The sequence below is a fragment of the Bradyrhizobium sp. Kon37 genome (assembly GCF_055807535.1).
The window spans coordinates 1-57,197 of the sequence record NZ_JBVVOY010000017.1 but is presented as its reverse complement, the minus strand read 5'-3'; the positions used below and the strand labels follow the sequence as shown (position 1 = coordinate 57,197).

Annotated in this window: 51 protein-coding genes and 1 tRNA gene (1 of these 52 running past the window's edge); 26 read left to right on the top strand and 26 right to left on the bottom strand. The window is 63.9% G+C overall.

Annotated elements, in window-relative coordinates:
* The 10 genes from zapE to AC0L3J_RS26475 all read left to right on the top strand — a co-directional run.
* A protein-coding gene (gene zapE / locus AC0L3J_RS26520) for a cell division protein ZapE (RefSeq protein WP_473348837.1) crosses the window boundary here: on the top strand, positions 1–689 show its 3' portion. 496 nt of this gene lie to the left of the window's left edge; the window shows 689 of its 1,185 coding nt (coding positions 497–1,185); the start codon falls outside the window, past its left edge; the stop codon is at positions 687–689.
* Positions 690–891: 202 nt separating this feature from the next.
* Entirely contained in the window at positions 892–1,860 is a 969-nt protein-coding gene (mdh, locus tag AC0L3J_RS26515; RefSeq protein WP_007598869.1) for a malate dehydrogenase, read from the top strand.
* Between the two features lie 217 nt (positions 1,861–2,077).
* Positions 2,078–3,274, top strand: a complete 1,197-nt coding sequence (gene sucC, locus AC0L3J_RS26510; protein ID WP_007604323.1) for an ADP-forming succinate--CoA ligase subunit beta — start codon at positions 2,078–2,080, stop codon at positions 3,272–3,274.
* A 4-nt stretch (positions 3,275–3,278) separates the two neighbouring features.
* The gene (locus tag AC0L3J_RS26505) at positions 3,279–3,758 is read left to right on the top strand and encodes a DUF1579 family protein (protein WP_456766788.1); all 480 of its coding nucleotides are present in this window, start codon (positions 3,279–3,281) and stop codon (positions 3,756–3,758) included.
* 34 nt (positions 3,759–3,792) lie between these two features.
* Complete coding sequence (gene sucD / locus AC0L3J_RS26500) at positions 3,793–4,677, top strand: succinate--CoA ligase subunit alpha (RefSeq protein WP_027515000.1); 885 nt, start codon at positions 3,793–3,795, stop codon at positions 4,675–4,677.
* A gap of 137 nt (positions 4,678–4,814) precedes the next feature.
* Entirely contained in the window at positions 4,815–7,784 is a 2,970-nt protein-coding gene (locus tag AC0L3J_RS26495) for a 2-oxoglutarate dehydrogenase E1 component (protein WP_473348836.1), read from the top strand.
* 162 nt (positions 7,785–7,946) lie between these two features.
* A complete protein-coding gene (gene odhB, locus AC0L3J_RS26490) occupies positions 7,947–9,191 on the top strand; it encodes a 2-oxoglutarate dehydrogenase complex dihydrolipoyllysine-residue succinyltransferase (RefSeq protein WP_473348835.1) in 1,245 nt (414 codons plus the stop codon).
* Between the two features lie 52 nt (positions 9,192–9,243).
* A complete protein-coding gene (locus tag AC0L3J_RS26485; RefSeq protein WP_473348834.1) occupies positions 9,244–10,005 on the top strand; it encodes an SDR family oxidoreductase in 762 nt (253 codons plus the stop codon).
* 56 nt (positions 10,006–10,061) lie between these two features.
* Entirely contained in the window at positions 10,062–11,459 is a 1,398-nt protein-coding gene (gene lpdA / locus AC0L3J_RS26480; protein ID WP_473251021.1) for a dihydrolipoyl dehydrogenase, read from the top strand.
* A 33-nt stretch (positions 11,460–11,492) separates the two neighbouring features.
* Complete coding sequence (locus AC0L3J_RS26475) at positions 11,493–12,023, top strand: hypothetical protein (RefSeq protein ID WP_473348833.1); 531 nt, start codon at positions 11,493–11,495, stop codon at positions 12,021–12,023.
* Positions 12,024–12,119: 96 nt separating this feature from the next.
* Here AC0L3J_RS26475 and AC0L3J_RS26470 read toward each other — a convergent pair whose 3' ends face one another.
* The gene (locus AC0L3J_RS26470; protein ID WP_473348832.1) at positions 12,120–12,710 is read right to left on the bottom strand and encodes a DUF4337 domain-containing protein; all 591 of its coding nucleotides are present in this window, start codon (positions 12,708–12,710) and stop codon (positions 12,120–12,122) included.
* 117 nt (positions 12,711–12,827) lie between these two features.
* On the opposite strand from AC0L3J_RS26470, the gene AC0L3J_RS26465 reads away from it, so the two are divergent.
* Positions 12,828–13,400 carry a hypothetical protein gene (locus AC0L3J_RS26465; RefSeq protein WP_473348830.1) on the top strand — a complete coding sequence of 191 codons (573 nt, stop codon included), beginning with the start codon at positions 12,828–12,830 and terminating at the stop codon, positions 13,398–13,400.
* A gap of 4 nt (positions 13,401–13,404) precedes the next feature.
* Here the strand turns inward: AC0L3J_RS26465 and AC0L3J_RS26460 are convergent, their stop codons facing one another.
* Positions 13,405–14,370: a tyrosine recombinase XerC gene (locus AC0L3J_RS26460; protein ID WP_473348829.1), complete on the bottom strand. Its 966-nt coding sequence runs from the start codon at positions 14,368–14,370 to the stop codon at positions 13,405–13,407.
* Between the two features lie 110 nt (positions 14,371–14,480).
* On the opposite strand from AC0L3J_RS26460, the gene AC0L3J_RS26455 reads away from it, so the two are divergent.
* Positions 14,481–16,691, top strand: coding sequence for a primosomal protein N' (locus tag AC0L3J_RS26455; protein ID WP_473348828.1), 2,211 nt, complete (start codon positions 14,481–14,483; stop codon positions 16,689–16,691).
* Between the two features lie 108 nt (positions 16,692–16,799).
* On the opposite strand, the gene AC0L3J_RS26450 is transcribed toward AC0L3J_RS26455, so the two are convergent.
* Positions 16,800–17,309: a septal ring lytic transglycosylase RlpA family protein gene (locus tag AC0L3J_RS26450; protein WP_456766779.1), complete on the bottom strand. Its 510-nt coding sequence runs from the start codon at positions 17,307–17,309 to the stop codon at positions 16,800–16,802.
* 647 nt (positions 17,310–17,956) lie between these two features.
* Between AC0L3J_RS26450 and AC0L3J_RS26445 the strand changes: the two genes are divergently transcribed.
* The 6 genes from AC0L3J_RS26445 (at position 17,957) to AC0L3J_RS26420 (ending at position 24,856) form a co-directional block, all read left to right on the top strand.
* Complete coding sequence (locus AC0L3J_RS26445; protein ID WP_007604340.1) at positions 17,957–18,517, top strand: F0F1 ATP synthase subunit delta; 561 nt, start codon at positions 17,957–17,959, stop codon at positions 18,515–18,517.
* On the top strand, positions 18,517–20,046 hold the full coding sequence (gene atpA / locus AC0L3J_RS26440; protein WP_007598893.1) for a F0F1 ATP synthase subunit alpha: 1,530 nt from the start codon (positions 18,517–18,519) through the stop codon (positions 20,044–20,046). Before AC0L3J_RS26445 ends, atpA begins: the two co-directional genes overlap by 1 nt.
* 153 nt (positions 20,047–20,199) lie before the next feature.
* On the top strand, positions 20,200–21,075 hold the full coding sequence (locus AC0L3J_RS26435) for a F0F1 ATP synthase subunit gamma (protein ID WP_027566413.1): 876 nt from the start codon (positions 20,200–20,202) through the stop codon (positions 21,073–21,075).
* A 52-nt stretch (positions 21,076–21,127) separates the two neighbouring features.
* Positions 21,128–22,570, top strand: a complete 1,443-nt coding sequence (gene atpD, locus AC0L3J_RS26430) for a F0F1 ATP synthase subunit beta (RefSeq protein ID WP_007604346.1) — start codon at positions 21,128–21,130, stop codon at positions 22,568–22,570.
* Between the two features lie 86 nt (positions 22,571–22,656).
* Entirely contained in the window at positions 22,657–23,064 is a 408-nt protein-coding gene (locus AC0L3J_RS26425; RefSeq protein WP_473348827.1) for a F0F1 ATP synthase subunit epsilon, read from the top strand.
* Between the two features lie 151 nt (positions 23,065–23,215).
* Entirely contained in the window at positions 23,216–24,856 is a 1,641-nt protein-coding gene (locus AC0L3J_RS26420) for an adenylate/guanylate cyclase domain-containing protein (RefSeq protein ID WP_473348826.1), read from the top strand.
* Positions 24,857–24,933: 77 nt separating this feature from the next.
* Here the strand turns inward: AC0L3J_RS26420 and AC0L3J_RS26415 are convergent, their stop codons facing one another.
* The 10 genes from AC0L3J_RS26415 to proB all read right to left on the bottom strand — a co-directional run bounded on the left by AC0L3J_RS26415 (position 24,934) and on the right by proB (position 34,670).
* Entirely contained in the window at positions 24,934–25,434 is a 501-nt protein-coding gene (locus AC0L3J_RS26415; protein ID WP_473348825.1) for an RNA pyrophosphohydrolase, read from the bottom strand.
* A gap of 64 nt (positions 25,435–25,498) precedes the next feature.
* Positions 25,499–26,002 carry an RNA pyrophosphohydrolase gene (locus AC0L3J_RS26410; protein ID WP_027566418.1) on the bottom strand — a complete coding sequence of 168 codons (504 nt, stop codon included), beginning with the start codon at positions 26,000–26,002 and terminating at the stop codon, positions 25,499–25,501.
* Between the two features lie 75 nt (positions 26,003–26,077).
* Positions 26,078–27,310, bottom strand: a complete 1,233-nt coding sequence (locus AC0L3J_RS26405; RefSeq protein WP_473348824.1) for a divergent polysaccharide deacetylase family protein — start codon at positions 27,308–27,310, stop codon at positions 26,078–26,080.
* Between the two features lie 142 nt (positions 27,311–27,452).
* A complete protein-coding gene (locus tag AC0L3J_RS26400; protein ID WP_473293630.1) occupies positions 27,453–28,808 on the bottom strand; it encodes a S41 family peptidase in 1,356 nt (451 codons plus the stop codon).
* Complete coding sequence (locus AC0L3J_RS26395; RefSeq protein ID WP_456766772.1) at positions 28,805–30,151, bottom strand: murein hydrolase activator EnvC family protein; 1,347 nt, start codon at positions 30,149–30,151, stop codon at positions 28,805–28,807. The genes AC0L3J_RS26400 and AC0L3J_RS26395 overlap by 4 nt, the downstream gene beginning before the upstream one ends.
* Before the next feature lie 33 nt (positions 30,152–30,184).
* Positions 30,185–30,667 (bottom strand): 23S rRNA (pseudouridine(1915)-N(3))-methyltransferase RlmH, encoded by a 483-nt coding sequence (gene rlmH, locus AC0L3J_RS26390; protein WP_085348681.1) that lies wholly within the window; start codon positions 30,665–30,667, stop codon positions 30,185–30,187.
* A 98-nt stretch (positions 30,668–30,765) separates the two neighbouring features.
* Positions 30,766–31,122, bottom strand: a complete 357-nt coding sequence (rsfS, locus tag AC0L3J_RS26385) for a ribosome silencing factor (RefSeq protein ID WP_007604366.1) — start codon at positions 31,120–31,122, stop codon at positions 30,766–30,768.
* 238 nt (positions 31,123–31,360) lie between these two features.
* Complete coding sequence (locus AC0L3J_RS26380) at positions 31,361–32,005, bottom strand: nicotinate-nucleotide adenylyltransferase (protein ID WP_473348823.1); 645 nt, start codon at positions 32,003–32,005, stop codon at positions 31,361–31,363.
* A gap of 20 nt (positions 32,006–32,025) precedes the next feature.
* Positions 32,026–33,321, bottom strand: a complete 1,296-nt coding sequence (locus tag AC0L3J_RS26375; RefSeq protein ID WP_473348821.1) for a glutamate-5-semialdehyde dehydrogenase — start codon at positions 33,319–33,321, stop codon at positions 32,026–32,028.
* Between the two features lie 227 nt (positions 33,322–33,548).
* Entirely contained in the window at positions 33,549–34,670 is a 1,122-nt protein-coding gene (gene proB, locus AC0L3J_RS26370; protein WP_247284906.1) for a glutamate 5-kinase, read from the bottom strand.
* 166 nt (positions 34,671–34,836) lie between these two features.
* Here proB and AC0L3J_RS26365 point away from each other — a divergent pair, with 166 nt between their 5' ends.
* Entirely contained in the window at positions 34,837–35,802 is a 966-nt protein-coding gene (locus tag AC0L3J_RS26365) for a Bug family tripartite tricarboxylate transporter substrate binding protein (RefSeq protein WP_473348820.1), read from the top strand.
* A gap of 147 nt (positions 35,803–35,949) precedes the next feature.
* Here AC0L3J_RS26365 and AC0L3J_RS26360 read toward each other — a convergent pair whose 3' ends face one another.
* The 3 genes from AC0L3J_RS26360 to AC0L3J_RS26350 form a co-directional block, all read right to left on the bottom strand.
* Positions 35,950–37,584: an alkaline phosphatase family protein gene (locus tag AC0L3J_RS26360; protein ID WP_473348819.1), complete on the bottom strand. Its 1,635-nt coding sequence runs from the start codon at positions 37,582–37,584 to the stop codon at positions 35,950–35,952.
* 131 nt (positions 37,585–37,715) lie between these two features.
* The gene (gene obgE, locus AC0L3J_RS26355) at positions 37,716–38,756 is read right to left on the bottom strand and encodes a GTPase ObgE (RefSeq protein ID WP_473348818.1); all 1,041 of its coding nucleotides are present in this window, start codon (positions 38,754–38,756) and stop codon (positions 37,716–37,718) included.
* Between the two features lie 101 nt (positions 38,757–38,857).
* A complete protein-coding gene (locus tag AC0L3J_RS26350) occupies positions 38,858–39,337 on the bottom strand; it encodes a MaoC family dehydratase (protein ID WP_275174164.1) in 480 nt (159 codons plus the stop codon).
* 272 nt (positions 39,338–39,609) lie between these two features.
* On the opposite strand from AC0L3J_RS26350, the gene AC0L3J_RS26345 reads away from it, so the two are divergent.
* On the top strand, positions 39,610–40,524 hold the full coding sequence (locus AC0L3J_RS26345; protein WP_473348817.1) for a DMT family transporter: 915 nt from the start codon (positions 39,610–39,612) through the stop codon (positions 40,522–40,524).
* Positions 40,525–40,527: 3 nt separating this feature from the next.
* On the opposite strand, the gene AC0L3J_RS26340 is transcribed toward AC0L3J_RS26345, so the two are convergent.
* From AC0L3J_RS26340 to rplU, 3 genes are all read right to left on the bottom strand, one after another.
* Complete coding sequence (locus AC0L3J_RS26340) at positions 40,528–41,121, bottom strand: GNAT family N-acetyltransferase (RefSeq protein ID WP_473348816.1); 594 nt, start codon at positions 41,119–41,121, stop codon at positions 40,528–40,530.
* Between the two features lie 156 nt (positions 41,122–41,277).
* Positions 41,278–41,547, bottom strand: a complete 270-nt coding sequence (gene rpmA, locus AC0L3J_RS26335) for a 50S ribosomal protein L27 (RefSeq protein ID WP_007598923.1) — start codon at positions 41,545–41,547, stop codon at positions 41,278–41,280.
* 97 nt (positions 41,548–41,644) lie between these two features.
* Positions 41,645–42,037 (bottom strand): 50S ribosomal protein L21, encoded by a 393-nt coding sequence (gene rplU, locus AC0L3J_RS26330; RefSeq protein ID WP_027566432.1) that lies wholly within the window; start codon positions 42,035–42,037, stop codon positions 41,645–41,647.
* 333 nt (positions 42,038–42,370) lie between these two features.
* On the opposite strand from rplU, the gene AC0L3J_RS26325 reads away from it, so the two are divergent.
* The 3 genes from AC0L3J_RS26325 (at position 42,371) to AC0L3J_RS26315 (ending at position 45,683) form a co-directional block, all read left to right on the top strand.
* Positions 42,371–43,510 (top strand): ROK family protein, encoded by a 1,140-nt coding sequence (locus AC0L3J_RS26325; protein ID WP_473348815.1) that lies wholly within the window; start codon positions 42,371–42,373, stop codon positions 43,508–43,510.
* A gap of 526 nt (positions 43,511–44,036) precedes the next feature.
* A tRNA-Ser gene (locus tag AC0L3J_RS26320) sits at positions 44,037–44,126 on the top strand.
* A gap of 267 nt (positions 44,127–44,393) precedes the next feature.
* The gene (locus AC0L3J_RS26315) at positions 44,394–45,683 is read left to right on the top strand and encodes a DNA methyltransferase (protein ID WP_473348909.1); all 1,290 of its coding nucleotides are present in this window, start codon (positions 44,394–44,396) and stop codon (positions 45,681–45,683) included.
* On the opposite strand, the gene AC0L3J_RS26310 is transcribed toward AC0L3J_RS26315, so the two are convergent.
* Positions 45,601–48,135, bottom strand: coding sequence for a hypothetical protein (locus AC0L3J_RS26310; protein ID WP_473348814.1), 2,535 nt, complete (start codon positions 48,133–48,135; stop codon positions 45,601–45,603). The two genes, AC0L3J_RS26315 and AC0L3J_RS26310, sit on opposite strands and share 83 nt — an antisense overlap.
* 33 nt (positions 48,136–48,168) lie before the next feature.
* Entirely contained in the window at positions 48,169–48,429 is a 261-nt protein-coding gene (locus AC0L3J_RS26305; protein WP_473348813.1) for a hypothetical protein, read from the bottom strand.
* 663 nt (positions 48,430–49,092) lie between these two features.
* On the opposite strand from AC0L3J_RS26305, the gene AC0L3J_RS26300 reads away from it, so the two are divergent.
* Entirely contained in the window at positions 49,093–49,953 is an 861-nt protein-coding gene (locus AC0L3J_RS26300) for a DMT family transporter (RefSeq protein ID WP_473348812.1), read from the top strand.
* 13 nt (positions 49,954–49,966) lie between these two features.
* On the opposite strand, the gene AC0L3J_RS26295 is transcribed toward AC0L3J_RS26300, so the two are convergent.
* Positions 49,967–51,175: an EAL domain-containing protein gene (locus AC0L3J_RS26295; protein ID WP_473348811.1), complete on the bottom strand. Its 1,209-nt coding sequence runs from the start codon at positions 51,173–51,175 to the stop codon at positions 49,967–49,969.
* Between the two features lie 545 nt (positions 51,176–51,720).
* Positions 51,721–52,884, bottom strand: a complete 1,164-nt coding sequence (locus tag AC0L3J_RS26290) for a hypothetical protein (protein ID WP_473348810.1) — start codon at positions 52,882–52,884, stop codon at positions 51,721–51,723.
* Between the two features lie 340 nt (positions 52,885–53,224).
* On the opposite strand from AC0L3J_RS26290, the gene AC0L3J_RS26285 reads away from it, so the two are divergent.
* Positions 53,225–53,848 (top strand): helix-turn-helix transcriptional regulator, encoded by a 624-nt coding sequence (locus AC0L3J_RS26285; RefSeq protein WP_456766753.1) that lies wholly within the window; start codon positions 53,225–53,227, stop codon positions 53,846–53,848.
* Positions 53,849–53,930: 82 nt separating this feature from the next.
* Here the strand turns inward: AC0L3J_RS26285 and AC0L3J_RS26280 are convergent, their stop codons facing one another.
* The 3 genes from AC0L3J_RS26280 to AC0L3J_RS26270 form a co-directional block, all read right to left on the bottom strand.
* Positions 53,931–54,179 (bottom strand): hypothetical protein, encoded by a 249-nt coding sequence (locus AC0L3J_RS26280; RefSeq protein WP_473348809.1) that lies wholly within the window; start codon positions 54,177–54,179, stop codon positions 53,931–53,933.
* A gap of 123 nt (positions 54,180–54,302) precedes the next feature.
* Entirely contained in the window at positions 54,303–54,680 is a 378-nt protein-coding gene (locus tag AC0L3J_RS26275; RefSeq protein WP_473348808.1) for an Hpt domain-containing protein, read from the bottom strand.
* A gap of 157 nt (positions 54,681–54,837) precedes the next feature.
* On the bottom strand, positions 54,838–55,536 hold the full coding sequence (locus AC0L3J_RS26270) for a Crp/Fnr family transcriptional regulator (protein WP_198034912.1): 699 nt from the start codon (positions 55,534–55,536) through the stop codon (positions 54,838–54,840).
* A gap of 678 nt (positions 55,537–56,214) precedes the next feature.
* On the opposite strand from AC0L3J_RS26270, the gene AC0L3J_RS26265 reads away from it, so the two are divergent.
* On the top strand, positions 56,215–56,697 hold the full coding sequence (locus AC0L3J_RS26265; protein WP_473348807.1) for a response regulator: 483 nt from the start codon (positions 56,215–56,217) through the stop codon (positions 56,695–56,697).
* The last annotated feature ends 500 nt before the right edge of the window (positions 56,698–57,197 follow it).

Below are 57,197 nucleotides of genomic sequence, written 5' to 3'. Positions count from 1 at the left end.
TGCTGGAGCTCGGCACCGTGGTGGTCGCGACCTCCAACGTCGCGCCTGACGACCTCTACACGGGTGGTCTGAACCGTTCGCTGTTCCTTCCCTTCATCAGGCAGATCACCGACCACATGGACGTGCTGCGGCTCGACGCGCGCACCGACTTCCGGCTGGAAAAGCTTCAGGGCGTGCCGATGTGGCTGACGCCGGCGGACACTGACGCGGACGCCGCGCTCGACCGTGCCTGGTCGAAGATGTCAGGCGGCGCCAAATGCAAGTCGCGGGATATTTCGATCAAGGGCCGCATCCTGCACGTGCCGTGCTCGGCCCACGGCGTGGCGCGCTTCGCGTTCGCCGATCTCTGCGAGAAGCCGCTCGGCGCATCCGACTATCTCAGGCTGGCGCACGATTATCACACCATCCTGGTCGACCATATTCCAGTGATGGACATCTCCCAGCGCAACGCCGCCAAGCGTTTCATCACGCTGATCGACACGCTCTATGACAATGCCGTGAAGCTGATGGCCTCGGCCGATGCCAACCCGATCTCGCTCTATCTTGCCAACGAGGGCAACGAGGCCAACGAGTTCAAGCGCACCGCCTCGCGCCTGATCGAAATGAGCTCGGAATCCTATCTGGCGCTGCCCCACGGCCGCAAGGATTCGACCGCCAGCGGCTCGACCAAAGGTTTGGTTGAGACTTAAAGGGTCCGGTGGAGACTTAAGTCCTATTTGCCAGCGCTGTCATTCCGGGCTCGGCGCTTCCCAAGCCCCGGAATGACGGGGATGCGCTTGAATACGCGGCAAGCCCGACAATTGGGCAACCCGTGACTTGAACGGGGGAGGCGAAAGGGATAACCACCCGTCTCAGTTTTCCCCTCCTTACGTGTCTAAAGGACAGGCTCACATGGCGCGCGACAAGATTGCTTTGATTGGCTCCGGTCAGATCGGCGGAACGCTGGCTCATCTCATCGGCCTGAAAGAGCTGGGCGACGTGGTGATGTTCGACATCGCCGAGGGCGTGCCGCAGGGCAAGGCGCTCGACATCGCACAGTCCTCGCCGGTCGACGGCTTTGACGCGCACTACACCGGCGCCAACTCCTACGAGGCGCTCGACAACGCAAAGGTCTGCATCGTCACCGCCGGCGTGCCGCGCAAGCCCGGCATGAGCCGCGACGACCTCCTCTCCATCAACCTCAAGGTCATGGAACAGGTCGGCGCCGGCATCAAGAAATACGCCCCCGACGCTTTCGTCATCTGCATCACCAACCCGCTCGACGCGATGGTCTGGGCGCTGCAGAAGGCCAGCGGCCTGCCGCACAAGAAGGTCGTCGGCATGGCCGGCGTGCTGGATTCGTCGCGCTTCCGCTACTTCCTGGCCGACGAGTTCAACGTTTCGGTCGAAGACGTCACCGCCTTCGTGCTGGGCGGCCATGGCGACACCATGGTGCCGCTGGTAAAATACTCCACTGTCGCCGGCATCCCGCTGCCCGATCTCGTCAAGATGGGCTGGACCTCGCAGGCGCGCCTCGACGAGATCGTCGACCGCACCCGCAACGGCGGCGCCGAGATCGTCAACCTGCTCAAAACCGGCTCGGCTTTCTACGCGCCGGCGGCTTCCGCGATCGCGATGGCCGAGAGCTATCTGCGTGACAAGAAGCGCGTGCTGGCCTCGGCCGCCTATTTGAACGGCGAATACGGCGTGAAGGACATGTATGTCGGCGTGCCCGTCGTGATCGGCTCCAAGGGCGTCGAGCGCGTCGTCGAGATCGAGCTCGTCGGCAAGGACCGCGAAGCCTTCGACAAGTCGGTCGGCGCGGTGCAGGGTCTGGTTGACGCCTGCAAGAAGATCGCACCCGACCTTCTGGGCCGCTAAGGTCGAAACATTCCGCCGAAGATCGAAAACCGGTCTTCGGCGGTTTCATTTCCGGGGTCCGCCAAACCTTGTTTAAGGTTGGGGCGGGTCCTGGTCCGCAAGTCCAGAGATCGATGTCAGAGAATCCGGGTTGCAGTTCCTGTGGTATATGGTATGCCAGCCACAAGACTGAGGTGGGCCTACGAGGTCACCGCCCGCGGGTTCAGGGAGCGACCAAATGAATATCCATGAATATCAGGCCAAAGCGCTGCTGAACGAGTTCGGCGTCGCGATCTCCAAGGGCGTTCCGGTCCTGAAGGCCGCTGATGCGGACGCGGCGGCAAAGGCCCTTCCGGGCCCCGTCTGGGTCGTGAAGAGCCAGATCCACGCCGGCGGCCGCGGCAAGGGCAAGTTCAAGGAAGCATCCGCCGGCGACAAGGGCGGCGTGCGCATCGCCAAGTCGGCCGCGGAGGTTTCCGAATTCGCCAAGCAGATGCTCGGCGCCACGCTCGTCACCATCCAGACCGGCCCCGCCGGCAAGCAGGTCAACCGCCTCTACATCGAGGACGGCTCCGACATCGACAAGGAATTCTACCTCTCGATCCTGGTCGATCGCGAGACCTCCCGCGTCTCCTTCGTGGTGTCGACCGAGGGCGGCGTCAACATCGAGGACGTCGCGCACAACAGCCCTGAGAAGATCGTGACCTTCTCGATCGATCCCGCGACCGGCATCATGGGCCATCACGGCCGCACCGTCGCGAACGCGCTAAAACTCTCCGGCGATCTCGCCAAGCAGGCCGAGAAGCTCACCGCGCAGCTTTACGCTGCGTTCGTCGCCAAGGACATGTCGATGCTGGAGATCAACCCGCTGGTCGTGACCAAGCAGGGTCAGCTCCGCGTGCTCGACGCCAAGGTGTCGTTCGACGACAACGCCTTGTTCCGTCACCCCGAGGTGCTCGCGCTGCGCGACGAGACCGAGGAAGACGCCAAGGAAATCGAGGCCTCGAAATACGACCTCAACTACGTCACCCTCGACGGCAACATCGGCTGCATGGTCAACGGCGCCGGCCTCGCGATGGCGACGATGGACATCATCAAGCTCTACGGCATGGCGCCGGCGAACTTCCTCGACGTCGGCGGCAGCGCCAGCAAGGAAAAGGTCGCGGCCGCGTTCAAGATCATCACGGCCGATCCCAACGTGAAGGGCATCCTGGTCAACATCTTCGGTGGCATCATGAAGTGCGACGTGATCGCCGAGGGCGTCACGGCCGCCGTTCGTGAAGTCGGCCTCAGCGTGCCGCTGGTGGTTCGCCTCGAAGGCACCAACGTCGAGCTGGGCAAGAAGATCATCCGCGAGTCCGGACTGAACGTGGTGCCGGCCGACAATCTCGACGACGCCGCGCAGAAGATCGTGAAGGCCGTCAAGGGAGGCTGAGGCCATGACCCAGGACCATCTCGCTGCATCATCCCCGCTGCCGGAGCACGCGCGTCTTGCCGCGTTCGCCGGTGAATGGAATGGCGAAGAGGTGGTCTTTCCGTCGCGCTGGACGGAGGGCGGAACGGCGACTTCTCGCGTCGTGGCCCACATGGATCTCAACGGCTTCTATCTGATCCAGGACTCGGTCCAGACCCGCGACGGCAAGCAGAGCTTCGCCACCCACGGCATCTTCACCTTCGACCGCGAAGACCGGACCTACAAATTGTTCTGGTACGATTCGCTCGGCTACACGCCGCCCTCGCCCGCCTCCGGCGGCTGGGTCGGCAAGACCCTGACGCTGGTGCGCGGCTCGCTCCGCGGCAATGCGCGCCACGTCTATGAAATCATCAACGACGATTCCTATTCGTTGAAGATCCAGTTCTCGCCGGACGCGGAAGGCTGGGCCGACGTGCTCACCGGCGTCTACCGCCGCATCCACTGACCTCTCACTCGTTAGTTTCGCGAAAGCAGACATCATGTCCATCCTGATCGACAAGAACACCAAGGTCATCTGCCAGGGCTTTACCGGCAAGAACGGCACCTTCCATTCGGAGGCCGCGATTGCCTATGGCACCAAGATGGTCGGCGGCACTTCGCCCGGCAAAGGCGGCGCGACGCATCTGGGCCTGCCGGTGTTCGACACCGTGCGCGAGGCGCGTGAGAAGACTGGTGCCGACGCGTCGGTGATCTATGTGCCGCCGCCGGGCGCGGCCGACGCGATCTGCGAAGCCATCGACGCCGAGATCCCGCTGATCGTCTGCATCACGGAAGGTATCCCGGTCATCGACATGGTCAGGGTGAAGCGTTCGCTGGCCGGCTCCAAGTCGCGCCTGATCGGGCCGAACTGCCCGGGCGTCATGACCGCCGGCGAGTGCAAGATCGGCATCATGCCGGCCAACATCTTCAAGACCGGCAGCGTCGGCATCGTCTCGCGCTCGGGCACCCTGACCTACGAAGCCGTGTTCCAGACCACCCAGGAAGGCCTCGGCCAGACCACCGCGGTCGGCATCGGCGGCGACCCGGTCAAGGGAACCGAGTTCATCGACGTGCTGGAAATGCTGCTCGGCGACCCCAAGACCGAGTCGATCATCATGATCGGCGAAATCGGCGGTTCCGCCGAGGAGGACGCCGCCCAGTTCCTCAAGGACGAGGCCAAGCGCGGCCGCAAGAAGCCGATGGTCGGTTTCATCGCCGGTGTCACGGCCCCTCCCGGCCGCCGCATGGGCCACGCCGGCGCGATCATTTCGGGCGGCAAGGGCGACGCCGGCTCCAAGACCGACGCGATGAAATCGGCAGGAATTACAGTGTCTCCGTCTCCCGCTCGCCTTGGCCACACGCTTGCCGAAAAATTGAAGGGCTGATTCACTCCTTCGTAATTTTCCGGGCGAAGTTTCGCAGCAAATAGGGTAAATGGTGCCTGTCGCGCTGGTCCTCTGCCGGGGAGCCCAGCGCCAGCGCCGTTTGTTATGCGCGAACCGAAATCGCCAGGAACTCAAGCATGTCTCGCCAAGACGCGAACGCAGCCTTTGCCCTCTCCTCCTTTTTGCAGGGCACCAACGCCACCTACATCGACGAAATCTACGCCCGCTACGAGAGGGACCCGTCCTCGGTGGATGCCGAGTGGCAGGACTTCTTCAAGAGCCTCAACGACCAGCCGGGTGACATCAGCAAGAACGCCCAAGGCCCGTCCTGGGAGCGCGCCAACTGGCCGCTGACCCCGCAAGACGATCTGACCTCCGCGCTCGACGGCAATTGGGCGGAAGTCGAGAAGACGGTCGGAGCCAAGATCGCCGCCAAGGCGCAGGCGAAGAGCGGCGACAAGGGTGGCGGCCTCTCCTCCGCCGACCTGCTCCAGGCCACCCGCGACTCGGTCCGAGCGCTGATGCTGATCCGGTCCTATCGCATGCGCGGCCACTTCCACGCCAAGCTCGATCCGCTCGGCATCGAAGCCCAGCGCAACCGCGAAGAGCTCGATCCGCGGACCTACGGCTTCAGCGAAGCCGATTTCGACCGCAAGATCTTCCTCGACCATGTGCTCGGTCTTGAATACGCCAGCCTGCGGGAAATCACCGCGATCTGCGAGCGCACCTACTGCCAGACGCTCGGCGTCGAGTTCATGCACATCACCAACGCGGCGCAGAAGGCCTGGATTCAGGAACGCATCGAGGGGCCCGACAAGGAAATCTCCTTCACCCGCGAAGGCCGCCGCGCCATCCTGATGAAGCTGGTCGAAGCCGAAGGTTTCGAGAAATTCTGCGACACCAAATTCACCGGCACCAAGCGCTTCGGCCTGGACGGTGCTGAATCGCTGATCCCCGCGCTCGAGCAGATCATCAAGCGCGGCGGCAATCTCGGCGTGAAGGAGGTCGTGCTGGGCATGCCGCATCGCGGCCGCCTCAACGTGCTGACCCAGGTGATGGGCAAGCCGCATCGCGCGCTGTTCCACGAGTTCAAGGGCGGTTCGGCCAATCCTGATGCGGTCGAAGGCTCGGGCGACGTCAAATATCACCTCGGCGCGTCCTCGGACCGCGAGTTCGACGGCAACCGCATCCATCTGTCGCTGACCGCCAACCCCTCGCATCTCGAGATCGTCGATCCCGTCGTGCTTGGAAAAGTCCGCGCCAAGCAGGACCAGCACGGCGATCCGCCGGATATGCGCATCTCGGTGATGCCGCTGCTGATGCATGGCGACGCTGCGTTCGCCGGCCAGGGCGTGGTCGCCGAATGTTTCGGCCTGTCGGACCTGAAGGGCTACCGCACCGGCGGCTCCGTGCACTTCATCGTCAACAACCAGATCGGCTTCACCACCTATCCGCGTTATTCGCGTTCGTCGCCGTACCCGTCCGACGTGGCGAAGATGATCGACGCGCCGATCTTCCACGTCAACGGCGATGATCCGGAAGCCGTCGTGTTCGCGGCCAAGGTCGCGACCGAGTTCCGGCAGAAATTCCACAAGCCCGTCGTCATCGACATGTTCTGCTACCGCAGGCATGGCCACAACGAGGGCGACGAGCCGGCTTTCACCCAGCCGGTGATGTACAAGAAGATCGCGGCCCATCCGTCGACGCTCGAGCTCTACGCCCGCCGTCTCATCAGCGAAGGCGTGCTGACCGAGGGCGAGGTCGAGAAGGCCAAGGCGGACTGGCGCGCGCGGCTCGATGCCGAGCTCGAGGCCGGCTCCGGCTACAAGCCCAACAAGGCCGACTGGCTCGACGGCAAATGGGCCGGCTTCAAGATCGCCGATCAGGAAGAAGATGCGCGGCGTGGCGTCACCGGCGTCGACATCACCGCACTGAAGGACATCGGCCGCAAGATCACCAAGGTGCCGGATGGTTTCCGCGTCCACCGCACCATCCAGCGCTTCCTCGAAAACCGCGCCAAGGCGATCGACGGCGGCACGGGCATCGACTGGGCGACCGGCGAGGCGCTGGCGTTCTGCACGCTGCTCAACGAGAACCACCATGTCCGCCTGTCCGGACAGGATTCGGAGCGCGGTACCTTCTCGCAGCGCCACTCGGTCCTGATCGACCAGGAAGACGAGAGCCGCTACACGCCGTTCAACCATCTCGGTCACGAGCAGGGCCATTACGAGGTCATCAACTCGCTGCTGTCGGAAGAAGCCGTGCTCGGCTTCGAATACGGTTACTCGCTCGCCGAGCCGAACACGTTGACCCTGTGGGAAGCGCAGTTCGGCGACTTCGCCAACGGCGCGCAGGTCGTGTTCGACCAGTTCATCTCCTCGGGTGAGCGCAAATGGCTGCGCATGTCCGGCCTCGTCTGCCTCCTGCCGCATGGCTATGAAGGCCAGGGACCGGAGCACTCCTCGGCGCGTCTGGAGCGTTATCTCCAGATGTGCGCGGAAGACAACATGCAGGTGGTCTATCCGACCACGCCGGCGAACTACTTCCACGTGCTGCGCCGGCAGCTCCACCGCGAGATCCGCAAGCCGCTGATCGTGATGACGCCGAAGTCGCTGCTGCGTCACAAGCGGGCGGTGTCGCGTCTCGAGGAGCTCGCGAAGGGAACGACCTTCCACCGCATCCTCTATGACGACGCCCAGATGCTGCCGAGCGAAGCGATCAAGCTCGTTCCCGACGAGAAGATCCGCCGCATCGTGCTCTGCTCGGGCAAGGTCTATTACGACCTCTACGAGGAGCGCGAGAAGCGCGGCATGGACGACATCTATCTGATGCGCATCGAGCAGCTCTATCCGGTGCCGCTGAAGGCGCTGGTGGCCGAGCTGTCGCGCTTCAAGAAGGCCGAAGTGGTGTGGTGCCAGGAAGAGCCCCGCAATATGGGTGCCTGGCACTTCATCGAGCCCTATCTGGAATGGGTGCTGAACCAGGTGAACGGTGTGAGCCGGCGTCCGCGTTATGTCGGCCGCGCCGCCTCCGCCGCGACCGCGACGGGTCTGATGTCGAAGCATCAGGCGCAGTTGAAGGCGTTCCTGGACGAGGCATTGAGCTGAGAAGTTTTTTGGACGTCGTCATGCCCCGCGAAGGCGGGGCATCCAGTATTCCGCGCCGCTCGTCTTAATCACGAAAGTCACGGCGTACTGGATTGCCCGCCTTCGCGGGCAATGACGTATGAAATTCCCGACCGCATTGGCGATCTCCTTAAGGAAAAGACCATGACTGAAATTCGTGTGCCGACCCTCGGCGAATCCGTCACCGAGGCCACCATCGGCCGCTGGTTCAAGAAGGCCGGCGATGCTGTCGCCGTTGACGAGCCCTTGGTGGAGCTCGAGACCGACAAGGTCACCATTGAGGTCCCGGCGCCGTCCGCGGGCACGCTAAGCGAGATCATCGCCGCAGATGGCACGACCGTTGCGGTCGGTGCGCTGCTCGGCCAGATTACCGAAGGCGCCGCCGGCGCTGCCAAGCCGGCGCCCGCTGCGCCCGCCAAGCCCGCGGCTGCCGCTCCTGCCGTCGCTGCTGCGGCTGCTCCCGCTGCGGCGAAGGCGCCGCCGGCCGATGCGCCGCTCGCCCCGTCCGTGCGCAAGCTCTCGGCCGAGACCGGCATCGACGCCTCGACCGTTCCCGGCTCCGGCAAGGACGGCCGTGTCACCAAGGGCGACATGCTCGCCGCGATCGAGCGTGCGGCCTCGGCGCCGACCCCGGTCAACCAGCCGGCCGCAGCGGTTCAGGTCCGCGCACCCTCGCCGGCCGATGACGCCGCCCGCGAAGAGCGCGTCAAGATGACCCGGCTGCGCCAGACCATCGCGCGCCGCCTCAAGGACGTGCAGAACACCGCCGCGATGCTCACGACCTTCAACGAGGTCGACATGACCAACGTCATGGCGCTGCGTGCGCACTACAAGGATGCGTTCGAGAAGAAGCACGGCAGCAAGCTCGGCTTCATGGGCTTCTTCACCAAGGCCGTCGTGCAGGGGCTGAAGGACATCCCGGCCGTCAACGCGGAGATCGACGGCACCGACCTGATCTACAAGAACTACTATCACATCGGCGTCGCCGTCGGCACCGACAAGGGCCTTGTCGTGCCCGTGGTGCGCGACTGCGACAACAAGTCGATCGCGGACATCGAGAAGGGCATCGCCGATTTCGGCCGCCGCGCCCGCGATGGCCAGCTCAAGATCGACGAGATGCAGGGCGGCACCTTCACCATCACCAATGGCGGCATCTACGGCTCGCTGATGTCGACCCCGATCCTGAACGCGCCGCAGTCCGGCATCCTCGGCATGCACAAGATCCAGGAGCGGCCGATGGTCGTCGGCGGCAAGATCGAGGTCCGCCCGATGATGTATCTGGCGCTGTCCTACGATCACCGCGTCATCGACGGCAAGGAAGCCGTGACCTTCCTGGTTCGCGTCAAGGAAAGCCTGGAAGATCCCGCGCGCCTGGTGCTCGATCTCTGATCCCTGATGCTCTGCGAGCGCCGTCGCCTTTCGCGACGGCGCGTGTCGAACCATGGAGGCACGCGTGACCGATAAAGTCGTTGTCATCACCGGCGGCAGCCGCGGTATTGGCCGCGCGACTGCGATCGCGGCGGCCGCTCGCGGCTTCCGAATCGTCGTCGGCTATGCCAGCAACAAGACGGCCGCCGATGAGGTGGTCGCGGAGATCGCGGCCAGCAACGGCAAGGCCATCGCGGTGAAATGCGACGTCGCCGAGGAAAGCGACATCCTTGCGCTGTTCAAGGCCGCGGACGCGTTCGGCACGCTCGGCGCGCTCGTCAACAATGGCGGTATCGTCGGGACCAGCGGCGTGCGCGTCGACGAGATGTCGGCCGAGCGCATCCAGCGCGTGATGGCGGTCAACGTCACCGGCTCCATTCTCTGCGCGCGCGAAGCGGTGAAGCGGATGTCGACCAAGCATGGGGGCCAGGGCGGCGTCATCGTCAATCTGTCATCGGTTGCCGCCAAGCTCGGCGCGCCGAACACCTATGTCGATTATGCCGCGTCCAAGGGCGCGATCGATTCCTTCACCGTCGGCCTCGGCTATGAGGTTGCCGGCGAGGGCATTCGCGTCGCGGGCATCCGGCCCGGCCTGATCGACACCGAAATCCACGCTGCCGGCGGTGAGCCCGACCGCGCCCATCGTCTGGCCCATATGGTGCCGATGAAGCGCGTCGGTACTGCCGATGAAGTCGCCAATGCCATCGTCTGGCTGATGTCGGACGATGCCTCCTACGTCACCTCAGCCATTCTCGATGTGTCCGGCGGACGCTGACGCGCTGCGCGGACGCTGACACATCCCTCAACGCTAAACTTACGGGACTTTCTCTCATGGCATACGATCTCGTCGTCATCGGCACCGGACCGGGCGGTTATGTCTGCGCGGTACGTGCAGCGCAGCTCGGCATGAAAGTCGCCGTGGTGGAAAAGAACGCAACGCTCGGCGGTACCTGCCTCAATGTCGGCTGCATGCCGTCGAAGGCGCTGCTGCACGCCTCCGAAATGTTCGAGGAGGCCGGGCATTCCTTCGCCAAGATGGGCGTCAGCGTCTCCGCGCCGAAGCTCGATTTGCCTGCGATGATGAACTTCAAGCAGCAGGGCATCGACGGCAACGTCAAGGGCGTCGAGTTCCTGATGAAGAAGAACAAGATCGACGTGCTCAAGGGCGCCGGCAAGATCCTCGGCACCGGCAAGGTCGAAGTCTCCGCCGACGGCAAGTCGCAGGTGATCGAAACCAAGAGCATCGTGATCGCTACCGGCTCGGATATCGCGCGCCTCAAGGGCATCGAGATCGACGAAACGCGCATCGTGTCGTCGACCGGCGCGCTGTCGCTGGACAAGGTCCCCGGCAAGCTGCTGATCGTCGGCGCCGGCGTGATCGGCCTCGAGCTCGGCTCGGTCTGGCACCGTCTCGGCGCCGAAGTGGTCGTCGTCGAATTCCTCGACCGCATCCTGCCCGGCATGGACGGCGAGATCGCCAAGCAATTCCAGCGCATCCTGGAGAAGCAGGGCTTTGCCTTCAAGCTGGGTGCCAAGGTCACGGGTGTGGACACCTCCGGCAAGACGCTGAAGGCGACGGTCGAGCCCGCCGCCGGCGGCGCTGCCGAGACGCTGGAAGCCGACGTCGTTCTCGTCTGTATCGGCCGTGTGCCGTACACGGATGGGCTGGGCCTGAAGGAAGCCGGCGTTGCGCTCGACAATCGCGGCCGCGTGCAGATCGATCCGCACTTCGCCACCAGTGTGAAGGGCGTCTATGCCATCGGCGACGTCGTCGCGGGCCCGATGCTCGCGCACAAGGCCGAGGATGAAGGCGTCGCTGTTGCCGAGATCATCGCCGGGCAGGCCGGCCACGTGAATTACGATGTTATCCCAGGCGTCGTGTATACCACGCCGGAAGTATCCTCCGTCGGCAAGACCGAGGAAGAGCTGAAGCAGGCGGGTGTGGCTTATACGGTCGGAAAGTTTCCCTTTACCGCCAACGGCCGTTCCAAGGTCAATCAGACCACTGACGGCTTTGTGAAGATTCTCGCAGATGCGAAGACCGATCGCGTGCTCGGCGTGCACATTATCGGCCGCGAAGCCGGCGAAATGATCCATGAGGCGTGCGTTCTCATGGAATTCGGCGGCAGTGCGGAGGATCTCGCGCGCACCTGCCACGCCCACCCGACCCGCTCGGAGGCCGTCAAGGAAGCCGCGCTTGCAGTCGGCAAGCGGGCCATCCATATGTAGGTCGCGCCCAGCGCCGAATCGGGCGGGAAACACATGCTACGCCGCCTGCTTCAACCGCTCTGGGTCCTGCTTGCGATCATCTTCCTGATCGAAGCCTGGCTGTGGGACCATCTCGAACCAATCGTCGCGCGGGTTGTCGCAATCGTCCCGCTCGCCCGGTTCAAGCAATGGCTGTCGGACCGCGTCGATGCGCTGTCGCCGGCGATGACGCTGATCGTGTTCGCTGTGCCGATCGTCCCGCTGTTTCCGCTCAAGCTGGTCGGCCTGTGGCTGCTCACGCACGAATACTGGACCAGCGCGGTCTTCACCATCGTGTTCGCAAAGCTGCTCGGGGTCGGCGTCACCGCCTTCGTGTTCGATGTGACGCGCGACAAGCTGATGGAGATGGCCTGGTTCGAGCGGCTCTATGATCTGGTGCTGAAGCTGCGTGCCAAGGCCGCCGAGCTGGTCGATCCGATCAAGCGGCGCATCAGGGAGCTGATCGCCGGCAACGGCGAAGGCTGGTCCTCCCGCACGCTTCGCCTGATCCAGCGCTTTCGCAAGAGCGTGCACGAAGCGCGGTGAGCGTCGCGTAGCCCGGATGAGCAAAGCGATATCCGGGATTCCTTATTGTGGCTCCCCGCATGTCGCTGCGCTCATGCGGGCTACGAGCTCAACGCCTCAATGCAGATGCAGCAGATGCGGCGACCATGCGCCGAGCACGGTCATCCCAAGTCCGGCAAGCGACAGCAGGCCCGCGATCCAGGCGAGCGGCAGCATGCCGGTGATGATGGTGGCCGAGGCGAGAACGATGCCGATCTGGAAGGCGGCGGACGCCAGCTCGAAGTGATGATATTTCGCGGTCGCCTCGTCACGCTCATGCTCGGCGTGCTTGGCCTTTTCGGCCAGCTGCTCAGTGCCTTCGCCGGTCTCCGGCTCGGAGCGGTAGCGCTGCGCGGTCTTCTGCCAGTCCTCGATCTGCTTCTGCACGGCCATCTTGTTGGCCTCGTCGTTGGCCGCGCCGAGGATGAGCTTGCCCTGGTCGGCCATGGTCTGCACCACGGTGCGGCGGATGCTCTTGGCCTGGAAGAAGGCCCAGAGGTTGGAGGCCTCGACGTTCTTGCTGATCGATTCGGTCTGGGCGCCCTTGCCGAGCGTCTCGGAGATCGCCAGGAACAGCGCCAGGACGGCGATCAGGAGCGCGATCTTCTTGTTCGAGCCGGACGCGTGTTCGGCGTGCTCGGCATGCTCCATGCTTTCATGTGCACTCATAAATCCCTCCTGCCTGTTTACCAACGATTGACCGAACTGCGCGACGGGCGCAAGTGGCAAGCCGCGATGGCCGTTGCAATTAAGGGTTTCGCTTCCGGGCTGATCTAGTCCTGTCCCATGACCACAGCGGAATTCATCGCAGCCTGCGTCTGGCCTTCCATCCTCGCCTCCGCGTTTGCGTTACTGAAGGCCCGCAACACCGCGGCCTTTCCGTTCGTCGGCAAGATTGTTCTCGCGCTTGGCCTGATCTACATCGGCCTGTTGCGGTTTTATGACAAGAGCTCGATCATCGCAGTCAACGACGTCCATATCGGCCTCGTTGTTCTGGGCCTGATTATCGTCGGCTCGCAGCTGCGACAACCTCCGCTGTACGGCTCATGGCGCGACAAGGCGAAGGCGTTCGCCTCGATGATCCTGATCGTGCTGCTCGGCAGCGGTCTTGCATGGTATGCCGGACGAATGCTGTTTCTCGATCACCTGACGTCCCGCCTTGTGATCGAAGGCCGTGTCGATCGTGCGTGGAGGTCAGGTAACCGTCGCAAGGCGGACTATCTCGTTCGCATCGCGGGCCAACCGGTGAAGGTCACCGCGCCGCTGTACGAGCGGCTGGAGACGTTCAGGCCGATGGTCCGCGTCGAGGTCGGGCGCGGCTCGAACTACGTTTACGATATCGAGTATCTCGCCAACTGAGCCGCTAGCGACGCGGATGTGCGCTGGCATAGACTTCCAGCAGCCGCTCGGCATCGATGCCGGTATAGATCTGCGTGGTCGAGAGCGAGGCATGGCCGAGCAATTCCTGGATCGCGCGCAAATCGCCGCCGCGCGACAACAGATGCGTGGCGAAAGAATGCCGGAGCGCGTGCGGCGTGGCGCTGTCGGGCAGGCCGAGCGCGCCACGCAGCCGCTCCATCGCGAGCTGGATGATGCGCGGGCTCAAGGGCCCGCCGCGTGCGCCGACGAAGATCGGGCCTTCGGCCGGCAGCGGATACGGGCACATCGAAACGTATTCCTGCACCAGTTCGAGCACGTTCTGGAGCACCGGCACCATGCGGGTCTTGTTGCCTTTGCCGGTTACGATCAGCACGTCGCCTTCGCCGGGACGCGGCACCTCGCGGCGCGTCAGCCCCAGCGCTTCGGAGATGCGCAGGCCCGAGCCGTAGAGGAGAGCCATCACCGCGGCATCGCGCGCCAGAATCCAGGTCTCGCGATCCTCGCCGGCGCGTTCGTTGGCATCCGCAAGACGTTTGGCCGACGCCATCGGCAGCGGCTTTGGCAGGCTCTTGGCGACTTTCGGCGCGCGGATCGCCGAGAGCGCCCCGACCTTGCCCTTGCCTTCACGCTCAAGGAAGCGGCCGAACGAGCGCAGGCCCGCGAGTGCGCGCATCAGCGAGCGGCCGGCAATATCGTCGGCGCGGCGCATCGCCATGAAGGCCCTGACATCGGTGGCCTCCAGCGCGGCGAACCGCTTCAGCGTCACCCGCTCGCCCCAATGGCCGCAGAGGAAATTCAGGCACTGCCGCAAATCGCGGGCATAGGCTTCCAGCGTCTTCGGCGACAGCCGCCGCTCCGCGCCGAGATGCGACAGCCAGCGCGTCATCTCCTGCGCGATGTCAGGATCGGCGCTGGCGAGCTCGATCTGTGGGGCGGCGGCTTTGCTCATGCGCTCTGGACGTGGTGATTCCACTCAGTATATCGCATCACACTCGTTTATCGTTCGCTAAGGCCGCCTCAGGGCGCTAGCCTTGAAGCCCCGGGTTCCGATTCCCCTCCATGGACCACACGTCGCGCAGCAACGCCGTCTCCGCCAACGCGACCCGCATGGTCGACGTGCTGGTGCCGGTCGCGCTCGACCAGACCTATTCCTACAAGGTGCCGCGCGGGATGGAGCTGAAGGCGGGCGATATTATCGGCGTGCCGCTCGGCCCGCGCGAGGTGCTCGCCGTGGTCTGGGCCGAAAACGCCAATCCGGATCCGCGCCTGCACAACCGCCTCAAGGAGGTCAGCGAAAAGCTCGACATCCCGCCGTTGAAGCCCGAGTTGCGTGCGGTCGTGGATTGGATCGCCAATTACACGCTGAGCCCGCGCGGCATGGTGCTGCGCATGTGCCTGCGGATGGGTGAGAACCTCGGCCCCGAGCGGGTGCGCGCCGGCGTGCGCCTGGTCGGCGATCCCCCGCGGCGGCTGACGCCGGCGCGGCAGCGCCTGATCGAGGTGCTGTCGGACCGGCTGCTGCACGGCAAGTCGGAAGCCGCCAAGGAGGCCGGCGTTTCGGCCGGCGTGATCGACGGCCTCGTCGACGAAGGCACGCTCGCGGTCGAGCCGATGCCGCCGGCTCCGCCGCCGCCGGCCCCGGATCCGGATTTCAGCCGGCCGGATTTTTCGCCGCTCCAGCGCGCCGGGGTCGATGCGATGCGCGCGCTCGCGGCCAACGGCAGCTTTCACGTCGCGCTGCTTGATGGCGTCACCGGCTCGGGCAAGACCGAGGTTTATTTCGAAGCCGTGGCCGAGGCGATCCGCCGCGGAAAACAGTCGCTGATCCTGATGCCGGAGATCGCGCTCACCGGCCAGTTCCTCGATCGCTTCGCGCAGCGGTTCGGCGTGCGCCCTCTGGAATGGCATTCCGAGCTGACGCCGCGCACCCGGGCGCGCAACTGGGCGGCGATCTCCGAGGGCAGCGCGCCGGTCGTGGTCGGCGCGCGCTCGGCGCTGTTTCTGCCTTACGCCAATCTCGGCCTCATCGTGGTCGATGAAGAGCACGACCAGGCCTACAAGCAGGACGAGGGCGTGCATTATCACGCCCGCGACATGGCGGTGGTGCGCGCGCATATCGCAAAGGTCCCGATCGTGCTGGCGTCGGCGACGCCGTCGGTCGAGTCCGAGGTCAATGCGCGCAAGAACCGCTATCAGCGCATCGCGCTGCCGTCGCGCTTCGGCGGCCAGCACATGCCGCATATCGAGGCCATCGACATGCGGCGCGAGCCGCCCGCGCGCGGCCGCTTCATCTCGCCGCGGCTGGCGTCCGAGATCAGGACCGCGATCGAGCGGCGCGAGCAGGCGCTCTTGTTTCTCAATCGCCGCGGCTATGCGCCGTTGACGCTGTGCCGCGCCTGCGGCCATCGCTTCGCCTGCACCATCTGCGATGCCTGGCTTGTCGATCACCGCTTCCGCCAGCGCCTCGTCTGTCACCATTGCGGTTTCTCGATGCCGCGCCCGCAAACCTGCCCGCATTGCGCGGCGGAGGAATCGCTGGTCGCGGTCGGGCCCGGCGTGGAGCGCCTGCAGGAAGAGGCGGCCGCGCTGTTCCCGGAAGCGCGCACCATGGTGCTGTCGAGCGATCTCATCACCTCGATCGAGACGATGCGCTCGGAACTCAATGATATTGCGGAGGGCCGCGTCGACGTCATCATCGGCACCCAGCTCGTTGCCAAGGGCCACAATTTCCCGCGGCTCAACCTGGTCGGTGTGGTCGATGCGGATCTCGGCCTGTCCAATGGCGATCCGCGCGCCTCCGAGCGCACCTGGCAATTGCTCAACCAGGTGATCGGCCGCGCCGGGCGCGAGCAGGGCCGCGGCGTCGGCTATCTCCAGACCCACCAGCCCGATCATCCCGTGATGAAGGCACTGATCGCCTGCGACCGCGAAGCCTTCTACGACAGCGAGATCGATTTGCGCGAACGCACGCTCTATCCGCCGTTCGGGCGGCTCGCGAGCCTGATCATTTCCGCCGGCGACCGGCCGAGCGCCGAAGGCTTTGGCCGCCACCTCGTTGCGCTCGCGCCGCGCGACGAGCGCGTGGTGGTGCTCGGCCCCGCGGAAGCCCCGCTCGCGGTCATCAAGGGCCGCTACCGGTTTCGCATCCTGGTGAAATCCGCACGCGGCTTCGACCTGTCGGATTATCTGCGCAACTGGCTTGCCGTCTGCCCGAAGCCGAAGGGCAATCAAAAGCTCGAAGTCGACGTCGATCCGCAGAGCTTTTTGTAGGCCACCGCTCTCTCCCCGTCATTGCGCTCCTCGCAATGACGGCGGAGGAACAAACAAAAAAGCCCGCCGTCCCCCAAGACGGCGGGCTTGTTTCACGCGTCGCGCGTCTTAGGAGACGACTTCCGCGGTGACGCGGCCGACGCCGGCGCCGGTGAGGCCGATGGCGCGGGCAGCGCCCGTGGAGAGGTCGAGGACACGGCCGCGAATGAACGGGCCACGGTCGTTGATGGTGACAATGACGCTCGAGCCGCCATGGGTGACCCGCAGCTTGGTGCCGAACGGCAACGAGCGGTGCGCCGCGGTCATGGCGTTCTGGTTGAAGCGCTGGCCCGAGGCGGTCCTGCTGCCGGACTCGTTGCCGTAAAAGGAAGCCATGCCGGAGAAGGAACGTCCGGTGCCCTGCGACGGCGTCATCGACGCGTTGGCGTTACGCCAATCGGAGGTCGTGTTGGCATCGTTCTGGGCCTGGTGGCGGTGATGATGGTGGGAATACCGATGGTGATGGCGGGATTTGGCGGAAGCTTCGGTGGCAGTTCCACCGATGAGAAGAGTTGCGGCAACAAAGGCGATCGCCGTACGCGGCCGGGTCACAGAGCCCAGCGTCTTCAAACAAAGCATATATTGGTCCCTAAGCTAGTATTGCCACATATGTGGCAAGTGGAGCCCCCGTAAGTTTGCGAGCGGGACCGCGTTTCGATTCCTAATGAGGCGTGAATTGGGCAGTAAATCCGTTCTGTGTCTTCATGTAATATCTTGTTACCGACGGGGATATTCGGCCGATATTCCGTAATCTTGGATTTTAACGATTCATTAACCTCTATATTACTTACGAATACTGTAAAACGAAGTCATCGCTTCCCGCATTTAGAATTGGGTAAGTATTCGGCGAGTGAAGCGGATGCGCCCGGAATCACGCCTCAGCGATCCGTGTTCATGGCCGCTATGCGCTGAGGGCAGGAACCAATGGCTCGGCGTCGGCTCAAGGGCGGGCTTAAGCGCTGTGGCAATTCCGCGGCGTGGCAGGTCGTCATCGCGTCGTCGTGGACTGCGACGAACTGGCGACAGAACGTCATGCCTTTAATTTGGCGTCATGTTGCACGTGCGCGCCTGCTATGTTAGCAAAGCCGCGATTTTAACGAGCCCGGCACTTCCGTGCGGGGTCGAAAATCGAAGTCCCGCTTGAATTCCAAGGGCTTGGATCGCTAGGCGCCGCTTTGTGGCGACGGTTTTTCCCTTGCGAGTTTGACAGCAAAAAGAGCACGTCTGTGGCTGCAGAAGATACGTCCGTTTCCGGTGTGTCGGGCCGTTATGCAACGGCCTTGTTTGAACTGGCCCGCGACCAGAAAGTGGTCGACGAGGTCAAAGCCGATCTCGAGAAATTCGAGGGCATGCTGAACGAAAGCGCCGATCTGAAGCGCCTCGTCCGCAGCCCGGTTTTCGCGGCCGATGCCCAGTCCAGGGCCCTCTCGGCCGTGTTGGACAAGGCGGGCATCGCCGGTATCTCCGCCAATTTCCTGAAAGTGCTGACCGCCAACCGCCGCCTGTTCGCGGTGGCTGACGTCATCCGCGCCTATCGCGCCCTGGTCGCCAGGTTCAAGGGCGAGGCGACGGCCGACGTCACCGTGGCGGAGGCGCTCTCGGACAAGAATCTCGACGCCCTCAAGGTTGCCCTGAAGTCGGTGACCGGCAAGGACGTCGCGCTCAACGTGAAGGTCGATCCCTCGATCATCGGTGGCCTCGTGGTCAAGCTTGGCAGCCGGATGATCGATAGCTCGCTTCGCACCAAACTCAATTCGATCAAGCACGCGATGAAAGAGGCAGGCTGATGGACATCCGCGCCGCGGAAATTTCCGCGATCCTCAAGGACCAGATCAAGAATTTCGGCCAGGAAGCTGAAGTCTCCGAAGTCGGACAGGTGCTGTCCGTCGGCGACGGTATCGCCCGCGTTTACGGTCTGGATAACGTCCAGGCCGGTGAAATGGTCGAGTTCGAGAACGGCACCCGCGGCATGGCGCTGAACCTCGAAACCGACAACGTCGGTATCGTCATTTTCGGCGCCGACCGCGAGATCAAGGAAGGTCAGACCGTCAAGCGCACCCGCGCCATCGTGGACGCGCCGGTCGGCAAGGGCCTGCTCGGCCGCGTCGTCGACGCGCTCGGCAATCCCATCGACGGCAAGGGCCCGATCCAGGCCGACAAGCGCATGCGCGTCGACGTCAAGGCGCCCGGCATCATTCCGCGCAAATCGGTGAACGAGCCGATGGCGACCGGCCTCAAGGCGATCGACGCCCTGATCCCGATCGGCCGCGGCCAGCGCGAGCTGATCATCGGTGACCGTCAGACCGGCAAGACCGCGATCGCGCTCGACACCATCCTCAACCAGAAGCCGCTCAACGCGCAGCCGGACGAGAACATCAAGCTGTATTGCGTCTACGTCGCGATCGGCCAGAAGCGCTCGACCGTTGCCCAGTTCGTGAAGGTGCTGGAAGAGCAGGGCGCGCTCGAATATTCGATCATCGTCGCCGCCACCGCGTCCGATCCGGCGCCGATGCAGTACATCGCGCCGTTCACCGGCTGCACCATGGGCGAGTACTTCCGCGACAACGGCATGCACGCCGTCATCATCTATGACGATTTGTCCAAGCAGGCCGTCGCCTACCGCCAGATGTCGCTCCTGCTGCGCCGCCCGCCGGGCCGCGAAGCCTATCCGGGCGACGTGTTCTATCTGCATTCCCGCCTGCTCGAACGTGCGGCGAAGCTGAACAAGGACCAGGGCTCGGGCTCGCTGACGGCGCTGCCGGTCATCGAAACCCAGGCCAACGACGTGTCGGCCTACATTCCGACCAACGTCATCTCGATCACCGACGGCCAGATCTTCCTCGAAACCGACCTGTTCTTCCAGGGCATCCGCCCCGCGGTGAACGTCGGTCTGTCGGTGTCGCGCGTCGGCTCCTCGGCGCAGACCAAGGCCACCAAGAAGGTCGCCGGCAAGATCAAGGGCGAGCTGGCGCAGTACCGCGAAATGGCGGCGTTCGCGCAGTTCGGCTCCGACCTCGACGCCTCGACCCAGCGTCTGCTCAACCGCGGCTCGCGTCTCACCGAGCTCCTGAAGCAGCCGCAATTCGCGCCGCTGAAGATGGAAGAGCAGGTCTGCGTGATCTGGGCCGGCACCAACGGCTATCTCGATCCGCTTCCGGTCAACAAGGTGCGCGCGTTCGAGGACGGTCTGTTGTCGCTGCTGCGCGGCAAGAACGTCGATATCCTCAACGCGATCCGCGACAGCCGCGATCTCTCCGACGACAGTGCCGCCAAGCTGAAGTCGGTGGTCGAAGGTTTCGCCAAGAGCTTCGCATAAGAGAACGGTCGCAAGGCCGGGCTTCATGTCCCGGCCTTCCGTGCCTCACTGCATGGAAACGAAGACGTGGATGCCCGGGACACGCCCGGGCATGACGACTGGGATAGGCTAGCGGCTTGATCCAAGCGATCGAACCGCCGGGGTGTACGAAGAATGGCGTCACTTAAAGACATGCGCGTCCGCATCGCCTCCACCAAGGCGACGCAGAAGATCACCAAGGCCATGCAGATGGTCGCGGCGTCCCGATTGCGCCGCGCCCAGCAAGCGGCCGAGGCGGCGCGGCCCTATGCCGACAAGATGAGCGCGGTGATCTCCAACATCGCCAGCGCTGCCGCCGGTTCGCCCGGCGCGCCGGTGCTGCTGGCCGGCACCGGCAAGGACCAGGTTCACCTGCTGCTGGTCTGCACCGGCGAGCGCGGCCTGTCCGGCGCCTTCAACTCCTCGATCGTGCGCCTCGCGCGCGAGCGCGCCCAGGCGCTGATGGCGCAGGGCAAGGAAGTCAAATTCTTCTGCGTCGGCCGCAAGGGCTACGAGCAGCTCCGCCGCCTGTACGACAAGCAGATCGTCGAGCATCTCGACCTGCGCGGCGTTCGTCAGCTCGGCTTCGTCAACGCCGAGGACATCGCAAAGAAGGTTCTGGCCCGCTTCGACAACGGCGAATTCGACGTCTGCACGCTGTTCTACGCGCAGTTCAAGTCGGTGATCGCCCAGGTCCCGACCGCGCAGCAGATCATTCCGCTGACCGTGGAAGAAAAGGCGGCGAACGCGCCGTCGACGTCTTACGACTACGAGCCGGAGGAAGACGAACTCCTCTCCGGCCTGTTGCCGCGGAACATCGCGGTGCAGATCTTCCGCGCGCTGCTGGAAAACAACGCCTCGTTCTACGGCGCCCAGATGAGCTCGATGGACAACGCCACCCGCAATGCCGGCGAAATGATCCGCAAGCAAACCCAGATCTACAACCGAACCCGTCAAGCCCAGATCACCAAGGAGCTGATCGAGATCATCTCCGGCGCCGAGGCGGTCTGACGCACGAACCAAACGACGGTCGTTCAAGTAAAGAATTTCGAAGGAGAGCTTCATGGCTACAGCAGCTACCCAGGTCGGTCGTGTCACCCAGGTCATGGGCGCCGTCGTCGACGTTCAGTTCGAAGGCCATCTGCCGGCCATTCTGAATTCGTTGGAAACCAAGAACGGCAACATCCGCCTCGTGCTGGAAGTTGCGCAGCATCTCGGTGAGTCCACCGTGCGCACGATCGCGATGGACGTGACCGAAGGTCTGGTCCGCGGCCAGGAAGTGACCGACACCGGTCAGCCGATCTCGGTTCCGGTCGGCGCGGGCACGCTCGGGCGCATCATGAACGTGATCGGCGAGCCGATCGACGAAGCCGGCCCGATCCAGTCCGAAGGCAAGCGCGCCATCCACCAGGAAGCGCCGAGCTACACCGACCAGTCGACCGAAGCTGAAATTCTCGTCACCGGCATCAAGGTCGTCGACTTGCTCGCGCCCTACGCCAAGGGCGGCAAGATCGGCCTGTTCGGCGGCGCCGGCGTCGGCAAGACCGTGCTGATCCAGGAGCTGATCAACAACGTCGCGAAGGCGCACGGTGGTTATTCCGTGTTCGCCGGCGTCGGCGAGCGTACCCGCGAGGGCAACGACCTCTATCACGAGTTCATCGAGTCCAAGGTCAACGCCGATCCGCACAATCCGGATCCGAGCGTCAAGTCGAAGTGCGCGCTGGTGTTTGGTCAGATGAACGAGCCGCCCGGCGCCCGCGCCCGCGTCGGCCTCACCGGTCTGACCGTCGCCGAGCACTTCCGTGACCAGGGTCAGGACGTGCTGTTCTTCGTCGACAACATCTTCCGCTTCACCCAGGCCGGTTCTGAAGTGTCGGCGCTGCTCGGTCGTATCCCGAGCGCCGTGGGTTATCAACCGACGCTCGCCACCGACATGGGCGCGCTGCAGGAGCGCATCACCACCACGCAGAAGGGTTCGATCACCTCGGTGCAGGCCATTTACGTTCCGGCCGACGACTTGACCGACCCGGCGCCCGCGACCTCGTTCGCGCATTTGGACGCCACCACGGTGTTGAACCGCGCGATCTCGGAAAAGGGCATCTACCCGGCGGTGGACCCGCTCGACTCGACCTCGCGCATGCTCTCGCCGCTCGTCGTCGGCCAGGAGCATTACGACACCGCGCGTCAGGTCCAGCAGGTGCTGCAGCGCTACAAGTCGCTGCAGGACATCATCGCCATTCTCGGCATGGACGAGCTTTCGGAAGAGGACAAGCTGACGGTGGCTCGCGCCCGCAAGATCGAGCGCTTCCTGTCGCAGCCGTTCCACGTCGCCGAAATCTTCACCGGCTCGCCCGGCAAGTTCGTCGACCTCGCGGACACCATCAAGGGTTTCCGCGGCCTCTGCGAAGGCAAGTATGACCACCTGCCGGAAGCCGCCTTCTACATGGTCGGCACCATCGAAGAGGCGATCGAGAAGGGCAAGAAGCTGGCGGCCGAGGCGGCCTAAGCTGCGAAGGGCGAGCAGGGAGTAGCGAACAATCGCGCTGCTCCCGCCCCATTCGCAATTCGCTACTCACCATTCGCAGGTTTCCAATGGCCACCTTCCACTTCGATCTCGTCTCGCCGGAAAAGCTCGCCTTCTCGGGCGAAGTCGATCAGGTCGATATCCCCGGCGTCGAGGGTGACTTCGGCGTGCTGGCGGGACATGCGCCGGTCGTGGCCGCGATCCGGCCCGGCATTCTCACCGTGACCACCGGCGGCAAGCACGAGAAGATCATCGTGCTCGGCGGCATCGCCGAAGTTTCCGACAAGGGCCTGACCGTGCTCGCCGACGTCGCGACCTCGCTGGCCGAGCTCGACCGCGCCCAGTTCGCCGCGACCGTCTCGGAGATGGAAGAGGGATTGAAGGAGCACGAAGGCAACGAGCTCGATCAAGCCATCGCGCGGCTCGACCACTTCAAGAGCATCCAGCAGCAGCTCAGCAGCACGGCGATGCACTAAGCCCCGGTGCACCGCGCCGGGGCTCAAGCTAAAAATTCCTGAATAAGTTCAGCGCTCGTCACGGAAGTGGCGGGCGCTGAAACTTTGTTGCACGGCGCCGCCGATAGCGCCATTCTGTGCCCGCGAACTTTGTTCCGGGGGCCGGCCGCAGATGAAACGCAAGATCGCAGCGATTTTCGCGGCCGATATTGCCGGCTACTCGCGACTGGTCGCGGAAGACGAAGAGGAGACGCTGCGGCGTCTCGCCTCCTATCGCGAGGTCGTCGACGATTTCATCGCCAGGGCGGGCGGGCGCATCTTCAACACCGCGGGCGACGCCGTGCTCGCGGAATTTCCAAGCGCAGTCGATGCGGTGCGCTGCGCGATCGATATCCAGGAATCCCTGCGAACCCGCAACATGGCCTATCCGCCAAGCCGGCAGATGTCGTTCCGCATCGGCATCACCATCGGCGACGTGGTCGAGCGCGACGGCGATCTGCTCGGTGACGGCGTCAATATCGCCGCCCGGCTCGAGGGCCTCGCCGAGGTCGGCGGCATCTGCGTCTCCCGCGCGGTGCACGAGCAGGTCGCCAACAAGCTGTCGGTGCAGTTCGCCGATATCGGCGCGCAGGAGGTCAAGAACATCCCGACGCCGGTGCACGCCTACATGGTGGCGATGCGGCGCGGAGACGGCAGCTACGCAACGCCGCAGATCAAGAAGGTGGCGAAGGCTGCGCCCGCGCCGAACTGGATGTGGCCGCTGGTGGTCGGTGTCGTCTCCATCGTCGCCATCGGCGTCGGCGGCTTCCTCTATTTCACCAAGCTCGAGACCACGAGGGCGCCGGCGATCGCAGCGACCGTGCCAAGCCCTGCATCAAGCCCTGCATCAAGCCCTGCATCAAGCCCCGCACCAACAGCGCCAAGCCCGTCATCCACCATGGCCGCCAAAGCGCCGATGCCCATGCCGGCACCATCGGCTTCGCCGATGGGCGGCAAGTTTCCCGCCGACAGCGTCCCCTTCATCAACGAGCGCATCCGCAACTACCTGGCTGGCGACTATTCCGCTGCCGGCGACTACAAGGCGTTCGCGCTCAATGTCGGCGGGTTCACCGGCGCGTCGTTGAATCAGCCGAACGAGGAAGCGGCGCGCAACGCCGCACTCGATCAGTGTCAGAAGCGCGCCGATGCCGCGCAGTCGCCGCGGCGCTGCGAGCTCTATGCGGTCGGCAACAACGTCGTCTACACACACGGCAAGCCGCCGATGCCGCCGCAGCCGTTCGTCCGGCATGATGCCATGACCGAGCGCGCCTTTGCCTCGAAAGAGTTTCCGATGGTGCGCGATCCCGCCAAGGTCCGGCTCGAGAACATGTTCGTGCCCGCGGCAAAATCCCGCGCGGTCGCGCTCGGACCGGGCGGTCAATATTTCATGGTGATGGGCGCATCATCCGCCGACGATGCCGCGCGGCGTTCGCTGGAATCGTGCGGCGCGATCGCCGGCGTCGCCTGCCTGGTTGTCGCGGTCGACGAGAATTTCGTCGTGCCGATCCCGACCCTGCTCCGGATCACCGGCTTCTTCCACGCGACGTCGAGTGCCTCGATCGTCGCAGACGCGCGCGACGAGGTGGTGCGCAAGCTCGGAGATGGCATGGGCTGGAACGCCGTCGCGGTCGGCACCGCGGGCCGGCCAGGCCTCGGTGTGAGGGCCGCCGACGAGCAGTCCGCCGTCAATTCCGCGCTCGCCGACTGCGCCAAGCGCGACAGCGACTGCCACGTCATCGCGGTCGGCCCCTTCACGGTGGGACCGATCAATTAGGCTCGCGCAAATTTCCGGCGAAAGTTCTCTAATGATTTCAACCCCGTTCTACTGTGCATGGGGTTGTTTTGGCGTTTCTAGTTCGCGAACGGCGCAAACTGCTGCGCCACGGCGCTGTAGACGTGACGGCGGAACGGCACCACGACATCGGGGACGCGGTCGAGCCGCTCCCAGCGCCAGGCGTCGAACTCGGCGGGCTGTCCGTTGCGCGGCGTCAGCGGATCGATCTCGTCATCTTGGCCGGTGAAGCGCAGCGCGAACCATTTTTGGCGCTGGCCGCGGAATTTCGCCAGCCGATGCGTCTGCGGCCCGTCATAGGGCGGGAATTCGTAAGTCAGCCAGTCGGTCTCGCCGAGATAAATTGCGCTCTTGACGCTGGTCTCTTCCCAGAGCTCGCGCAGCGCGGCGTCGCGCAAATCCTCGCCCTCATCGACGCCGCCCTGCGGCATCTGCCAGTCGAGGCCCGGCAGGATGATCTCGGGTCCGTCGCCCTTGAAGCGGTGCCCGATCAGCACGCGGCCATCGGCATTGAACAGCGCGATTCCGACATTGGGACGGTAGGGTTTTTCAGTGCTCACGCGTGGATCTCTCGTCGTCATTTCAGGCGATGCATTAGCATCAAGCTGGAACGGCGACTTGAACTTAATCCTGCGCCAGCGGGGAAAATTCCTTCACCACGCGCTCGTAGACCGGGCGCTTGAACGGGACGATCAGCCCAGTCAGGTTCCTCATCGGCTCCCAGCGCCAGCTCACGAACTCGGCCTTGTGGCCGCCGCCGGGCTTTTCGACGTTGATCTCGCTGTCCTTGCCGGTGAAGCGGACCGCGAACCATTTCTGGCGCTGACCGCGGTAGCGGCCCTTCCAGGTACGCCCGGCGACCGTGCGGGGAATGTCGTAAGTGAGCCAGTCCGGAACCTCACCGAGCCGCTCGACCGAACGCACGCTGGTCTCCTCATAGAGCTCGCGCTTGGCGGCCTCCCAATTGTCCTCGCCGGGATCGACGCCGCCCTGCGGCATTTGCCAGACATGGGTGTCGTCGACATGCTCGATGCCGCCGGCACGCCGGCCGATGAACACCAGTCCGTCCTTGTTGAGCAACATCACGCCGACGCAGGTCCGGTAGGGCAGATCCTCGTAACGCGCCATTCCGCCAGACCTCTCGCATGCTGTCGGTAAGGCTGAAGCAGGCCCCGCGGGCCTGTGCCGTACCAATCCGTTGATTTAGCTGGATTTTGATTTCAGCATCGCGGTTGTCAATGGCACCAAAAGGATACCTCGGTCGCCCAATGTCTTGGTCCAGGCGCCGATGCGCTCGATCGAGACCGGGAGGGCGGAGGCGGTGCCCACGGCCACGCCGCGCTCGCGCGCCGCCGCTTCGAGCTTGGTCAGGGCGCGATCGATCTCGGCCGGGGTCGGCACCGCGTCGATCGCGATATCGCCCTTGCCGAACGGCATCGCCAGGCTGCCGGCGGCCTGGGGCGCGATGCTGCGCGGCGAGGAGCCGTCGTCGAAGAAGCCGAGGCCGCGCTTGGCCGCCTCGCGGATGATCGGCTGCATCGCCGGCTCCGTGGCGATGAAGCGCGCGCCCATGAAATTGGTGAGGCCGGCATAGCCCTGCATCCGGCTCAGATGCCAGTACAGCCGGTCCATGTTCTGGTCGGCACTGAGCGACGTCAGCAGCGTCTGCGGCCCCGGATCGTTGTCGGGGAAGTCATAGGGCTCCATCGGGATCTGGAGGAAGATCTCGTGGCGCTGGGCGCGGGCGCGCTCGGCGAGTTTTCCTGGATCGGAGCCATAAGGCGTGAAGGCCAGCGTCACCGCCGCTGGCAACCGCATGATGGCATCGGTGGTCTTGGCGGCGCCGACGCCGAGGCCGCCGATCAGGATCGCGACCACCGGCATCTTGGCGGCCTTGGCGCGGTCGGCATCCGCCGCATAGACGTTGAACGGCTTGAGGTCGCCGGACATCGCGGGGATCATGCCGTAGCGCGATTTCTCGAGGAGCTTTGGGTCGATCCCGGCCATGACGGGCGGCGGTGCGGAGGCCGAGGCTGCCTCGCTCTTGCCGGCGGGATCGCCACCGATCACCACGTCGTGGCGCGTGCCGGTGGAACCGTCGATCATGGTGACGGTCTTCTGCTCGCCCGCCTGCTTCGGTGCGTCCTTGGTCTCTTGCTTGCTTTCCTGCTTGCTGTCCTGGCCGTGGCCGGAAGCGGCCGGCTTGTCGTCGCCGGCCTTGTCTGCGGCACTGGGCTCGCGGATCGCGAGCCGCGTCATCGGCTCGCCGCCGAGCGGATCCTTGTTGAAGATGGCGAAGCCGGCAAAGCTGACCAGGAACAGGCCGAGCAGGACAACGAGCAGCTGCATGGCCGTGAACGGCAGCCGCAGCCGGCGTTTCCGGCGCGGCTTGTCCCGTCCGAGCGGGGCGCTCAGATCATCGGCCGTTTCAGTCATGCGCGATCCCGAATCACTCGAGACGACGATACCACGCCGAGGTCAAGCGGCGGCAGGCCGGGATAGGCCGGGGATAGCAGGAGTTCCAAGCAAAAAGGGCGGCTCCGGGAGCCGCCCTTTCGTCAGATCGCGATGCGCCGACTTAGTTCGCCGCTTTGGGCTTGTCGGCGGTGGCCTTGTCGCCGCCCGGCGTGGGAGCCGCGGAGGCGCTGTTCTTGATGCCGTGGAGCAGATCGTCGGCGAGCTTGAGCGCCTTGTCGTCCTTGGCGTCCGGCGGAACGTAGGACTGCGAGCCGGTCTTCTCGTCGCCGTCGTTCTTGAGATGGCCGCGCAGCGAAGCTTCGCCCTTGGTGTCGGTGCGCGACTTCAGCTCGTCCGGCACGTCCTGCAGCACTTCGATGTCGGGCACGATGCCCTTGGCCTGGATCGACTTGCCCGACGGCGTGTAGTAGCGCGCCGTGGTCAGACGCAGCGCGCCGTTGCCGCTTCCGAGCGGAATGATGGTCTGCACCGAGCCCTTGCCGAACGAGCGCGTGCCGACGATGGTCGCGCGCTTGTGGTCCTGCAGCGCACCGGCGACGATCTCCGACGCCGAAGCCGAGCCGCCATTGACCAGCACGATGACCGGCTTGCCCTTGGTGAGGTCGCCCGTATGCGCGGTCCGGCGCTGGGTCTCCTCGGCATTGCGGCCGCGGGTCGAGACGATCTCGCCCTTCTCCAGGAAGGAGTCGGAGACGGTGACCGCTTCCTCGAGCAGGCCGCCCGGGTTGTTGCGGAGGTCGATGACGTAGCCCTTCAGCTTGTCGCCGATCTGATTCGAGAGGTTGGCGACCTCGCGCTTCAGCCCTTCGGTGGTCTGCTCGTTGAAGGTGGTGATGCGGATATAGGCGATGTCGTCGGCCTCGACGCGGGCGCGCACCGAGCGGACGCGGATGTTGTCGCGCACCAGCGTGACGTCGATCGGATTGTCCTGGCCCTTGCGGATGATCTTGAGCTTGATCTTGGTGTTGACGGGGCCGCGCATCTTCTCGACCGCCTGGTTCAGGGTCAGGCCCTGCACCGCCTCGTCGTCGAGATTGGTGATGATGTCGTTGGCCATGACGCCGGCGCGCGAGGCCGGGGTGTCGTCGATCGGCGAGACCACCTTGATCAGGCCGTCTTCCATCGTGACTTCGATGCCGAGGCCGCCGAACTCACCGCGGGTCTGCACCTGCATGTCGCGGAAGCTCTTGGCGTCCATGTAGCTCGAATGCGGATCGAGACCGGTGAGCATGCCGCTGATCGCGGATTCGATCAGCTTGGTATCGTCGGGCTTCTCGACATAGTCCGAGCGCACGCGCTCGAAGACGTCGCCGAACAAATTGAGCTGGCGATAGGTGTCAGCGGTTGCGGCTCGCGCGCTGGAGCCCATGAAGACTGCGCGCGGTTGCGTCACGAACAGCGTCAGCGCCGCACCGGTGGCCGCGCTGAGGAGGATAACTGAAGTCTTGCGCATCATCCGCGAACCTTCTCGCCTTCATTTGCGGCCCACCATGGGCCTGGATCGATTGGAGTGCCGTCTTTGCGGAACTCGACATAGAGCACAGGTTGACTCGCGTTCGTGGCGAGAATGGAGGCGACTTGAGAAGTCGACCCCATGGTCGCGACAGGCTCCCCCGTGAGCACAAACTGACCGATGTTGACCGAAATGCGCTCCATCCCGGCGATCAGCACATGATACCCGCCCCCGGCATTGAGGATCAAGAGTTGTCCATAGCTGCGGAACGGGCCGGCATAGACTACCCAGCCATCACACGGCGTCGTGACCTGGGACCCGGGCCTGGTCGCCAGCGAAATGCCCTTCTGGACCCCGCCGAGCCCGTCCGAACCGCCGAAATCCCTGATCTTGTTACCGTTAACCGGAAGAGGCAGGAGGCCCTTGGCCGCGGCGAAGGCCATCGCAGGGGTGGTCCGGGAACGATCCTTGAAAGCGCCCGGGCCGGTCTTGGCGCTGGCGGCCGCGTTTGCAGCCGCCTTGGCCTCGGCCTGCCTGGCGGCCTCGGCCGCCTTCTCGGCTGCCTTGGCGGCACTTTGCAGATCCTGCTCCATCTTGGCGATCAGCCCCTGGAGATCGCCGACCTGTCTCGAGAGCGCGACGGCGCGCGCATTCTCGGCGTCGAGGTCCTTTTCGCGCGACGCCTGCTGGCGCTGCCGCTCGTCGACCAGAGCCGCGAGCCGGGTCTGGTCGTTGCGCACCTTGTCGCGGTCGGAGGCAAGCTGGTCGCGCTCGGTCGCGATGGTCTTGCGCAAGGCCACGAGCTCGCCGAGCTCGCTTGCGATCTTCTCGGCACGGCCGCGCAATTCCGGCACCACGGCACCGAGCAGCATCGCCGTGCGCAGCGATTGGAGCGCATCCTCGGGCCGCACCAGCAGCGCCGGCGGCGTCCGCCTTCCGGCGCGCTGCAAGGCCGCCAGCACCTCGACGATGTCGGCGCGGCGTAAATCGAGCGAGCTGCGCATCGCCTGCTCGCGGCCGTTCAGCGATCGCAGCCGCGCTTCGGCCTCGTCGATCTTGGTCTCCACGGTGCGCACATTGGCGGCGGTGTCGATCAATTGTTGATTGAGCTGGGTGCGGTCCTGGCCGAGCGAGGTGATCTCGGCCTTGAGCTTGGCCTGCGCTTCCTCCGCGCTCTTCTTGCTGGCGCGCGCGGCCTCGAGCTCCTGCTCGCGCTGCTTGATCGCATCGGGCGCGACGGCCGCAGTCTGCGGTGCAGGCGTCTGAGCTTGCGCGAGGCTTGCGCCCAAAATACTTGAGCCCATAACGCCGGCGATCAGCAGCTGGTTGAGAATTGGCGCTCGCATCGCTTTAGGCAAAGGTGCTCGTTGTGGCGCGGATCACGCGCGGTGATAGGGGTGGCCGGCCAGAATGGTGGCGGCCCGATAAAGCTGTTCCAGAAGCATGACGCGGACCATTTGATGCGGCCAGGTCGCAGAGCCGAACGCGATCGCGAGCTTGGCCTTACGGCGCAATTCGGGCGAAAGTCCGTCCGCCCCTCCGATCATGAAGATAGTATGACCGGCACCCTCGTCGCGCCAGCGCCCGAGATGCCGTGCGAATACGGTCGAATCCAGATTCTGGCCGCGCTCGTCCAGCGCCACCAGGACCGATTTTTCTGGGATATGGGCGGAGATCGCCGCGGCCTCTTCGGCCATCCGCGTCGCGGTATCGCGCGCGCGGCTTTCGGGCAATTCGTGGATGGCGAGCTCACGGAATCCGAGCTTGCGGCCGGCCTCGTCGAACCGCTCGAAATAGCGCTCGGCAAGCTCCCGTTCGGGGCCCTGCTTCAGCCGGCCCACCGCAATGACGGCTATGCGCATGATATGTTCAGGGTCGCGTTTTCTGGACCGCGCGCAATATGCGCGCGCACGACGCTAGCATGCGCGTCAGCCGATTCGAAATCGGCCAGCAGCCTCTCTCAGATCGCCTTCGCCGCCCCTGGACCCTGCGTGTACAATCTCTCGAGACTGTAGAACTCGCGGACCTCGGGTCTGAACACGTGCACGATCACATCGCCGGAATCGATCAGCACCCAGTCGCAATTGGGCAAGCCCTCGACGTGGATGTTCTTGATGCCGTTTTCCTTGAGGCCTTTGGCGACGTTCTCCGCGATCGCGCCGACGTGCCGGTTGGCCCGGCCGGTGGTGACGATCATGTAGTCGGAGTAGGCCGATTTGCCGCGAAGGTCGATGGTGACCGTCTCTTCCGCCTTCATGTCGTCGAGGCGGGAGAGGATCAGGCTCAGCGTCTTGTCGGCGTCGGGTTGCGCCTTCAAGGCCGCAGCTTTGGTCGATGTTTTACGCGTCGGCTTGGCAACCTTGGGTAAAACAGACTTCGGTGAAGCCGTCTTGGGTGAGGCTGTCTTGGACAATACAGATGTGGTCAGGGACCATTCCTTTCACTGTATCGCGAACGCCGAATCCGGCGCTCACTGGTTACACTACATCATGTGGGGTTAAGGGTTTCAATATGCCAGAGAGCCCGAAGGCCGCATGGCGCTCGCACAATCTGACTCACTTCGTACCTTTCCAGCTTCCGTCCGGGTTCCGTAAGCCGGTCGAGGAGAGATTCAGCTTCATGCCGGTCAGGAACACCCAGGCCGGGGCGGCCCGATCCGCAAGCAATGGCGCCTCATTCTCCGGCAAACGGTAGCGCCTGAGCGCCTGGGCGGCGGGAGAGGCGAGGGCGCGAAAACTCTGTGGCGGGCGGTCGATGACCGCGATCGGCACCTGATCGGCGATCCGCCGCCAGTGCTGCCAACGATGGAATTGAGCGAGGTTGTCGGCGCCCATGATCCAGACAAAGCGCAAGCCCGAGAGGCGGCGGCGCAAGGTGTTGATCGTATCGATGGTATAGCGCGTGCGAATGACGGATTCGAGACAGCTCACCTCGAGCCTGGGATCGTCGGCCATTTCGCGCGCCGCCTGCATGCGCTCGCCGAGCTCGTGCAGCGCGCCGTTCTCCTTCAGCGGATTGCCTGGCGTCACCAGCCACCACACCCGATCGAGCTGCAGGCGTTTCAGCGCGAACTGGCTGATCGCGCGATGGGCCTGGTGCGGCGGATTGAACGAGCCGCCGAGCAGGCCGATGCGCATGCCCGAAGTGTGGGTCGGTATGGCCTGCGCGAAGAAACGTGGCGCGACGAAATTGTTGCTCAATGCCCCGCGCCCTGCGTCGTCTACGGCCGCGTCTGCCCGGTGCCGTGAACGCGATATTTGAAGCTCGTCAGCTGCTCGGCGCCAACCGGGCCGCGGGCATGGAATCTGCCGGTGGCGATGCCGATCTCGGCGCCGAAGCCGAACTCGCCGCCGTCGGCGAACTGCGTCGAGGCGTTGTGCAGCACGATCGCGGAATCGACCTCGCTCAGGAATTTCTTCGCGGCGGTCTCATCGGCGCTCACGATCGCATCGGTATGATGCGAGCCGTGGTTCTGGATATGCGCGATCGCGCCGTCGACGCCGTCCACCACCTTCGCTGCGATGATCGCGTCGAGATATTCAGTGTCCCAATCGTCCGCGCTCGCGGGCTTGACGCGCGCATCGGTCTTTTGCACGGCATCGTCGCCGCGCACTTCGCAGCCGGCCTCGATCAGCATCTCGACCAGCGGCTTGAGGTTTTTACCGGCAGCGGCGCGATCGACCAGCAGCGTCTCGGCGGCGCCGCAGACGCCGGTGCGGCGCATCTTGGCGTTGAGCACGATCGACTTCGCCATGGCGAGGTCGGCGCTGCCGTCGATATAGACGTGATTGACGCCTTCGAGATGCGCGAACACCGGCACGCGCGCTTCCTGCTCGACGCGCGCGACGAGGCTCTTGCCTCCGCGCGGCACGATCACGTCGACGGCGCCGTTCAATCCCGACAACATCATGCCGACCGCCGCGCGGTCGCGCGTCGGTACCAGCGTGATTGCAGCCTCGGGCAGGCCCGCTTCGCGCAGGCCCTGCACCAAGCATTGATGGATCGCGCGGCAGGAGCGGAAACTGTCGGAGCCGCCGCGCAGGATCACGGCATTGCCCGACTTCAGGCACAGAACGCCGGCATCCGCCGCAACGTTGGGCCGGCTCTCGAAGATCACGCCGACGACGCCGAGCGGCACGCGCACGCGCTCGATGGTCATGCCGTTCGGCCGTTGCCAGCTCTCGGTGACGATGCCGACCGGATCGGCAATGCCGCGCACGATGCCGATGCCCTCGGCCATGCCCTCGACCCGCGCCGGCGTCAGCGTCAGGCGGTCGATGAAGGACGAGGTGGCGTTGCCTGAGGCGCGGGCCTCGGTGACGTCCTCGGCATTGGCGGCAAGGATCGCGGCTGCATTGTTGCGGATCGCCCGCGCCATGGCCTCGAGCGCCCGGTTCTTCTGCTCCGGCGGCGCCAGCGCCAGCACGCGCGCGGCAGCGCGGGCACGGGTACCGAGATCGGTCATCAGCGCCTGAAGATCGGCATTGCCGTCGACGGCTTTGAGGGGGGCAGCCATGGGAGTTTCAACCTTCTGCTAAGGCAGTGTCCTAGCACGGAAATCCCGCTTTTGCGAAGGGTCGGCAGGGTATGGCTGGTCTCCCGGTGTTGTGCCACCTCGGCCACTGGCCCAGCTCCGACGTCATGGCCGGGCTTGTCCCGGCCATCCACGCCTTGCCGCCAGCAAGAAAGAACGTGGATGCCCGGGACAAGCCCGGGCATGACGGTTTGGGTGCCTGCCGAGCGTTACCCGCCCATCACCAGATCATCGCGGTGGATCATCTCGGACCTCCCGCTGATGCCGAGGATGGCCATGACATCCGGGGAAGAGCGGCCCTTGATCCGCTCGGCATCGTCGGCGTCATAGGCGATCAGGCCGCGGCCGACCTCGCTGGTGTCGGGGCCGCGCACGATCACGGCGTCGCCGCGGGCGAACTGGCCCTCGACCTTGACGACTCCGGCCGGCAGCAGGCTGGCGCCCGCGCGCAGCGCCGCGACCGCGCCGGCGTCGATGGTCAGCGTGCCTTTCGGCTCCAGCGAGCCTGCGATCCAGCGTTTTCGCGAGGTGATGGGATTGGCCGGCGTCAGGAACCAGGTGCAGCGGCCGCCGTCGGCGACCGCCTGAAGCGGATGCTCGATCTTGCCCGAGGCGATCAGCATATGCGTGCCGCCGGTGGTCGCGATTTTTGCGGCTTCGACCTTGGTGCGCATGCCGCCGCGCGACAGCTCGGACTCGGCGTCGCCTGCGACGGCCTCGATCTCGGAGGAGATGCTGTCGACGACGGGAATGAGCTTGGCGTTCGGGTTGTTCTTCGGCGGGGCGTCGTAGAGCCCGTCGATGTCGGACAGCAGCACCAGCAGGTCGGCGCTCGCCATGGTGGCGACGCGCGCGGCGAGGCGGTCATTGTCGCCGTAGCGGATCTCGTTGGTGGCGACCGTGTCGTTCTCGTTGATCACGGGGATCGCGCGCCACTCCAGCAGCTTGCCGATGGTGGAGCGTGCGTTGAGATAGCGGCGGCGCTCCTCGGTGTCCTGCAGCGTCACCAGGATCTGGCCAGCGCCGATGCCGTGGGCGCCAAGCACCTCCGACCAGATGCGGGCGAGCGCGATCTGACCGACGGCAGCGGCCGCCTGGCTCTCCTCCAGCTTCAGCGGGCCGCGCGGCAGTTTCAGGCGGCTGCGGCCGAGCGCGATCGAGCCGGAGGAGACGACGAGAACGTCACGTCCCTCGCGATGCAACTTGGCCATGTCGTCGGCGAGCGCGGCAAGCCAGGACGCCCGCACCTCGCCCTTGTCGGAATCGACCAGCAACGCGGAGCCGACCTTGACGACGATGCGGCGGAATTGACTGAGTTCGGGACTGGCCATGTGTGTATGTGGTGCGTGTATGTGCTGGAGAGCGGCGCCGGTAAGGCCCGCTTTTGCAGCAGGACGATGGCCGGCGCAAGGCGGCAGGCCCGGTAAACGGCGCTTGTCCGGAGCGCCCGTCTGGCTCTAACTGTCGCCAACCATAATAGGCTCAAAGAGGAAACCAATGGATCGCCGCAACTTCATCGCCGGATGCCTCGGGTTGCCGTTGTTGGCGCAAGCGGGCGGGTCCCAAGCTCAGGCCGGGCTGACGAAAATGATCTTCCCGTTCGCGGCGGGAGCGGGCGGCGATACGCTGTGCCGGCTGATCGCGCAGGAGATGGCGCCGGCGCTGCAGCGGACCATGGTGGTCGAGAACCGCACCGGCGGTGACGGCCTGATCGGCATCAAGGCGGTGAAGGGGGGAAGCCCGGACGGAAGCATGGTGCTGGTGACGACCGGGCCCACGATGTACCTGCTGCCGATGGTGGAGACGGCCCCGAGCTTCGACACCGCAAAGGATTTCGTCCCGGTCTCGCTGCTGGCGCGGTTTGAGTTCGCCGTCGTCATCAATCCGACGATCGATGCCGCGGATTTCAAGGGGTTCGTCGCCTGGCTGAAGGCGCATCCGGACAGGGCGTCGTTCGGCGTGCCGAGCAACGGCACCATCCCGCATTTCATGGGCTCCAAGCTCGAGAAGGATCTCGGCATTGCCATGACGCGCGTGCCCTATCGCGGCAGCGCGCCCATCCTCAACGACATCATCGGCGGTCACATCTCGTTCGGCATCGTCACATTGGCGGACGCGCTGCCGCAGCATCGTGCCAAGGGCGTGAAGATCATTGCGGTCGCGAGCGCCGAACGTTCACCTTTTGCTTTGGAGGTGCCGACCTTGAAGGAGAGCGGCATCGATCTCGTCGCGGACGCTTGGTACGGCATGTGGCTTCCCGCCGGCAGCTCGCCGGAATTCGCAAGCAAGCTCGGCGCGGCCGCAAGCGCCGCGCTCGCCAAGCCCGAGGTGAAGGAGAAACTCACCGCGATCGGGCTGATCCCGGTCGGCAGCAGCTCGGAAGGTCTGACGAAGGAGCTCGCCGCCAACACGGCGTTTTGGCAGCCGATCGTCAAGGCGACGGGCTACAAGATCGAGAATTGAGTCTCTCCTCCGTCATTGCGAGGAGCTCTTGCGACGAAGCAATCCAGAATCTCTCCGCGAAAAAATCTGGATTGCTTCGCTGCGCTCGCAATGACGGCGTGGATGAATGTTCGATTGTATCGCTGTTGCAGACTTGCGGAGAGCAACTTAAAGCTTCGCGCGCTGCGCGATGCCGTCCTTGATCGACGCCAGCTCCGCTTCATCCCAGATGCCGATCAGGATGCCGCCCTTCACCTGGAGCTGGTTGTCGGCATAGGCGGCGATCTTCTCGCGCGAGGTCGTGATGTGGTCGTTGGGATGCAGCGCCCAGTCGAACAATTCGGCCTGCAGTCGCGCGATGATGCCGGCGCACTCAGGGTCGTCGCCGCGATCCAGAAACTCTTCCGGATCGCTTTCGAGGTCATACAGCATCGGCCTGAAGCCCGAGGCGTGGATGTATTTCCAGCGGCCGTCGAACACCATGAACAGGCGGCAGCGCTCGATCGGCTGGTTCAGCTTCAGCCGCACGTCCTGCATGACATAGTCGTATTCGGAGAACGCCACCTTGCGCCAATCCGGCGGGCTCTCGCCGCGCAGCAGCGGCAGCAACGAGCGCCCTTCGAGGATATGGCCCGGCACCTTGCCGCCGAAATAGTCGACGAAGGTCGGCGCGAGATCGATGGCTTCGACCAGCGCATCGTTGCGCGTGCCGCGCGTCGCATCGGCCTCCTTCGAGGGATCGATGATGATGAGCGGGATCTTCGCCGACTGCTCGTGGAACAGATCCTTCTCGCCCATCCAGTGATCGCCGAGATAGTCGCCGTGATCGGAGGTGAACACGATCATGGTGGTGTCCAGCAGATCGCGCGCCTCCAGAAACTTCATCAGCACGCCCATCTGGTCGTCGATCTGGGTGATCAGGCCCATATAGGTCGGGATCACCTTCTCGCGGGCCTCGTCGCGCGCCATGTTGCGGGAGTAGCGCATGTCCATATAGGCGCCGAACACCGGATGCGGATTTTGCCGTTCGCGCTCGGAGCGGATGACCGGGATCATGTCTGACGTCGAATACATCCTGGCGTAGGGTTCGGGCGCGATGTAGGGCCAGTGCGGCTTGATGTAGGACAGATGCAGGCACCAGGGCCTGCCGTCGGTCTCGGCCTCGCTGATGAAGTTCATCGCGCGTCGGGTCATATAGGGCGTCTCGGAATGCTCGTCCGGCACGCGCGCGGCCTTGTCGGCATGCACGAGCAGCCAGCCGTTTTGCAGGGAGCCGTCCTCGGCCGCACCTGAATTGGCCCAATGCTCCCAGGGATTGGGCGCATCAAACCCCTGCCGGCGCAGATATTCGTCGTATTTCGGACGCGGCCGCCCCGTGGGATGCAGGCCATCGTCGCGCTCATAGGGCTCGAACCCGCATTCGGCGACGTGCACGCCGATCATCGATTCCGGCGGGATGCCGAGCGCCTTCATGCCTTCGAGATCGGGCGCCATGTGGGTCTTGCCGACCAGCACGTTGCGCACGCCGAGCTTGTTGAGGTGATCGCCGAGGGTGGGCTCGCCGACGCGCAAGGGCCAGCCGTTCCAGTGCGAGCCGTGCGAGCGCATGTAGCGCCCGGTGTAGAACGACATCCGCGAGGGACCGCAGATCGGCGACTGCACATAGGCCTTGCTGAACAGCACGCCGCGCTTCGCCATGGCGTCAATGTTCGGCGTTTTCAGCGTGGGATGGCCGGTGCAGCCGAGATAGTCATAGCGAAGCTGGTCGCACATGATCCAGAGAACGTTCTTCGCGCGCGCCATGCGTGATCCCTGCCGTGTCTTGATTGCGGGATGCTGCGCTATCGAGGGCGCGAAGACAAGCTATCAGCGATGCACGCGTCTGCGGCCGTACATTCCAGTGTCGTGCCGGCCTTCGCCGGGACGACGAAAAGTCAAACCGACCACGGCTCCGCTTCGGCCGCGCTCTTGGCCTTGGCGGAGACCGGGCTCTCGCCGATCACATCCGCAAGAGCACGCAGCGCTTCCTGCACGCCGTCGCCGGTGACGGCGGAGAGCAGCAGCGGCGTCTTCTTGGCGGCGCGCTTCAGCCGCTCCTTCTGCTTCTTCAACTCGTCAGGCTCGACCGCGTCGATCTTGTTCAGCGCGACGATCTCGATCTTGTCGGTGAGCTGCCCGGCATAGGCGTCCAGCTCCGTTCGCACCGTCTTGTAGGCCTTGCCGGCGTGCTCGCAGGTCGCATCGATGAGATGCAGCAGCACGCGGCAGCGCTCGACATGGGCGAGGAAGCGGTCGCCGAGACCGACGCCTTCATGCGCGCCTTCGATCAGGCCGGGGATGTCGGCCAGCACGAATTCGCGGCCGTCGGCATTCACGACACCGAGCTGCGGATGCAGCGTGGTGAAGGGATAGTCGGCGATCTTCGGCTTGGCCGCGCTGACCTTGGTGAGGAAGGTGGACTTGCCGGCATTGGGCAGGCCGACGAGGCCGGCATCCGCGATCAGCTTCAGCCGCAGCCAGATCCAGCGCTCCTCGCCGGGCTGGCCGGGATTGGCATTGCGCGGCGCGCGGTTGGTCGAGGTCTTGAAATGGGCGTTGCCGAAGCCGCCATTGCCGCCTTCGGCCAGCACGAATTTTTCGCCCACCGTGGTGAAGTCGTGGATCATGGTCTCGCGATCTTCGTCGAAGATCTGCGTGCCGATCGGGACCTTCAGCACGATCGACTTGCCGTTGGCGCCGTGGCGGTCCGAGCCTGAGCCGTTCTCGCCCTTCTGGGCCTTGAAGTGCTGCTGGTAGCGATAGTCGATCAGCGTGTTCAGCCCGTCGGCGACCTCGATGATGACATTGCCGCCGCGGCCGCCATTGCCTCCGGAGGGGCCGCCGAATTCAATGAATTTTTCGCGGCGGAAAGCCACGCAGCCGTTTCCGCCGTCGCCGGAGCGGATATAGACCTTTGCTTCGTCTAGGAATTTCATGGGCCATAGGTAGGCCAGCCGGTCCCGCGCGGCAACCCGGATAGACCCGCAAATCGGCCGAATTTCCGCGATTTTGGGGCGTGCTTAACCCCGGGACGACGTTAGTTGGGCCGGCGCCGGATCAGGAATTTCTGCGTGCCCTCCAGCACCAGCTCCTTGCGCTGGTTGAACACGGTGCTTTTGAGCGTCACCGCGCCGGTCGAGCGTCCCGGCACCAGCTCGATGACCTCGAGCGCGGGATAGATTGTGTCGTCGGCGAACACCGGTTTGAGGAACCGGCTGGATTGCTCGAGGAAGCCGACCAGGGAGTCCTCGACCATGAACGGAAACAGGCCCGCGCCGGGTGCGGTGTGGATCAGCGTCTGGAAACCGTGGGCGAGCAGATGCGGCATGCCGCGGCTGCGGCAATACTCCACGTCGTAATGCACCGGATGGGTATCGCCGCTCGCGGTCTGGAATGCCGCGAACACGGCCGTCGTCTGCGTGCGGCTCGGCAGCACGAAGCGCTCGCCGACCACGAAATCCTCAAACCAGCGTTGCGCGGGGATCATGCGATGCCGGGCCGGGTCGAAGTCGGTCATGGCTAAGCTCTTTCCTGGCTCTTTCGTTCGGTGTCGCCCATCGCTACCGCGATGCGGAGAGTGCGACAATCCGTTCAATTCGGCTGGCGTGGGCTTGTCGCGGGCGCTCACGTCATTAAAACGACTGCAAGCGACTCCGGTCGCCGTTTCGACGCTCTCTCCGCTCGTCATTGCGAGCGAAGCGAAGCAATCCAGACTGTCTCCGCAGCAACGGTCTGGATTGCTTCGTCGCAAGAGCTCCTCGCAATGACGAGTTTCCACGAACGACAGCAATGCCCCTCTTCAAGAATCTCTCGGCCTATGACGAACGCTCGGCGCGCCTCGCCGGGATTGCGCTCATGGTGCTGTCGATCTTCATGTTCTCGTTCGGCGATGCCATGGGCAAGTTCCTGGTCGGGACTTATTCGGTGGGGCAGCTGCTGTTCCTGCGCGCCTGCGCGGCGCTGCTGCTGCTGTCGCCGCTGGTCTGGCGGCAGCGTCACCAGTTCCTGCATCTGGAGCGGCCGGGCCTCCAGCTCTTTCGCGTCGTGTTGTCGACGCTGGAAGTGGCGGCCTTCTTCCTTGCGACGGTCTACCTGCCGCTCGCCGACGTCATCACCTATTATCTCGCCGGGCCCATTTTCGTCACCGCGATGTCGGCGATCTTTCTCGGCGAGAAGGTCGGCTGGCGGCGCTGGACGGCGATCCTGATCGGCTTCTGCGGCGTGCTGATCGCGCTGCGGCCATCGGCACAGACGGTGAGCCTGCCGGCGCTGATTGCGTTGGGTGGCAGTCTTTCCTTTGCAACGCTGATGCTGATCACGCGCAGCCTGCGCAAGACGCCCGACATCGTGATGGCGTCGTCGCAATTCGTCGGCACGTTCTTGCTGGGTGCGGTGCTGTCGGCGTTCCACTGGGTGCCGCCGACACCGGGCAGCCTCGTGATCTTCGCGCTGGCGGGATGCGTCTCGGTCACCGCGCTGTTCTGCGTCAACCGCTCGCTCAAGCTGGCGCCGGCCAGCGTCGTCGTGCCCTATCAATATTCGATGATCGTCTGGGCGGTGATCTTCGGCTTCGTCGTGTTCGGCGACGTGCCCGAAATCGCCACCATCGTCGGCGCCGCCATCATCATCGGCGCCGGGTTCTATATTTACTTGCGTGAGCGCGATCTCGGCCGCGCCGGCGGAGAGGTGAATCCGCCGGCGTAATGTCTACCTCACCCGCCTCGCACTGCTCCAGCTCTTCAGCGACGCCCACACGCCGCGTGACAGGCGGAAGCAATCGACCGGCGTGGAGGAGCCCAGCGCCAGGAAACGATGCAGCTGGACGCCGCTCCACTGGAAGCCGCACTTCTCCAGCACGTTGCGCGAGGCCGGGTTGGTGACGCGCGCGCCTGCATAGAGATGATCGTCCTCGAACTCCTCGAAGAAGAAGTCGATCGCGCCGCGCGCGGCCTCGGTGGCAAAGCCCCGGCCCCAATGCTCGACGCCGAGCCAATAGCCGAGCTCCGCATTGCCGGGCGTCGAGCAGTCGATGCCGACCATGCCGATGGGGCCGCTGTCATGCTCGATCAGGAACACGGTCTCGCCGCCGGGCGCGGCGGTGGCGCGGATGAAGGCGACGGCGTCGTCTTGCGAATAGGGATGCGGGAGGCGCCTGGTGTTTTCGGCGACGCGAGGATCGTTGGCGAGGAGGGCGATGGTCCTGACGTCGGCGAGGGTCGGCCGCCGCAAGGTCAGCCGCTCGGTGGCGACGACATCAGGTCTCGCCTCCCGCAAGGTCACGCTTGAAAAATCCTGCAACATGTCCGGCTCCGTCGAAGTCACTAAAGTGAAAAGTGAGCACGCAAACGAAAGGGGAGGCCGGTTTCCCGCCTCCCCTGGAGCCTTCGATCTCTTTTGATCTCAAGGACTCCGCCGGTTCGGTCTGGGACCCGGCGGACTCCAAATTTGATCCACCGTCTATTCAGCCGCCTCTGCGAGCGGGAGCACCGAGATGAAGGTGCGGCCGTTGGCTTTGGCCTGGAACGTTACGCGGCCCTCGACCTTGGCGAACAAGGTGTGGTCCGTGCCCATGCCGACATTAAGGCCGGGATGCCAGGTGGTGCCGCGCTGACGCGCAATGATGTTGCCGGGAATCACGACTTCCCCGCCGAACGCCTTGATACCGAGGCGCTTGCCCTTGGAATCGCGACCGTTACGCGATGAACCGCCTGCTTTTTTGTGAGCCATGGCTCGTCTCCGAAATCCTGAGTATTTCTAGATCAATTCCTTGACGGAATCATTTCACAATTTCTCACGCATCACTTCGTGATGATGCGTGATCAAATTATGCGGCGGCCTCTTCGGTCGTGGTCTCTGGCTTGACGACCTTCTCCCGCTTCGGACGCGGCCCCTTGGTGGGCTTGGCGCCGTCCGTCAGGATCTCCGAGATGCGCAGCACGGTGATCTCGTCGCGATAGCCGCGCTTGCGGCGCGAATTCTTGCGGCGGCGCTTCTTGAAAGCGATGACCTTGGGACCGCGCTTGTGGTCGAGCACCTCGACCGCAACGGACGCGCCTGCGACCGTGGGCAGACCCAGGATCGGCGTGTCGCCGCCGACCAGGAGAACTTCATTGAGCTGCACGATCGAGCCGACTTCGCCTTCGATCTTGCCTACTTCCAGGACATCATCCGGAACGACGCGGTACTGCCGGCCGCCGGTTTTGATGACTGCGAACATCGTTGTTTTCCTTCGTGTTCATTCCCGGCCTCGCGACATAGTGTCGGGGCCGGCTTTTTGTCAGTCGTTATGGGTTTATGCGAGTTTTGTGCGGGCGGGAGTTATCCCTTTGAAAACCCACGCAAAAACAAGCGGCGCGAGAAACGCCCCGCGCCGGTTGCGGGATTTATAGCCGCTGACAGCACGGAGTCAAGGAAAAGCCGGTGAAAACGCCCCGGATTTGAAGCATTTAGGCCCGATCCGGCCCGCAGGCGAATTTCGGCCCGCGCCGCAACCAACGGGTTCCCCCGCCGTTGTCCCGGCGAATTCAGTCACACGGGCAAGGGGCTTACCATGGCAACAGACGAGCTGGTCAAGACGACGACGGGCATCGCCCATCACGGCGCGGAGCGGCTGCCGTCGGTGGATATCGACAGCTTCAACATCGAGATGAAGGACGAGGATGGCTTCATCGGCGACCGCGCCAGCAAGGGCGCGTTCCGGGAGATCCTCGAGCGCTGGCGCAAGCCGCTGCGCAAGTCCGGCGAGGACCCGTTCGGCAAGGAGCCGTCCGAGGAGATCAGCAAGAAGACGCTGGACGCCATCCTGGTCGGCGATGACACCGAGGCCTGGGCGGTGGTGCATAGCGCCATCGAGGACTTCGCCCAGGAGCTTGCGTACGTCACCCGCCGCTTCCTCAAGTCCAAGGCCTGGGCCAAGACCGAGCGCATCGTGGTCGGCGGCGGTTTTCGCGATTCCAGGCTCGGCGAGCTCGCAATCGCGCGCACCGAGATCATCCTCATGGCCGAGGATTTCAAGATCGACATGCTGCCGATCCGTCATCATCCCGACGAAGCCGGCCTGATCGGCGCGCTGCATCTGGCGCCGTCATGGATCTTCGAAGCCCATGACAGCATCCTCGCCGTCGATATCGGCGGCACCAACATCCGCTGCGGCCTGGTGGAGACCAGCTGGAAAAAGGCAAAAGACCTGTCGAAAGCCAAGGTCGTGAAGTCCGAGCTGTGGCGTCATGCCGATGACGAGCCGACGCGCGAAGGCGCGGTGAAGCGTCTCACGAAGATGCTGAAGGGGCTGATCACCGAGGCCGAAAAGGAAGGCTACAAGCTGGCGCCGTTCATCGGCATCGCCTGTCCCGGCGTGATCAACGCGGACGGCTCCATCGAGAAGGGCGCGCAGAACCTGCCGGGCAATTGGGAGAGCAGCAAGTTCAACCTGCCGGCGAGCCTGCTCGAGGGCATCCCTTCCATCGGCGAGCACGACACCGCGATCCTGATGCACAATGACGGCGTGGTTCAGGGCCTCTCCGAGGTGCCGTTCATGCAGGACGTCGACCGCTGGGGCGTGCTCACCATCGGCACTGGGCTCGGCAATGCCCGCTTCACCAACCGCCGCAAGGACAACGGCAAGGACAAGGATAACGGAAAAGACGGGGATTCCACGGGCAACGGGAAGAAAAAAGCCAAGTCCGACTGAAGCGTTTTCGAGCGAAGTGGACGCCGGTTCGCGTGAAGAAAACGCGTCAAAACAGGAATCTGGAGCCCGTTCCGATCCCATCGGAACGGAAACGGCTCCAGAGTAACCTTGACTGGTTAGGTTAAGGACCGGATTGCGTTGCGGTGCACGGGCCGCACGCTACGGTCGGAACCGTCGCCTCACCTGGCCGGCGAAGCCGCCCTTCCCAGCCAGTATTTTAATGAGCGGCACGGGACCGCCAGTGTTTACCGCGTCTGGCGGTCCCACCCCGCCTTTTGCGGGTGCCAGTGATTCGGGCACCGATGGTGCCGCATCGGGCTCGCGCCGGGTCAGCGGCGAACGGCTCAGGCCCATTCCCGCGCAAACCGCCGCCGAAATCCGTGATCGCCCGCGATCATCACCGTGACATCGTGGGTCCGGCCGGAAAACCGGCCCGATTTTCGCCCTCGCAAGCCTTGTCTGGCCCGCCATCCTCGCCTATTAACGCCCGAACCACAGGGGCCATGCTCCTTACTTGGCGCCTTCAGGAGAGGTGGCAGAGTGGTCGAATGCACCGCACTCGAAATGCGGCATAGGTGCAAGCCTATCGGGGGTTCGAATCCCTCCCTCTCCGCCATAATACGCCATCGGCACTTTTAGACCTGCAAAAGGCCCGGGAAAACAACGCTTCCGGCCTGCCCGAGGGTGCAAGTGTCGAAACGTCTATCCCGCAAAGTAGTCCAATAGAAAAGCGCATCCGATCGCCAAGCGCGTCGTACGCGGCGGATGAGATTTCGGCCGCTAGAATCGAACGTACTACCCAAGCGCTTCCCTCGCGACTCCGACCCGTTTAACGGGATACGGTTAGGACGGCATTAACCATGTCTGGTCTTTATGGTTGCCGATGTATGAATCGCGGAACAATCGCCTCGTGCAGTTGCCGGACGATGCGCAGGACGCATTGATCGTGGCCGCGCGCTCTTCAGAGCCGGTCCGCGGCCTGACCCACAGCTTCTACAAATACCCTGCTCGCTTTTCTCCTGTCTTCGCTCGCGCCGCCATTCATGCATTCACGAGGCCGGGCGATCTCGTGGTCGATCCGCATGTTGGCGGTGGCACGACTCTCGTCGAAGCGCTCGCAGCCGGGCGCGAAGGCATGGGTGTCGATATCAGCACGCTCGCCGAATTTGTCTCGACGGTGAAATGCACGATCTACTCCGAAGCCGAGCTTAATAGGCTCGACTGGTGGTCCGATCGCGTGGCGAACGTCGTCGATATTCACCGGCCTTCGATCGCGCTCTCCGACTATGAAGAGCTTGGCTACTACAAGCACTTGGATCATCCGGACCGTTGGCGCATCCGCAAGGCGATTGAGCAATCGATCGCGAGTGCAGTGAAACTCGATACTCCACGCTTGATGTCGTTCGGCCGATGCGCCGTGCTGAGAACGGCGCAGTGGGCGCTGGACGGAAGGAGCAAGCAAGCCACAATCGAAGACTTCCGTCGTGTCCTTACCAATACGGCGAAAGAGATGGTGCAGGGCGCGCGCGAGCTGCGGGCGGCCGTAAAAGCAAACGGACGGCAATCAGTGACCGTCTTCCGGCGAAGCGCTGCCGGCATTGAGCATGATGACGACGTTCGTGGCATGCGCGCGCCACGGCTCGTGGTCACGTCACCCCCATATCCAGGCGTCCACGTCCTCTACCACCGCTGGCAAGTAGATGGGCGCAAGGAAACGCCGCTGCCGTTCATGATCGCCAATAAGCTCGACGGCTCTGGCGCGAGCTATTACACGATGGGCGACCGGAAGAATCCGCGCCTCGACAGCTACTTCGCGAACATCAGAGCTTCGATGTCATCGGTGGCGGCGATCGCGAACAAAGATACCATCGTGGTGCAGATGATCGCGTTTTCTGATGCGCGAAAGCAGCTCCCCCGCTATCTCGAGGCGATGGAAGCGTGTGGTCTCACGGAGATGATGCTGCCGGTCCTAAAGCAAGAGGCCGACGGTAGGCTTTGGCGCAGCGTGCCAGGACGCCGCTGGTACAGCATGCAGCGTGGCGAAACTCCTGGTTCGCAAGAGGTCGTGCTATTCCATCGGAAGGCGACGGTCAGCCCGTCGCAGCTTCAAGTCCGTCGAGGTCATCCCCTTCCGACAAGTCCTGTTGGCCGAGGCCAGTCAGCGCGAGCATAAACGGCGCCATCGCACGCGTAGTCTCTTCGATGCGCGATTCTATTGACGGCGTTCCTTCCGCATCCTTCGGCTTAGGTGTCTGCCGGTCCTGGAGTAGCATCGATAATCCGACCAAGACGTTCGCGTACAAGAACTGGTTACGCGCCGTCATGTCCTCCAGCTTGCGCTGCTTGATCTCGTGCAAGAGCGGCGTGTTGTCCATGTTGATCTTGAACTCGTAGATTTCGCTCTCGTTCTCGTCCGCTTCGTAACCGGCAACATCGACACGCATTGCGGTCCACTCGGTGAAGGGCGGGTTCTGTGCCTCCCATTCCTCGCGGAAGACGCGCTTGATCGCGGGCGTCGAAAGCTGACGCGGCGCTTCGCGGTCGTTGCCAGGATTCCTCTGCGGGGGCTTACGCGTGCCGCCACCACCCGACTGCGTCTCGGTCGCCGGCTTAACCGTCGCCTCGAAGATGTTCTCGAACGTGCTGTGCGGGTCGTCCGTCCGTGCGATGAGCTTGATCATATCGCCGATCTCGGCGTCTTCCGGCAAGTTCGCCATCACTGTCGCGATGCCGCTCTTCAGATTCGGGCCGATGTAGGAGCAATCCTGCTCGTTGCACTTCTTATCCACGTACACCAGCGAGAAGTTCCCGCGTTCGATGCGGCGGCGGAAATAATCGTCACGTGCGTCGGTTTCGAACGTGAACTTCATGCGCTGATTGATCGGCGCGATGCGCTTGAATACCTTGCCGTACTCGACGTTCTTGGTCTTGAAAAACGTCGGGTAGATTTCGCCTTTGAACGGCTCCTCGGGGTGGCTGGACACCATCACCGTATTGAACGGAGCCGAGATGCGCCGGCCCAGCTGCAAGAGCTGCGTAAGGTTGGGCGAGCTCTTGATGAGGTTCTGCAGCACGTCGTTGAGCGGTCGGTCGTCCTTCAACTGCTCGGATACGCGCTCCTGCTGCCGCTTATTGCGGAGATGCTTCAGGGTTTCGTCGGTCTTTAGTGCTTGATCGAGCGAATCAATGAGGTCGGTCTTGAACGCGATGTCGGCGAGCCTATCACGAGAAGGCATGAACAGATCCTCGCGAACGTCCGGGCTCATCTGATCGCAGTCAACGAAGACCAGCATGTCTTCCGCAAGCGGTTTCAGCTTCAAGGTCTCACGCTTGAAATAGTCGCGCGGCAGGCTGCCCTGCGTCTGCCCGTTACGGACGAACACGACGCCTTCACGCTTGCGGTATGACTTGATGCCGCCAAGCTTCTTGCGATCCTTGCCTTCTTCTTCCTCGTCGTCGCGCTCGGTGCCTTCCGGCTTGAACACGAACACGTCCGCGATCAGCTTCTCGCCCCTCGGAGAGAAGTTCAGGGTGATGGGGAAGCCGGCCTCGACGTTCTCATTATCAACCAAGCGGCGGCGCAAGCCGACCAGCGTGGTTTCCCGGCTGCCCTTAGGCAGAACCTTGCCGGCCGCGTTCTTCCGGAACTCGTGCAGTCGGACCGGCAGAGCGACCTCGGGAAGCAAAAGCTCGAGACGGCGCAGAATGACCCGCTTGCCAAAGATGATGTTCGAACGCTCGCCGATATATTGGTATTCATAGAGCTTGATGGCCGTGCCGTAGGGTGCTTCGCGGCCGAAAGGCTCGTCGTCGTTCGGGAAGATAGGCATCGCAACTGCCGAGAATGCCAGAACGTCACCGTTGCGGGGCTCGTGCGCTGTTCCTACCCCTACCGGCGCCAGGTAGGTGAAGATCGAGTTCTTACGGCCGTCGGTAGCTTCCGACGCACGCTCGCGGCGCACGATAGTGAAGCCCCACTGTTTGTCGATGTCCTCCGGGTCCGGTCCGATCAGCGCCGGGTTGCGGCGGCTCACAACGAGCTGAAGGTTGCGTTGCCCGCAGAAGCGAAGCGCACCGGCGCCGCCCTGATTGAATTGTCCCTGGACGAACTTAATGTACATCTTGTTCGACCGGCTGAGCGACAAGATGGTGCTCGGTAGGCGGCGAGGGCTTTGGCCTTCGCCAACGTCGGCGATCGTGAGATTCAGCGTCGGGCGCGTACCGGTTGCGGTGAGGGTGATGCCCTGCGCCACGTTGCGAAGGCGCTCGTCGGTCCAATTCTCAATGAGGCCGCTGGTCTGCTTCTTACCTGGCTCCTCAAAGAAGGCCGCGACTGCGGCAGGGATGCTCTGCGGGGCGTCCTTGCTCTTGGGATCGATGCCGCGCATCCAGCATTCGTTGATGAGGCGTGCGTCAACGGAGTTGACGATCTTTTCGGCAAGCGCCGCCTCGGCAAGGCTCTGCTGGTTGCCGCCGGTGCCCCAGTTATTCTCCAGGTCTCCGTAATTCCGCCAGAGCTCGGGCTTGTCCCAATACCCCGCGTTCTTCAACACCGTGATCGCTTCGTCCTCGGTCTCGGCGTGAAGAAGTGCGAGGCAAAGGTCCCGAATCTGGCCGTTCGTCATATCCTACAACCCCCCGTTAGTGAGAAACGTAGCTCACAATTTGAACTCCACCGACTCTTTTCCGCCGGTTGTGGACATCCGGGCCTTTAAGGCATCGACTTCCTTACTCAAGGCGCGGATAATTTTGGCTACGTCCGAATCGTCAAATTGATAGGCATTCTTGTTGCCCAATTTTCCGATTACTCTGATCGCTTTGATCGCATTTATGGTGCGGCTTTCTGCCAACTCGACGAATTTTTCTCGCTTCGCATTCTTCGCGGAAGCGTCCTTTGAGCCTGGGGTTTTTTCCAGCATTTTTATTCTCCTGGGATCAGAAATGGCAAATAATTTATCGCTTCATAATTTCTCTAAATTACAAGATTTTTTGAGTCCAGAAGAATCTGAAAAATGCGCGAGGAATCTTCGCACCCGCGGGGAGGGCGTCAACAGAATCGCGCGTGATGTCAAAGTGATAGGATGACTAAGCGCGCTTCGCGGCTTTCGCTCGCAGCGGCTCTGCTGGCGGTCTAAACATGATTACGCCGCGCCGGCCGCCGCAGCGCGGGCACATCGAGCGGCTCGCTAAACGGCCGAGGGGGCACAAAATTATGGGTGGCTCGACCGAGCATGAGCGCGTCTGTCTTAGGCTGCGTGTCGTACAGGAGCTGGAAAAGGCGCCCTATCGCGGTCGGATCGATGAGCTAGGCAGCGTGCGTACCGATCAGGTGTTTTGCAATGATCGCATCATGTCCTGTTTTGCCCGACATGCGACGTCATCCGAATCCGCCGCCACCCCGATCGCGCCTGGTCAGACAATTTCGCCCCCGCGTAAGTCATTGATCTTGCAGCCCCCGGCTACTGTGCATGGGGTTGTTTTCGCGTTTTTTTTTGTTGGGCCTCGGAAAGCTTACAGATAATCGTCACGCCACCCCGGCTGGCCTCTCCAGATCGGATCACCACCGACAAGGCAAAACGGACATGCAATCTTCCGCCACCGGCTGGGGCAACGGGCTTCTTGGCGTCATCATCTTCAGCGGCTCGCTGCCGGCGACGCGCGTGGCGGTCGGCGGGTTTTCCGCGCTGTTCCTGACCTCGGTGCGCGCGGTCATCGCGGCGCTGATCGGTGTAGCCGTGCTCTTTCTGCTCCGTCAGGCGCGGCCGGCGCGCGGGGATCTCGTCTCGCTCGCCATCGTCGCCATCGGTGTCGTGGTCGGTTTTCCCTTGCTGACGGCGCTTGCGCTCCAGCACATCACCTCGGCGCATTCGATCGTCTTCATCGGGCTGCTGCCGCTGTCGACCGCGATCTTCGGCGTGCTGCGCGGCGGCGAGCGGCCGCAGCCGATGTTCTGGCTGTTCTCTATTCTCGGCAGCGCCACTGTCGCGGGCTTTGCCCTCTCCAACGACGGCACCGCATCGCTCACCGGCGATCTGCTGATGGTCGCGGCGATCGTGCTGTGCGGGCTCGGCTATGCCGAAGGCGCCGCGCTGTCGCGCCGGCTCGGCGGCTGGCAGGTGATCTCCTGGGCGCTGCTGCTGTCGCTGCCGCTGATGGTGCCGGTCGCGATTTGGACCTGGCCCTCGACCTGGAGCGGCGTCGGTGTGCCCGCCTGGATCGGGCTCGCCTATGTCTCGATCTTCAGCATGTTCGTCGGTTTCATCTTCTGGTACCGCGGGCTCGCGATCGGCGGCATCGCCCGCGTCGGCCAGTTGCAGCAGCTCCAGCCGTTCTTCGGCCTCGCGCTTGCCGGCCTGCTGCTGCACGAACCGGTGGCCTGGAGCATGATCGTCGCGACCGCGCTGGTGGTCGCCTGCGTCTTCTTCGCGCGGCGGTTTGCCTGAGGCCGCCTCACTCTCACCCCATCACCGTCCGCGTCAGCGTGCTCCGCGCAAACTTCTTCAGCGGCATCGGCTTGCCGAACAGAAAGCCCTGCACGAGGTCGAAACCGAGCTCGTTGGCTGCGACCAGGTCGGCGCGGCTCTCGACGCCCTCGGCGACGGCGCGCACCCCGTAGCCATGCGAAAGCTCGACGATGTGGCGGCACACCGTGCGCTTGAGGCGATCAGTGCCGCTGCCGGTGACGAAGTGCCGGTCGGCCTTCAGCTTGATGAAGGGAATTTTGCCCAAGTCCATCAGCGACGGCCAGTTGGCGCCGAGATTGTCGATCGACAGGCCGATATTGTGCAGACGCAGTTCGCGGGCGACCTCGACCAGGAGATCGAGGTCGCGGATCGCCTCCTCGCTGTCGATCTCGATCGTCAGCCCGCCGAACGCCGGATGCGTCGGCATGCGGCGGCAGAGATCGCGCACGGCCTGCGGCTCTTTCAGATATGACGCCGGCAGGTTGATCGCGAGATCGACCGGGCTCTGCTGCTCCAGCAGATAGTGCCAGTCCTGCATGGCGCGCTCGATCACGAATTCGGAGAGGTCGCGCAGATTCGGGTCGTGCTCTTCGGGGATGAAATAGGCCGGCGGCACCACGCCCCAGGTCGGATGCCGCATCCGCACCAGCGCCTCGGCGCTATTGCGGATCAGCGTGCGCGCGTCGATCTTGGGCTGGTACCAGAGCTCGAGCCAGCCGGCGTGCAAGGCCTCGCCGACATGCACGGCCGGGCTCGGCGCCGGCTCCTCGGGCAACAGCATCGCGACGCGGTCGCGCAGCGTCTCCGCGGCAAAGGGCGTGGTCAGCGGCGGCAGCATCTTGAGGCCGTATTCCTCGCCGACCTGCTGCACGGCCCTGACGATGATCGACTCGCGGGCGCCGACGGCCAAGACCTTGCCGTCGAACGCCTCGCGCACCAGCGTCTCCAGAAACGTGCCGGGCTCGATGCCGTCGGCGGCGATGCCAAGCAGGATCAGGTCGGGCAATTCGTTTGCCAGTACGGCTTTCAGCTCGTCGGCGCTTGCGCATTCGGTGGTGACGAAGCCGAGATCCTCCAGAACTTCCGCGAGAAACGCGCGCAGATGGCGCTTGCCGTCGGCCACGCAGGCGCGCGGCTTCATCTTTCGCCGTCCGAAGGTCTTCGGCCTTCGTTCGGCGAGTTCTACAATTTCGTCGTTCATCGCAAGCACTCCCGTTCCGTGCCGGTGTGTTAGCGACGTGAGCAGTTTCAAATATGGAAGGCTTCAGTCGATTGTCGAATTATCTGGGTAACGTTAAAGCACCCATCATGTCTAAAATTGTCTGCGTCTCGTTCGAGAAGTTTTTACGTCTGCCCTCGCATCGGGCGCAGGGTTACGACAATCACGGCAGATTTCGCGACGTGCAGTAAGACTGCATGCGCGCGCACTGTCCTGCAATTGGACCAAGCCGCGCGCGCCTCGCCCAATTGAATAATGGAGCGCCTCAATTGCGCGTCATGCGCGCATTTTTCCCGGTTCGCTCGTGACGGTTCTGCGACAATGCGTCGGTGCAGGCTGGCGCCAATGTGAAGCACATCACAAGCGGATTGCTGCACGTGCGCTATTGCTCTGGGCAGCCGGTGGTGGGCTGTCGAGGATCGCAGCAATGACGTCGCGGCGAATAATGTATTGGTGGTTCAGGTTCGTGCTGTCGGGGCGATTTCTCGATCGCTTCCTGTGCCTGCCGCGCGCGCATTAGCGCGGGATCAGGTTTGGCCGATCAGCTTGCGCAACGCGGCCGCGCCGTCCTCAATCACGTCGCGTCCCTTCCAGGCCAGATAGGACAGCTTTCCACCGAGCGTGTCGTGGCTGCGCAGCCGGCGCGAGCCGAGAATGTGGCCGACATTGGAGGGGAAGCGGCTCACCTCGGCGGCCACCAGCGTCGCGATCGCGTCCATCAATTGCTGGAGCCGAATGCCCCACTCACACTGCTCGATGCCGTCGATCCGCACCTTGAGCGCATATTCGGTGTCGTAGATCTCGGTGAGCAGGTCGCGCGCAATCAGCACCCGGTTATGCCGGAGCGCGATGCGCAAGGCGAGGCGCCTGTCGTCCAGCTGGTCGAGCACCATGTGAACGACGCAGGCATAGGGCGTGGCGGCGACATCGGCGGCGCTCTTGCTCGCGGCGGCCTTGGTGGCAAGGCGCACCAATTGCCAGAACGTCTTCAGCCGCTTGGCCACCAGCGTGAGCGCGAACGGCAGCGCCTCGGGATGGGCCTTCTTGAAGGCGTCCAATCGTGCGGTGATCTGATCAACCGTGCCGTCGTCGAATTTCGCGATCTTCTCGGGCAGCTTTTCGCTGAACTTCGGCAGCGCGGCGCCGGCGCGCAGCACATGCTGCATCTTCTTCACGTCGTCGAAGGCGGTGCGCGATGCCGTATATTGCGCGAGCTTGCCGCGCGCGAACTCGGTGCTCTCCGCCGATGCGAGGGTGCTCTCGAGAACCTTGACGACCTTGATCTGGAAGGTCGATGCGATCTTTTGCACTTCCTTCTGGTTGTTGGCGGCGACCTGGTCGCTGATCGCCTTGATGTAGTCGCGCGCCATGGTCGGCAGCAGGTCGCGGCAGATCCACTCCCAGATCGGGGTGAGGGTGTTGCGCGAGATCCGCCCCATATTGGCATGCTCGGGCGCGCCGTCGATCAGAAGCAGCTCGAGCGGCGCAAAGAAATGGCGCGACGGACTGGTGGCGCGCGCCTGGCTCGATCCGTCCTTGCGAAATTCGGCACGCAGCCGCGATTGGAGGTCGGATGAGCCCGGCATGTCGATGCCGCACAGCTCAAGCCGTTCGAGCTCGCTGAGCAGGCAGCTGCGCGACAGCGGCGTCAGCTTCTGCAGGAAGTTCGATAGCTGGTCGATCTCGTTCATGGCACGCAATCTTCCGCAACGATTCCAGCAGGCCGACCGGCCCCATGCATGGAGGCATTTGCGCGCTCTCAATTGCGACATAGAGAAGCAAGCCGCCGTTAATATATCCGTAAAATCCGGGTCCGCAGGTAATCGGCGCCGATCGGATCGTTAAGAAGGCTTCGGGTCGTCCGCCCATCATTTGGGCAGATTCGGCAACCTGAGAATGTGGAGGGGCGCTTTTACTCAAGCATAAAGTGTGCCTGCGCCGGCGTTTCGGCACAAAACTGCCAAATTCACCGTAGTCTTACGGAGCAAAATGTTAACTACAGATCGCGTCGGGTTCCGCTAAACGAGTGACATGGGGTCACAGAATGATACGGCCACTGATTCGCGGCCGTCGGGATGGTACGAAAGCAACGCCGCTCCAATTGAAGAGCTCGATGTCGTCCGCCTGAACGCCGCCCGCGCCAAGGCCGCCGACGAAATGGCCGCCGCCATCGCTCGCGAGCTCAACGGTCCCCTCACGGCGCTGCTGCTCTACATGGGCGAGATCAAGCATCACAGCGATCAGCTCGCGCCGGTGACGGGCGACCGTGCCTATTTGCAGCGGGTCGTGGAGAATGCGCTGGTGCAGACCGAGCGGGTTTGTGGCCTCGTCAAACAGCTTGCCGGTTCTCCCACGGGTGGCCTGCCGGGCGCGTCCAGGGCCGAGGACGCCGAATCGAAGCTCGCGCGCGCACCACAGCCGCAGCGCCTGCCGAGCGCCGAAATGCTCGGCCTGTCAGGCCAGAAGCGGCTGACCAAGCGCGAGCGCGAGGTGCTGAGGCTGATCAGCGAGGGATATTCGAACAAGCAGGGTGCGCTTCGGATGCAGATCAGCCCGCGCACCTTCGAGAGCCATCGCGCCGAGGCGATGCGGAAGCTCGGCGCGCGCAACACGGCGGACCTCGTCCGTGCGGCGCTGCTGCATTCGATCGACTGAAGGCTCTTGCGTCGTGTCACCCGCGGGCGACGAAGGCGAGGCGTGAGACGTCTCTCGAAAAGACCCGCGGCTCTGATCGTGCTCAGAAATAATCTTCGGCGAAGGGACGCGTGCGCGACGAGGGCCGCAGCGGCTTGAGCTCTTCCTTCGGCCCGTTGGGAATGATCGTGATGGTCCAGCGGGGCGGCATGCTCGATTCCTGCTCCAGCACCGAGCGCACGAAGCCGGTCACCGTCTCCTCGCCCGCGGCCACCGTTGCCATCCGGCCGTTGAACTGTGCGATGCGGAAGCGACGAACTTCTTTCTGGTCCGCGGTCTCGTAGGTGAACATGGAAACCCTCCTGGTTTCCGGCGACTATCGCTGCCTATGATTAGCCATCTGTGAAAATCCCAAGCCGTAGAAGTACGGCGGGCATGCACGCGTGAGTGGTTACGGCGTTTTCGAGCGAGCGCGTCAGCGCTCCGGCTCCTGCGCGCGCCCGGCGGCATAGGCCGCGTCCATCAGGTCCAGGAGGTCGCGAAATCCGGCGTCGCCGAGCCTCTCCGCGGTTTTCTCCAGCCGCAGCGCCAGCGCCGCGAGCCGGACATAGCCGAACGTCCCGGCCGCGCTCTTCAGCGAATGCGCTTCGCGCGCGATCCTGCCGTGATGCTGCGCGAGCGCGAGCGTGCGGAACAATTGCAGGCGCGCGCAGGTGTCGCTCCAGAACACGTCGCGTACTTCGCAAGCACCGTCCTCGCCGATCTCGCGCACCAGCGCCTGATACGCGCCCGGCTCGCGCGCGGGCTCGGCATCAAGCGCTGTCCGCGCCGGCGCGACGGTGACTTCGAACATGGTTTGGCCTGCGTTGATCACGGTTCGTTTGCCGCCGGCCCGGACAGGCACGCGCGGCACGTGGCGTGTCTACGGCATCCGGATTTCAGTTCCGGTAGCAGGACAATCCGTGTTTGAGGGCCGGAATTAGCGAACGGTTTACCACGCGCAGCACCAGTCAGCGCGGGCCGAGCAGCCGGTCATACTGCGCCTTCACGGTGGCGTAGCATTCGCACGCCGTCTGGCGCAGGCCGTCCAGATTGAGGATCTGGATGTGTCCGCGGCTGTAGTGAATGAAATTCGCCTGCTGCAAGGTATTGGCGACCAGCGACACGCTGTTCCGCCGAGCGCCGATCATCTGCGCCATCGCCTCCTGGGTCAGCAGCAGCCGGTAGTCGCCGGAGAGGTCATGGGTGTGCAATAGGCAACGCGACAGCCGCGCCTCCACCGGATGGGCGGCGTTGCACCCGGCGGTCTGCTGCACCTGCGCGTAGACCGCCAGCCCGTGACGCGTAAGCAGTGTCCGCAGGGTGCCGCTCTGGTCGGCCGCGACGCGCAGCCGGTCGAGATCCATCATCGAGGCGGAGCCGGGAACCAGCACGATGGCCGTGTTCAGCGCGCAGGCATCGCCCATGGTCGAGAGCGTTCCGAGCAGGCTGTCGCGGCCGATCATGGCGACTTGCACGTGCTCGCCCCTGGCGAGCTCCACCACCAGCGAGATGACGCCACGATGGGGAAAGTAGGCGCGCTTGAGCGTTTCGCCGGTCTCGACCAGCACCGCATCATGCGGCAGGTCGCCCGTACGCAGGTGCGGACGGATCAATTCGTAATCGTCTGCCGACAGCGCGGACAGGAAACCGTTGGAGGAACGCACCATCGTTTCCAAAGTAGCCTCCCGTCTTCCGGATCAGCGGGCCCCAGCACGCGAAACTGCTTGCCGCTCGGCCAAGTTCCATCATGTTCTCGTCGGGATATATTGGCAATTGAGACAAGATGTCCGATCGCCGGTCGCCGCTGCGACGCCGCCCTTCCAAGACAGATTCCCTGACCATTTCCCCGGTACCGATCCAGGAACCCAGCAGATCCAGATCGTCGGCTGGCGCATCGGCTTGGAGGATGGTCGCGGTCATGGTTGGATCCGGCGCATTTTCGAAGTGATCTGCGTCGCGCCCGCTTCGTCATTCAGTTGCGCGGCAACACAGTGTATTATAATGGTTGTGTCGCTCCGCGTATACCCGTTGGGGGGCAGACGGCTGGTCCATTTGCGGCGGAAATGAGAATGGCACGCTGATTCGCTCATAAGCCTGCGCGCCAGCCTGCAAGGGTTGCGCAGGTAAAAGCGGCAAGGGGCCCTTCATGAGGCGGAAGCATTGCATCCGCACTGCCATCGGACGCCGGTCGATCCGTGCATCCTCTTTGGTCGGACGAGTGGCTGCCGTCCTCAAACATTGCTTCGAACCTTGGCGCCGCGTGGCCGCAGATTTCGCGTCCATCGTCTTCCCCGCTCCGCCAAGCACGTTCTCAACAGTCCATTTCTCGAGCAAAGGAGCATGGCGTGCGCCACGGTTCAATTATTGAATCGCCAAATCGGGAAGCTCAAACGGGGACAGAAGGTCTGCGCCATATTCTCGTCGTCGACGACGACCCGATGGTCTGCATGGCCATCGAGGTCTATCTCCAGCGCAACGATTTTCGGGTGACGATCGCCGAAGGAGGAGAAGCCGGACTTCGCGCGCTCGAACACGAGCAGTTCGATCTGATGATCATCGATATCTTCATGCCGCACATGCGCGGGTTCGAATCGGTCAGGATCTTTCACGAGCGGGCGCCGGCCGTTCCGCTGATTGCGATGTCCGGCTACGCGTTCGCAAATCTGAATTCGCCAGCTCCCGATTTCCTCCGGATGGCGCTGGAGCTCGGCGCGGCGCGGTGTCTGCGCAGGCCGTTCACCCCGCACGCGCTGCTCGCCGCCATCACCGATTGCCTGGCGGAGCACCGTCCCCACGGCGACCTCGCCTCGGCCGCGCGCCTGGGTTAGCGCCGACACCGGTCGCAGTGGACGCCGGTAACGGTTCGTTTACCGCAAATGCGGGTCTTGCGTATCCCGGCAAAGCACCAGGCGAAAGTGGCGGGACCGCCCCGGATTGCAGGCGGCTCGATCCAATTCCGCGAAGACCGCGCATATCGTCCTTCACGAGCACGGCTTTCCCGCGCGCCTGGTCCCGCTGTTATCGGCACGTTCACCTCACGCGTCTCGCCGTTGCGGCGTGGTGCCGGTTTTGCCGAAAAGCGCTGTCGTATGCGGTCGAACGGCAAACTTGTCTTCAATATCCGTATTAGCACGGAGGATGAAATTAACGGGACCGTGAAAGGGGATGTCTAACGATCCAAGGCGGGGACTTCCGTTCATGCCAAGCGCGGCTGGGGCGTCGAGTCCAGATCCAGGTCAGTAAGGCGTAGCTCATGGATGATCTGTTGCGGGAGTTTTTGACGGAAACCAGCGAGAGCCTGGACACCGTGGACAATCAGCTGGTGAAG

Coding starts and splice junctions, on each gene's coding strand:
- mdh (WP_007598869.1), top strand. CDS start 892: ATGGCGCGCGACAAGATTGCTTTGATTGGCTCCGGTCAGATCGGCGGA.
- sucC (WP_007604323.1), top strand. CDS start 2,078: ATGAATATCCATGAATATCAGGCCAAAGCGCTGCTGAACGAGTTCGGC.
- AC0L3J_RS26505 (WP_456766788.1), top strand. CDS start 3,279: ATGACCCAGGACCATCTCGCTGCATCATCCCCGCTGCCGGAGCACGCG.
- sucD (WP_027515000.1), top strand. CDS start 3,793: ATGTCCATCCTGATCGACAAGAACACCAAGGTCATCTGCCAGGGCTTT.
- AC0L3J_RS26495 (WP_473348836.1), top strand. CDS start 4,815: ATGTCTCGCCAAGACGCGAACGCAGCCTTTGCCCTCTCCTCCTTTTTG.
- odhB (WP_473348835.1), top strand. CDS start 7,947: ATGACTGAAATTCGTGTGCCGACCCTCGGCGAATCCGTCACCGAGGCC.
- AC0L3J_RS26485 (WP_473348834.1), top strand. CDS start 9,244: ATGGAGGCACGCGTGACCGATAAAGTCGTTGTCATCACCGGCGGCAGC.
- lpdA (WP_473251021.1), top strand. CDS start 10,062: ATGGCATACGATCTCGTCGTCATCGGCACCGGACCGGGCGGTTATGTC.
- AC0L3J_RS26475 (WP_473348833.1), top strand. CDS start 11,493: ATGCTACGCCGCCTGCTTCAACCGCTCTGGGTCCTGCTTGCGATCATC.
- AC0L3J_RS26470 (WP_473348832.1), bottom strand. CDS start 12,710: ATGAGTGCACATGAAAGCATGGAGCATGCCGAGCACGCCGAACACGCG.
- AC0L3J_RS26465 (WP_473348830.1), top strand. CDS start 12,828: ATGACCACAGCGGAATTCATCGCAGCCTGCGTCTGGCCTTCCATCCTC.
- AC0L3J_RS26460 (WP_473348829.1), bottom strand. CDS start 14,370: ATGAGCAAAGCCGCCGCCCCACAGATCGAGCTCGCCAGCGCCGATCCT.
- AC0L3J_RS26455 (WP_473348828.1), top strand. CDS start 14,481: ATGGACCACACGTCGCGCAGCAACGCCGTCTCCGCCAACGCGACCCGC.
- AC0L3J_RS26450 (WP_456766779.1), bottom strand. CDS start 17,309: ATGCTTTGTTTGAAGACGCTGGGCTCTGTGACCCGGCCGCGTACGGCG.
- atpA (WP_007598893.1), top strand. CDS start 18,517: ATGGACATCCGCGCCGCGGAAATTTCCGCGATCCTCAAGGACCAGATC.
- AC0L3J_RS26435 (WP_027566413.1), top strand. CDS start 20,200: ATGGCGTCACTTAAAGACATGCGCGTCCGCATCGCCTCCACCAAGGCG.
- atpD (WP_007604346.1), top strand. CDS start 21,128: ATGGCTACAGCAGCTACCCAGGTCGGTCGTGTCACCCAGGTCATGGGC.
- AC0L3J_RS26425 (WP_473348827.1), top strand. CDS start 22,657: ATGGCCACCTTCCACTTCGATCTCGTCTCGCCGGAAAAGCTCGCCTTC.
- AC0L3J_RS26420 (WP_473348826.1), top strand. CDS start 23,216: ATGAAACGCAAGATCGCAGCGATTTTCGCGGCCGATATTGCCGGCTAC.
- AC0L3J_RS26410 (WP_027566418.1), bottom strand. CDS start 26,002: ATGGCGCGTTACGAGGATCTGCCCTACCGGACCTGCGTCGGCGTGATG.
- AC0L3J_RS26405 (WP_473348824.1), bottom strand. CDS start 27,310: ATGACTGAAACGGCCGATGATCTGAGCGCCCCGCTCGGACGGGACAAG.
- AC0L3J_RS26400 (WP_473293630.1), bottom strand. CDS start 28,808: ATGATGCGCAAGACTTCAGTTATCCTCCTCAGCGCGGCCACCGGTGCG.
- AC0L3J_RS26395 (WP_456766772.1), bottom strand. CDS start 30,151: ATGCGAGCGCCAATTCTCAACCAGCTGCTGATCGCCGGCGTTATGGGC.
- rlmH (WP_085348681.1), bottom strand. CDS start 30,667: ATGCGCATAGCCGTCATTGCGGTGGGCCGGCTGAAGCAGGGCCCCGAA.
- AC0L3J_RS26375 (WP_473348821.1), bottom strand. CDS start 33,321: ATGGCTGCCCCCCTCAAAGCCGTCGACGGCAATGCCGATCTTCAGGCG.
- proB (WP_247284906.1), bottom strand. CDS start 34,670: ATGGCCAGTCCCGAACTCAGTCAATTCCGCCGCATCGTCGTCAAGGTC.
- AC0L3J_RS26365 (WP_473348820.1), top strand. CDS start 34,837: ATGGATCGCCGCAACTTCATCGCCGGATGCCTCGGGTTGCCGTTGTTG.
- AC0L3J_RS26360 (WP_473348819.1), bottom strand. CDS start 37,584: ATGGCGCGCGCGAAGAACGTTCTCTGGATCATGTGCGACCAGCTTCGC.
- obgE (WP_473348818.1), bottom strand. CDS start 38,756: ATGAAATTCCTAGACGAAGCAAAGGTCTATATCCGCTCCGGCGACGGC.
- AC0L3J_RS26350 (WP_275174164.1), bottom strand. CDS start 39,337: ATGACCGACTTCGACCCGGCCCGGCATCGCATGATCCCCGCGCAACGC.
- AC0L3J_RS26345 (WP_473348817.1), top strand. CDS start 39,610: ATGCCCCTCTTCAAGAATCTCTCGGCCTATGACGAACGCTCGGCGCGC.
- AC0L3J_RS26340 (WP_473348816.1), bottom strand. CDS start 41,121: ATGTTGCAGGATTTTTCAAGCGTGACCTTGCGGGAGGCGAGACCTGAT.
- rpmA (WP_007598923.1), bottom strand. CDS start 41,547: ATGGCTCACAAAAAAGCAGGCGGTTCATCGCGTAACGGTCGCGATTCC.
- rplU (WP_027566432.1), bottom strand. CDS start 42,037: ATGTTCGCAGTCATCAAAACCGGCGGCCGGCAGTACCGCGTCGTTCCG.
- AC0L3J_RS26325 (WP_473348815.1), top strand. CDS start 42,371: ATGGCAACAGACGAGCTGGTCAAGACGACGACGGGCATCGCCCATCAC.
- AC0L3J_RS26315 (WP_473348909.1), top strand. CDS start 44,394: ATGTATGAATCGCGGAACAATCGCCTCGTGCAGTTGCCGGACGATGCG.
- AC0L3J_RS26310 (WP_473348814.1), bottom strand. CDS start 48,135: ATGACGAACGGCCAGATTCGGGACCTTTGCCTCGCACTTCTTCACGCC.
- AC0L3J_RS26305 (WP_473348813.1), bottom strand. CDS start 48,429: ATGCTGGAAAAAACCCCAGGCTCAAAGGACGCTTCCGCGAAGAATGCG.
- AC0L3J_RS26300 (WP_473348812.1), top strand. CDS start 49,093: ATGCAATCTTCCGCCACCGGCTGGGGCAACGGGCTTCTTGGCGTCATC.
- AC0L3J_RS26295 (WP_473348811.1), bottom strand. CDS start 51,175: ATGAACGACGAAATTGTAGAACTCGCCGAACGAAGGCCGAAGACCTTC.
- AC0L3J_RS26290 (WP_473348810.1), bottom strand. CDS start 52,884: ATGAACGAGATCGACCAGCTATCGAACTTCCTGCAGAAGCTGACGCCG.
- AC0L3J_RS26285 (WP_456766753.1), top strand. CDS start 53,225: ATGGGGTCACAGAATGATACGGCCACTGATTCGCGGCCGTCGGGATGG.
- AC0L3J_RS26280 (WP_473348809.1), bottom strand. CDS start 54,179: ATGTTCACCTACGAGACCGCGGACCAGAAAGAAGTTCGTCGCTTCCGC.
- AC0L3J_RS26275 (WP_473348808.1), bottom strand. CDS start 54,680: ATGTTCGAAGTCACCGTCGCGCCGGCGCGGACAGCGCTTGATGCCGAG.
- AC0L3J_RS26270 (WP_198034912.1), bottom strand. CDS start 55,536: ATGGTGCGTTCCTCCAACGGTTTCCTGTCCGCGCTGTCGGCAGACGAT.